Raw genomic sequence first — 57,267 nt, forward strand, 5'->3', positions numbered from 1 at the left:
TGTTTGAGATGGATCCCGGCGCAGTCGTGACGCTTCAACCCGTCTACGGTCCTGCTGGAAGCGCGAAGCCGACGATGATAGAGATTGGCGTTCCGAGCTTCAACCCGTCTACGGTCCTGCTGGAAGTTTTGTGCTCATGCTCCGGTCCTCACTCTCTCGTCGGCTTCAACCCGTCTACGGTCCTGCTGGAAGAACGCTTAAATGAGATTGAGCCAGTTAATGACGGCGCTTCAACCCGTCTACGGTCCTGCTGGAAGTGTGCTCGAACGTCTTCCGCGAGTCCGGTTTCAGCGTGCTTCAACCCGTCTACGGTCCTGCTGGAAGTCGAAGATTGGAGCGACTGTCGTCTCGTTCTTCGAAAGCTTCAACCCGTCTACGGTCCTGCTGGAAGAATCACCACATAGCCCAACTTTGCGACGGCATCGAGCTTCAACCCGTCTACGGTCCTGCTGGAAGCCCGTCAGCCCCTTTTTTAACACCCGTGAGAGGAGAGCTTCAACCCGTCTACGGTCCTGCTGGAAGCATGGTGCTTCACCGGCTATGGTGTCTCCTTCCCAGCTTCAACCCGTCTACGGTCCTGCTGGAAGGCGTTCTGCCGCCACTCCGGTACGTCCTCGCCGTCGCTTCAACCCGTCTACGGTCCTGCTGGAAGAATCGCGCCGAACACTACCAGCGCCGTGGCCGACAGCTTCAACCCGTCTACGGTCCTGCTGGAAGGAGGAGCGACTCCTCCGCGCGCAGAACGCTGGCGACGCTTCAACCCGTCTACGGTCCTGCTGGAAGAGTGCGTACGCACTGGGGGTTCGGGTATGACCGACGCTTCAACCCGTCTACGGTCCTGCTGGAAGTATGCCCAATCTGCGGGCGTGAGCGGTTCTTCTCGGGGGATTCACTCAAGTGTTTCTGTCGACCCCCAATTCTGGGTCAACCCCCGGGGGGTCGACAGATTCGGGGTTAGGTAAAGCGGCTTCCGGGTTCTTCGGTGTCGCCGTACGTGGTGAGGTCGACGGCCCCGACGCGTTCGGCTTCGAAGACGATGATCGAATCGTCGGGTTGGAGGAGATCTTCGATGTCGTTCTTGATCTCGACGAGAAGCCCGGGCGTGACGTCACCGTAGAAGACCGAGTATTGAACGTGTTCGAGGCGGCGGCGAAGCATTTTCTTGTAGCGCTCGGTCCGTCCCGCGGGGACGTCGTAGACGATGAGGACGAACATTACCACCAGCGCTCCGTTGCGTGGTATGGTTCACCGGTGAGGATGTGTTTTTTGAGGCTATAGACGTCCGTCTGGACGAGTGTCTTGTAGCTCACGTTCCGATTGAGGCGCGGGTGGTTGACGGTTCGGTCGAGCGTGCGTTCGTATTCTTCGAGAACGGTTTGTCGACCGTGCTCTGTGAGGAGGCAGCCGTCGAGTTCGTCTTCGAAATCGTCGAGGGAGAGCTGCTGTCGGTTGACGAGTCGGAACATCACGCGGTCGGCCAGGATGGGTTTGAAGATATCCGCGATGTCGAGGGAGAGCGTGTATCGGCGTTCGCCCGGTTCGTGCATATAGCCGATGCTCGGATCAAGTGCGGTTTTCCGGATCGCGGAGACACAGGTTGTGTACGTCATCGCGTTGAGGAAGGAGAGCAACGCGTTCGCTTCGTTGGACGGAGGATTGTATTCTCGTTTCGTGAGGTCGAAGGGGTCGCGGAGGATCTCGTCGAATCCGCGATAGTAGCGTTTACGCGCGGTGGCCTCGACGCCCCGGAGCTTTTCGATATCCGCGGTCGTTTCCACGCGTTCTTTGAGTGCTTGGAGTTCTTCGAGTAGATCCGTGAATTCGTGGTCTCGCTGGTCGTAGTAGCGGATGTTGACGCGCATGTTGTGAATGCTCGCAGCGATGATTCGCTGTGCGATCTGTAGGCGCCGTTCCGTGTCATCGTATGCGCGAACTTGCTCGACGACGGTGTTCCCGGAGACGTGGGTGCGTTTCGGGAGGTACGAACCACGGTAGTAATCCTTCCAACCGAAGACGTGGACTGGAATGCCGTGCTCGTTGAGGAGACCGAGCGCGCGTGTGTTGAACGTGATTTGCCCGTGTAAGTAGAGCGCGTCGATGCTCTCGACCTGGAGGTGTTTCGTTCGTCCGTCGAGCGTGTCGATTCGGAGCGTGCTTTCGTTACGTCGGAGGTCGCCGTCGGCGAAGACGTGGTGATTAGGTTTGACCATGAGTGTTCACATCCAGCAGATGTCCTGGTACAGACACGAATCGCAGACCGGTTTCTTCTCGAGTTCGGGCGGCACGTCCGCTTCGACGACTTCGATAATCCCGCGCAGCACGGTCTCGATACGTTCTCGATTCTCGTCGTCGAGTTCGACACGCTCACGCTTTCGCTCTTGGGGGTAGGCGAGAACGCCGTCTTTCTCGATATCGAGAACTGTTTCGAGATACCAGAGGTAGTAGAGGAGTTGGAGTTTCGGTGGTTCTTCGAGCTTCGACGAGACTTTGACCTCCATGATGTCGCCGGAATCGTCGAGCACGTCGATCGCGATTCGGCCATTAACTTGGAAGGACTGGCGCTTATCCCGGTAGCTCGTTTCGTCTACGCGTGTTCCCCGACGAATGTTTACTGACCCCCGGTCAATATCAATACCGCGGGACATGAACCAGAGCTCGCGCTTACAGACCTCGAAGTACTGGACCATGAGACCAGTAATTCTGATCGGTGGGTCTCGCGACGGGTCGCGCTCGGCGTCAACGATATCCGAGAGACTCGTTACAGCCATGAACTAGTTGATACGACACGTGCCTTAGTATCTGCTATGAGGTCTTGCTTACGGGGACTTGGTTCTGCACGAGTCTCGGGAACTTATGTATCACCCAGAACAATACAGAAATATGCGACAACAGAGCGACATATGGAATCAAATCAGCGAGCGTCATAGGCAACTGCCTCTCCTGACACTACAAGAGGCAACCGCTCTGCAAAGTAATTGCTCCCCTCAGAGGTGCTTGAAGAATCTCCTTCAATTGGAACGGAAGCGCCTCATTAGCTTTCAATGGACTAACCGGAGTGGGAGTGATATCATTATTGTTCAGCCAATCAAAAGTGATCGAGAGAATTCTGAGGTGTCAATATGAATAGCGAAATTGATAGGTGGCATTGGTACACACAGTTGAACGTCTCGTGGATTCACTATTCCAGTAGGTCCTTCGATGGCCAATTCGGCCATCGGATAGATGGGTTGAAGCGGGGATCTTGGTGCTGCGAGACGCGACGCTTCCAGCAGGCCCACCGTCCGGTGGGTATCTTTCTTATGTTTATCCATACTTTCATAGCACGAGACACGAAATCGTTGGCTGTCATGTCCGGGAATACTTTCGGACGGTTTGGCAGGGGAGGTGAGGAGTGCGGCTTTTAGTTCGACTCCGAGCTGACGCTGACGCAGCATACGATAACCAGTATCACCGGGGGCTCGCAGGTCGCGTGTGGCGCGCGCTCGACGGCGAACAGTTCGACGAACTCCACGACCAGAGCGAGCCGACTGGGCTCTCGATGAGCAATCCCTTCCCGGTCGAATCGATTGAGGAGGGAGACCGGCGGAACGTCCTTATCGCGTCTGCGCGCGACGATGTCCTGCGTGCGGTCGCGTCCAGTCTCATCGAGGACCGCGAGTTCAACATCAAGCAGATGCCGTTCACCGTCGAAGAAGTCACGGGTATCGAGCCGGACGTCGGAGAGCCCGGAACGGAGGGAATGCTCACGACCGACACTGGGCTCGTGGTTCGGATTCCTCACTGGAAGTTTGACGAGTACGGCATCGACGCACCAAGCGACGCACCGGAGTTCTGGAGGGCGAAACACACGCTCGAGCCACTGAAGGAGCAACTCGAGAACAACCTGGACCGGAAACACGGACTATATTGTGATGACTACCTTCCAGGGCCGAGCGACGTTGAGGGCGACCTCTTCACGAGTTACGAGCACATCAAGACGTACGCACTCCCTGTGACCGTCACAGAGGGCGTGACAGAGACTCACGTCCTCTCGAAGTTCCGTTTCGGGTATCGCGTTCGAGATGACGACCACCGGCGTCATCTCAATCTCGCGCTGGACTGCGGACTCGCCGAGCGGAATAGTCTGGGGTTCGGATTCGTGAATATCCGCGAGGACAAGCGCGTCCCGCCGGGAGGGCGTCGTGTCTGAGTCGTTCACTGAGCGATTCGATCGCTACTGGGGTGAGCGTCCGGTCACGTCGCTCCGTCGCGTCCAGACGCTCTACGGCGCGATCGCCGAAGCACAGAGCGGCGGAGGCTCGGTCGTCCCAGAAGAGTTTCAACTCTACGTCACACCCGGAGAACTCGACGGGTTCACCACGGCGGAAGGCGGAAGCGACGGCCCGAAACTCGTCACGGTCTACGTCGACCTGACGGACGAGCCGACGCTCGACGGCGTGGAAGCGACGACGTTCCGTCAGGATGATGTGCCGAAGCTCGGATTCTCCCGCTATCCGTGGGGTCGCGGTATCGACCACAGTATCACGCGGCGAGGTGCGAAAGGCGGGTCGTCCGTCTCGACAGCGACGACGTACTGTGTGGACTGCCTCCGTCGATGGACGAACGCTGACGATAGAGAGCCTGCAGTCGGTCGGGTCGTGGACGAGCATCCAGACGGATGGATCATCGAGGGGCTACAGTCCATTGGCCAGCGTGATGGTCTCGACGACGACCTCGAAGGGCTTCTCAAACAGTCGTTCGACGGCGGGGCACGAGTTACAGCGACCGTCGCCATCAAGCTCGATACAAATGGGCTTGAACACGCGCCCTCGGGCGACCCAGACGACGGCTACTACTATCCCGGGCAACTCCACGTGCTCAACGCGGGAATGCGCGCACGGAAAGAAGAAAAACTCGCGCGAAAAAACCTCGAGAAATCAGACCCGTCGTCGCGCGGTGAAGCCGCATGCCTCGTCGCGGGTGAAACCGAGACGGTCTTCGGGACGGCTGAGGACCCGCTCGCCTTCTTCACGGTGCAGCACGCGGAGAAGTTCAACGGTCTCAAGAAGCCCGAAGCGTGGCGTGCACACTCGATTTCCGCGGAAGCCGCATTACTGATCCAATCCGGGAGTTCGATGGTCGAGGGATGTCGAACGACACGTCGCGGGCGAAGCATCTATACGATCCCGTACTTCACGCGGATGGACGGGACGCGAGCCCAGTACCTCGACTTCGCGCTCGGCGACACAGCCATCGAGACGCAAGCAGACCTCGTCGAAGTCCAGAAAGCGATCGAAGCACGAGACGAGGGAGCCGTGGCCGACCTCCGCTTCTACGTCGTCGTCGTCCGGAACGATAGCGGTGACATCAACGTCCTCACCGAGACGCCGGACCTCTCGATCCAGCCCGCACGTGAACTCGCGGAAGCCCACATGCAGGTCCTCAAAGGCACGACGTTCGACGAATCCGCGGGATTCAACCGACCTCCAGAGTGGATGCCCATCTCGGCCGATGCCACCCCCGAAGCAGTCCTCTACTCGATCGTCGATGGACTGTACGCGTACGGTACGCTCTCGACGCCGGGTGGCGACGCACCACCGGCGGACGACCCAGCAGACTGGCTGACGTTCACGCTCCTCTCCGGTGACGGGGAAGCGATCCCCGTCGAGCGACTCCTCGACGAATACGTCGAACGTATCGTGGCAGAGCAGCGTGATGACGACGAGAACCGCCTGCCCGAGTCACATCTCAAGACGCAGTTCGCACAACTCGAAGCACTCGCCCGTGTCGACCGACTCACGACGAACACCACCAACGACGCACTGACAACCCTTACACGTATGCCAACAGCAACGACCGATACCGACGTAGCCACGGATGAGTTCCTCGACGAGGACGGGAATCTCGTCGCCTTCTGGAACTTCCGCAAGTACCGTCTCGACCGATTCATCGAAGAGCGCCCGGCGTTCGAAGAGCGCGACCGACTCGGCGCCTTCCTCGCCGGGGTTCTCGTCGGCCAAGTCGGGGACTATCAGGCCCAAACCCGGGAGATGAACCAGACAGTCCTCCAGCAGTATCCCGCAGAACAGATGACCGGCAGCCGGATCAACCAGTTCGTTCCCGAACTCGTCGATAAGATGAACGCGTACGCGAGCGACACCTCGTACGGGCCGTCGCTCTTCCCCGAATTGGAAGAGCGCCTCACGGACCTCACGGGAGTGCGATGGGAGATCCGGACGTCCGACCTCCGATTCCACTACGCGATCGGCCAGCTGTACGGGAAGCGAGCGAGGAACCGAGCGCACGACCTCCGAGAGCGCGTCGCACGGCAATCCGGGATCGACCTCGAGAACAACCAGTAATCACTCATCATGACCGAAACCACTGACACAGTCGCGAACCGCTCCGAAATCGTCTTCATCACCGACGCCCAGGACTGCAATCCGAATGGGAATCCGCTCGGCGAGAACCGACCCCGTCGAGACCCTGTCACCGGCCAGGGCGTCATCACGGACGTCCGCCTGAAGCGCTACCTCCGCGACCAACTCGAGGCCGACGGACACGGAGTCTTCGTGAAGAAGACTGCAGAAGGAACAAGTGGGAGTCGTGCTGCGCTCGCACTCGACGTACTCGGCGACGTCACGACCGAGGAAGAACTCGAGGAGATTGACGACATCGCCGGGCAGTTCCTCGCGAACGCGCTCGACGTTCGCTACTTCGGTGCGACGCTCAGTTTCAACAAGGACGCCGGAAACGCCGTTCACGAAGCTCTCTACGAGCAATTCGAGGGGGGAAACTACACAGGCCCCGTCCAGTTCAGCCCCGCCCGGTCGCTGAACGCTGTCGAACTCAACGAGGAGTCGAACACACTCACGAGCGTCATCTCCACGAACGAAGGGAAGGACGTCGGTGGGTACGGGCTTGACGACCACCGCATCAAGTACGGGATCTTTCCGTTCCACGCGATTATCGACGAACACGGCGCGGAGAACACGGGCCTCACCGATTCGGACGTCGAACGTCTCGATACGCTCTGCTGGCGTGCGCTGAAGAATCAGACGGTGAGTCGTTCGAAGGTCGGACAGTCCCCACGGCTCTATCTCCGTGTCGAATACGCGAAGGAGGGCTTCCAAGACGGCGACCTCCACAACGCGGTCACGCTTGACCGAGAGAGTGCGGGGAACAGTGAACCGATGCCTGACGAAGAACTCCGAAACGTCAACGACGTTTGTCTCGATGTGACGACGCTCCTCAACCGGCTGGAGACGCTCTCTGACGCCGGTCAGGTCGAGTCTGTCGCCGTGATCGGGAGCGAGTACCTCTCAGTGAGTGTCGACGGCGATGTTATCGGAACCGCTGCCGACCTCGGGAGCGAACTCAACGCGCGTGGTGTTCCGACCCACGAGGTCGACGTGTACGAGGAGTTCCAGGAAACGCTCCCGAGTGAGTGATGGCACGCCGAGATACGAACGGGGCGTACCGGGGTCCCACGGTGACCGCGGACGACCCACCGACAGTAGACGACGGCATCCCATCGAAGTGCCTGACGTTCGCGCTCACGGGAGACTGGGGGCACTTCCGGAGAATCGACCGGACGGTGACGAAACAGACCTATCGAGTGCCGCCACGAACAACGCTTGCCGGTCTGCTCGCCGCCGTCGTCGGTGTCGGCCGTGACGGCTACTACGATATCTTCGCCGACGATACGTCGGCTATCGCGGTCGAGTTGCTCTCCCCACCGCGAACGGTGTCGCTGCCGTCACTCGGCCTCGGGACGAATCCGAACGAGACGTTTTCGAGCAGTGGCGGTACGGGGAACAAGACCGTCAAAGTCCAGTACCCGGACAGCACGGCCGCACGACAGCTACACAGCTACCACTATCTCGTCGAACCCGCGTATCGGGTGTCCGTCGCCGTCGAAGACCCGGTCTTCTACGGAACGCTCCGCGACAGACTCGAAGAAGGAGTCGCGTACTATCCACCGACTCTCGGACTCTCCGAACTTCACGCCGCGATCGGATACGAGGCGGAGCAGGCCGGTGAACACGCTGTCGAACGCGTAGCGTCACCGGACCGCTGTACAGTCGACTCACTCGTTCCGAACGGCGTCGGCGCGATCATTCCCGACACCGAACAATCCTATGCGGTTGAACGCGTCCCTGGAACGATGACCGCCGACGGGACATCCCGGAAGACGACTTCCTACGTCGATTACGCGTTCCGGGAGGACACCGGTCAGTTGACCGTCGACGCGTCGAAGGTTGAGGTTGTGGAGGTCGGCGGTCGAACGCTAGCGTTCGTCTAGATGTACGACAACATCATCGCTCGACCCGGTGAGAACGGAGCTGAGGACGAACTGCTGACGATGCACAGTGAGGATGTCGCCGAGCTCGCGCCCGACCTCTGCGGTGACGACTTGCGTCGCCTCGCATCCATCATCGGCCGTCTCCACGACTTCGGGAAAGCGACGACGTACTTCCAGCACCACGTCCGCGGGAAACCAGTCAAAGATGTCCGGAGTACGTATCACGCCCGGCTTGGCGCGTTCGCCGCCTTTCACGTTCTCAACGAATGTGGATACGATGACCGCGACTGCCTCGCCGGCCTTCTCAGCATCCTCCGCCACCACGGTCGACTCCCCGACGCAGCCGAGCAGCTAGTCAAAACGACCAAAGCAGAACGTGCCGAGGAAGGCAGCGCGTATTTGGCTGGCCAACTATCGGATATCGAAGACGGCGAAGATCGGACGGCAGTCGCTCACGAGTTACTCCAGAACGCCTCCGGTGGCACTGTCTCCTGGACGTCATTCAGGGATGCGATGCGTGAGGGCGACATATACGACAGAGTCCTTGATCTGGTCGGAGAGGCGAAAGGGGACATAAAGGCGTTAGTGCTGCTGGTTGAGCCGTCTCCGGATTCCCTCCCCGACGCGCTCTACGACCGGACGGTACGGCTCTGGAGTGTCCTCACGTTCGCAGATAAAACGTGTTCCGCTGGACTCGAAGACGACCGCCGGCTCCGTCCAGAAGCCCTCGAACTCGACGATCTGGAGGACGCTATCGAAGCGAAACGACGCGGCCTCTCACCCCCACCTAAATTCGCAGAGCACGACACCAACCTCGGCGGTGACGCGTCCGACGAAGCGACGCTCAATCAGCTTCGCGAGGGCATTCGACGCCACGTCAAGGAGAACGCACGGGCGTTCGCAGACCGAGACGACCACGTTGCGACACTCACACTCCCCACTGGCCTCGGGAAGACCTTCACCGGAATCACCGCCGCGTACACGATCCGTGACGAGACACGACACGAAGAGCTGGGCGAGCAGCACGCGCCCCGCGTTGTCTACGCCCTCCCTTACACGTCGATCATCGAGCAGACACGGGACGTTTTCGAGAACGCGCTCAACGCCGACCCGTTCGGGCGAGCGTTCACGGTCCATCACTACCTCAGCGACACCGTCACCTACCCATCCATCGCCGAACTCGAATCGATCCCAGACCAAGCGACCGATGACAGCGTGTACTTCGATGCATCTCGCTTCGCGGAAAGTTGGCGCAGCGGAACCGTGCTCACGACGTTCGTCCAGCTGTTCGAGAGCCTCACCGGTCCGACAAATGCGCGCGGCCTCAAACTCCCAGCGCTCCACGACGCCGTCATCATCCTCGATGAACCCCAGACCCTTCCGAAAAGGTGGTGGCCCGCGATCAGATACCTCGTCGATCTGCTCATTACCGAGTACAACGCCCACGTCGTCTCGATGACCGCGACGCAACCGAGCCTCTTCGACAACGCACCCTTCGACGTCTCGTCGCTGCTCTCAGCATCTGGACAGTCAGCACCCCCGATCGAGCGAGCGGCGTTCGATGCTGTTTCCCGTACAACGTACGAGATCGACGAGTCGATTCCCGTCGACGAACACACTGGGGACGTAGACTACTGCAGTCACACCACTGCGGGAACCCGACTCGTTGAATCTATCACGAGGAATGATACCAATACATCGGCACTCGCTGTTTGCAACACGATCGAAAGCGCATCCACGCTCACAACCGCGACAACGACCGCAGCAACCGCAGCTGGAACGCGAACGAAGCACATCGGCGCAGTTTATCGATCTACTCTCGACGAACTCTCCACATCGCAACCGGCCACAGAATCAGTTAGCATCGAAGTACTCGAACAGGAACCAGATACGCCGGATCTCGCAGTAGCAGTGCTCGAGAAACTCGGCTTCGAAGCGACAGCCAAGTCGACTGAGGACGTCACGGATTGGACGTGGCAGTACAGCGGTCCGTCCGACAGACTCCTCATTGGTGAGTTTTCCTCGCGGTACCGTCCACGGGATAGACGCGTGCTAGTGACTGTCGCCACAGTTATCGCACGCTCGACCCAGCCATTCGCCTTCGTATCGACACAAGCAGTCGAAGCCGGCGTCGACATCAGCTTCAGCGCGGTCTTCCGTGACCTCGCACCACTCGACAGTCTCGTGCAGGCCGCCGGCCGATGCAACCGCTCGTTCGAATGGGGGCTCACTAGCGGTGATGTCACCATCTGGTCACTCGGACCGACTGAAGATGGCGCAGAGCCACCCGCGAACTACATCTATCCGCAAGCAGAACTCACCAAAGTCCGCCGAATTCTGGACGGACTCTGCGAGATGCGGGGTTCGCGGGTGGTCCCCGACACTGCCGTCGAGACAGACGCCATTCCCGCGTACTTCGACTGGGTCGCCGCCGAGAACGAAGCCGAGGTCGAAGATCGAGAACTCACGCACGCCCTCGAGACTTGCCAAGGAGAGGTTCTCGCACGCCGAAGTCTCATCGATAGCGGATACGAAACCCGCGACGTCATCGTCGCACACACCCCGGTCGAGCGCAGAGCAACCAAGCGCCTCACAGAACTCCTCAGTGAGAATTCTCACGAACAAGCAGAGGGATTCGAACTACTGAATCACCTCAGTGGTCTCCGTGTCTCCGTCCCTCTCAAGAGCCTCGAAGGAGTGACCACGATCACCCGAGTTGACGGCCGACCACTCAATGACCCCAAAGGCGTCAACGTCCTTACCACCACCCAAACCGGAAACGGCCAATTCTATGACCTCGCCGACGGTGGTCTCAGAATCACCGATCTCATTAGCGACCGCTTCTCCATCTAATCAGTTCTGTCGACCCCCCGGGGGTTGACCCAGAATTGGGGGTCGACAGAAACACTTGAGTGAATTCCCCGAAAAGGACAGCTCACGCCTGCAGATCGGGCATACTTCCAGCCGGACCGCAGACGGGTTGAAGCGGTGGAGGTGGCGGGATTCCGATCCCGCTGCCGTCTTCCAGCCGGACCGCAGACGGGTTGAAGCTCGAATCAAACAGGGGCGTGACGCGAAGATCTTCCTTCCAGCCGGACCGCAGACGGGTTGAAGCCGGGTTCGTGGGCGTGTGCGCCGGGAGTTGGTCGCCTTCCAGCCGGACCGCAGACGGGTTGAAGCCCGTGATGACTGCGACCCACTGCTTGTTTCCGGTGTCTTCCAGCCGGACCGCAGACGGGTTGAAGCTTTCCCGGCTCGGAAGCCCGCCGTGGGCTTTGGCCGCCTTCCAGCCGGACCGCAGACGGGTTGAAGCTACCGTATCCTAAGTATCCTTCAATATCGTCTAACTCTTCCAGCCGGACCGCAGACGGGTTGAAGCAGAGAGCGCGTGAAGGCCGCGCACCCGGATAATGGTCTTCCAGCCGGACCGCAGACGGGTTGAAGCTGCTCGAGGAGAAGCAATCATACACAAAGTGATGACTTCCAGCCGGACCGCAGACGGGTTGAAGCTACACTTCGAAGCAAGTCGAGGAAATCGAGAAACAGCTTCCAGCCGGACCGCAGACGGGTTGAAGCGCATGAGCCGAATGAAGACCGAAGAGGAACCACGGACTTCCAGCCGGACCGCAGACGGGTTGAAGCTACCGAAAACCCGATGGAACGCTTACGAGCGAGTACGCTTCCAGCCGGACCGCAGACGGGTTGAAGCGAATCTTTTGTGCTCATGCTCCGGTCCTCACTCTCCTTCCAGCCGGACCGCAGACGGGTTGAAGCTGGTATCTCGTGCAGGCCGGGTTCAACGGAGACCTTCCAGCCGGACCGCAGACGGGTTGAAGCTTCGGGTTCTACCGTCCACTTGCGAAGTGAGACCGCTTCCAGCCGGACCGCAGACGGGTTGAAGCACCGCAATCTCGCCACCCCACGCATCCGGGTCGTCTCTTCCAGCCGGACCGCAGACGGGTTGAAGCTGTCGGAAGAGTGCCCAACAGATGGCCGACCACAACCTTCCAGCCGGACCGCAGACGGGTTGAAGCCTAAAGCGCAAGTGGACGCCGCACCCGGCTCAACGCCTTCCAGCCGGACCGCAGACGGGTTGAAGCGTGGTGTGGTTCCGGTGTCCGCCGGGTCGTTGACGGGCTTCCAGCCGGACCGCAGACGGGTTGAAGCGCCCGCCCGCTCTGCGATATCTTTTGCGAGTTGCCCTTCCAGCCGGACCGCAGACGGGTTGAAGCGTGCAAGGGATGTTCCAGTTAAGGCCGTTGCCGAGGCTTCCAGCCGGACCGCAGACGGGTTGAAGCAGCTCGTTGAACTCAAAATCGACGAAAACCGAACGCTTCCAGCCGGACCGCAGACGGGTTGAAGCGCGGGTAGGCCGCACTCGTCGCGTTGGTCACATCCCTTCCAGCCGGACCGCAGACGGGTTGAAGCGCCCCACCGAAACCATTGCTTTCAGATCGCCGCGCCTTCCAGCCGGACCGCAGACGGGTTGAAGCTCCCGATGCCAAGACCGGCGAGGGCAAGTGCACCCGCTTCCAGCCGGACCGCAGACGGGTTGAAGCGACTGGAAGTTTGCCGTCGAGGGCGCGGATATCTTCTTCCAGCCGGACCGCAGACGGGTTGAAGCGAACGGTGGCAACGATACATCGGGTGGCAAAACAAGCTTCCAGCCGGACCGCAGACGGGTTGAAGCGTGCTCGACGTGCTGAAAGGACTCGGCGCACTCCTCCTTCCAGCCGGACCGCAGACGGGTTGAAGCTCGATACGACGGTACGTCACGGTTCCGTTGGCATGCTTCCAGCCGGACCGCAGACGGGTTGAAGCGCCGGTTCGTCGACGCGCTAATCGACGAGCGAGCCTTCCAGCTGGACCGTAGACGGGTTGGAGCTCTCTTCACCGGAAACTTCGACGGCCGACGTGACAGACTTGAGCGACTCGCCAACACAACCAAATGCACACTTGTGACGCAGGAGAACTACGGTAAGATCACTTCCGAACACCAGCACAACCCTACCGACTCCCACCAGCTGTGGTCCAACTGTATCACAACTAGGTCCCGAGCCTAGTCTTTGGGCGTACTGAAGAGACCGTTTATCACATTCTGGGAGTACTCGTAGTAAGTACAAGACTAATCGATTCCTATCAGCCTAGATCAAAGTAATTCGTTTGTCTGAGGTCTCGCAGCAGACGAAACAACTCTATTGATCAAACGCTGCTTCCAACTTCTCGTACATCTTTCTCCGCCGAGCTTTCCGCTCTTGTTCTCTCGACAGATAGTTCCGAAGCACAACCTCCGTCGACGAACTTCCCTGGTCCTCAGCAACACCCTCCAGTCCCTCAAGAACCTCTCTAACGGCCTCCTGATACGCCGAGTACCAGAACCTCCGTCCCATCTTCGGCGTTGGAATCTCACCATCAACAACCACGCCAGCAGTGTCAGCAAGCTGTTTGAACCGACGACGTATCGTACTTACTGACAGATGTCCCGTCGACGATGACCGAGACGGGAACAGATACCCGTGCCAGTTCTCACGGTTAGATAACGCATCAATCCGATCAGCGACGACATCCACGCCATACAGCAGCGTTACCTCACCAGGACCGTTCTTCCTCTCTCCATCACCGAACGACAGGTGTGGATCTTCAGCATCCAAGACCACCTGGTCGACGTGCAACGCAGCAACCTCTGAAGGCCGCAACCCCCACCCAGCGAGTGCGACGACGAGTAACTCCGCTTCGGGTGAGTCAATCTCGCTGTAGATTCGACACACCTGTGACGCCGACAACGCCTGTGGGTCTGGTTCGCTGGCCTCCCAGCCAAACTCCTCACCGGCCTCTGAGAGTGGGTTGTACTTCGCGTACTTCCGGCGCTTCACGAAGGCGTACCACGCCCTTGCGACGTGCAGGTATTCGAGTTTCGACCGATCGGTCGATAGCTCCTCGTCGAAGACGTCGAGGACGGCGAGACAGCGTTCTATCTCTCGCGGCTGCTTTTCCAACTCAGACAGCGGTTCGAGCAACGCATCCGTCCCGTGTAACTCTCGATACGTTCGAACCCACTTCGCCAACCTCGTCCGGTGGGTCTCGACGGTACTCTTTGCCCGCCCACCACGGGTTTCTATCGACGTGAGGTATGATTCGAGCGCGTTCACAGTCGCATCGTGTTCGACGTTCCACTCCCACTCCTCAGATACCTCGTCTTCGAGGCCGACCACGTCGACGAAGAACTGCTTGGGCGTCAAATCGTGGTGCTCGCGCAGCGCGTACGCAATCCCACTGTATCCGTGCTCGGTGAGCCAGTCGTAGGTCGGAACGTCTCGGTCTTCGTCGAACCCATCGCGATATCGCTTTGGGGAAATGTCTTGCCAGTAGACGTCGACGAGCTCGTCGAGGTCCATACGCGACCAGTTGTAGCGACGACTGCGTGTCTTTGAGGCCGTGGATTCGTCGTCAAGTTGCTGGCCAGTAGACTGCTTTGTCATGCCGATGTACTGCCCGAAAGAGTGTTTGTCGTGTTTAGGGACGGTTCCAAGCTGGTGAATTTCATTGGTCTCTGCTGTTTTTCACAGCAAAATAATACTTTGGCTTGTGCGGGAGTGGTCTAACTAATGTGCAGCGCACATAGATTAAAGATTGAACACTCGAAATCACCTCTCTCATTCTCAAGCAGCGAGTACGCGGACCCGCCATATTCACGCAGTACATCCGTTGGGAGTGTGCTGAACACTCGAAATGACCTCTCCCTGTGAGATGGCCGTTTGGGTTTGTTGGAAAATCGGGTTAGTTGAAACCCCATGTCTTGACACGAGCGGCGTGGCACAGACAGAGGGTGAGTTCAGCAAGTCACGTATTTGTCAGCAGCCTCCGTAGAATAACAGAGTGGGGTACGAGGTATGGGACAGGATAATGAGTCCGCAGAAGACGACCGACCGACCGTTCGGGTTCCGAAGTACAAGCGCGGCGATGAGGTCATCGCGTGGTCCGAGATCGATGCCGAATGGTGGGAACACGTCCAGCACGCCGAAGGCGTCCATGAGAAAGTCATCGAAACCTATCGCCACGAACCCGGTGTCGAGTACATCGAGATGGGACGCGGTGAGGAGACCATCGGCGGTCACGTCACGGAGACTATCAACATCCTTGTAGCCGACGAAAAAACGAGAGCGAGACTCGATGTACCCAATGAGATAGAAGGAATCCCTATCATCGTTGAAATCGGCTCCATCTTGGATACTGAGTAATCACCTCAGTGAATACGCAGATGTAGCGGAGTTTACAGTCTGTTCAAGTCGAACGGCTTTGCAAGACTCGCGCTCTGTATTCATCACGGCCACAGAAACCTCACTGGACACTGGCAGAAGCAACGTGCAACAGACAGAGAACTTCTCTTTATCTTCATTTTGGGACTGCCATCAGAGCGGTCTGTCATGACATGGATGACTGGTCACAACAAATTTATGCGTAGAGCGATTATTTCCGCTTACCATGGCAACGAACAACGACAAAATCCAGTTTAGGGGGGCTGACGAGAAGCGTGCAAGTCAACGCCTCAGTGAGATGCGTCTGGGAGGGATTAACATCAGTGAACTCGCTCGAGAGGGCCTCAAGGAGAAGCTCCGGGAAGTGCTCTCGAATGAAGAGCGAGTCGAGTTGCACCAACAGTACCTCGACGGAGAACTGGACGAAGGCGTTGCAAAGATCCTCATTGGAGACCTGCTCGAAGATATTGAGCGTGAGTGCGAGGGTGTCAAGAAGGCGGAGACGCTCAGTACCGATGGCGTCTTCCAGAACGAGTAACGAATGGGTTCAGACGAAATACGGCACCCTGTTCTTGTGGATACTGACGCACTCATTTCTGTAGCAAATACGTCTCTGTGGCCGAAGGTTGTAGACAATCTCAACCTGACGACGACGAACGTCTGCATTCATGAGTTGAAGCAACACACCCGCGACAAGTCTGAATATGCCCCTGATGGAAGCCGTGAAAAGTGGATTTACGATGGAAGTGTAGCGGCACTCAAACCGTTTGAAGACAACTCAAACACGGCGTTCACCACAATCAATAGCGTTCCCCGGCCGCATGGGCCGGACGCTGGAGAACAGTCGTTAGAACAAGAACTCGCACAGCACCCAGAAAGCTACACGTTCGTCGTTCTCATGGATCAGAGGGGGCGAGAATCCATAAACCGAGTCTTCGAGGAGCGAGACCAATACGGTGTTGCAGTCGCTCCCTCCTATCTACTCTACTTACTCCACAAGAACGGCAACTGTTCGAAGCAGGAATTCTGTGAGGCGTGTGGAGAGCTTCTGGAGGGTGAGGGGTGGACAAGCTACAGTGCGATACAAGCGATTTGGCAGGAAATCCCAATTGACTGCAGTTCGTACTTAGATGGAAACCTATTGCCCTGACACGTAGACCGACGTCACTCGCATCGCAGGTTGACACGGTGGCCGAGGTCGACGAGTTCGTCGAGGCTCATCTGTGACCACTTGTACCGACGATTTTGTGACTCGTTCTCTGGAGCCTCCTCTTCGACCTCTAAACCTGGGAGTTAGACTGCTGATTCAAGCCTGCTCACCGGGGATTAACCCTCTCGCTGAGTCTTTGGGTGATTCTGAGTTCGAGATTTTCATTGGTCTATGACAATCTTCAATCTAGTTAATACTTTGGCTTATGCGGGAGTGGGCCATACACTACGCCAATTAGTAAAAACAGGCCGTGAACTCACGATTGGGAGATAAATTATATGCTGCTATACAAAATTAGGGCTGGAGTCAGGCGACGACTTCGGAGACCTCTTCGCTGAAGTGCTTTATCGCCGCGACAGCCGTGACGTACAGGGCAAGCGCACCCACGATCGCTAGCGCTTCGCCGACTACTCCTTGCTGGACAACCATATTGAAATATCCGTGGAGTGTGACCGCACCAATCGTGCCGACAAAAACGAACACGGGTCGGAGACCTCGAATCTCGTCGAACGTTCCCTGAGCCGCGCTCGACAGCGTCAACCCGACGATTCCAGTCGCCAGACCGTGCATAATCGTCGTCGAGAAGCTCCGGGTCAAGACGAACAGGGCCAGTTCTACAGTCGTCCGTGACTGTGAGCTAACGAGGTACCAGAAGTTCTCGACGACGCTGAAGCCGATTCCGACGAATACAGCCATGACGACCACGTCGCGGCGCCGAAACCGCTTGGGAGCGTACAAGTAGGCTATGAACAGTGGCGAGGCTTTGATTACCTCTTCGGTAATCGGAGCGAACTGGACTGCCATCTGCTGTCTCGTAATTTCTACAATACCGAACAATGCGTTGTTCCCGCTGAAAGCTATGAAGCCTGCCATGCATCCCCACGCGAAGCAACCCAAGTACGCTCGGGTGTTCCGGTCATCAACGATAGCGACGAGCAACAGCAGGGGGAACACGAGTGCAATCGATAGCGAGAGCATCATGGCGATTGCCCTCCGTCCTGAGCGACAGTAGCGGCGACGGATCCAACTCGGCTAACGTTCTCTTCGAGGTCGTTTCGAGACGATTCACCGCGATTAGAGCTGGGTAATTGGCCGTTGGCGGCGTAGCGAAGCAGCGCGAAGCTAGTGAGTGCGTGGCTCGTAAACCATAGCGGGTCGAGGAACACAATAAACGGCGTCGAATCGACTAGCGTGATGAGGAGAAAACTGAGGTCAGCAACGGCGAAGGTGATGAGTGCAACACCAAAAAGTCGGTACCGAGTGGCGAGTAGGTGTCCACCGATGACACCCAGGGCACCGCTCATGCCCAACTGGACAGTGTTGAACGCGAGGGCTCCTATTGAGAAATGGCCCAGAGAGAGATACACGATAGTAGGGAGGGCCGCACTCACAATAGGGACGAGCACGAGTGGATGTCGAAACCGTGTCTCAGTTGATCCAAGGAAGTACCAGGCGAGCACGAGCATTAAGAGGTGGAAACTCTCATAGGCGAATTTATCCAGTGACGGATAGACTAAGACTTTGCCAGCGAACCAGACGTAAGAGGTCCAGTATAAACTTCCTAAGAACCAAAAACCGACAGCGAGAGCACCCACCAGCAACGGAAGTTCGCGCCAGTGTCGCCACCCCACAATGAGAAGCGCAACGGCTACGGCGATGATGAGATCGTTGAACACGTAGTGTACGTTAAAGAGCACGTCTCCGTAGGAGCCTTCGAATAGCCCGCCGATCCAAGCGAGCGAGACAAGTCCTGCCCCGCAAAGGGCAATTACCAGGTTAGCCCGGGAAAGCCGTTCGAGGTGAGACGTGATGGTCATTGATGATGATAGTCTGGAGAGTCGGAATAAAACAGTTCTGACTACTTGGAAAATTTCTCTGGAGATCGCTGCGCGTCCCGGAAATCTTCAGTAACCACTCGTGATGTGCACTCAACTACCGCCTCGATAAACCTGCACCGATTGCAACTCCTGTACCCATGCCTATCGCGACGCCCACTGCGAGATCGTCCATCGCAACTCCAATTCCGACTCCGAGAGCTGCTCCAATAGCAATTCCAACTCCCATTCCCTTGGAGTTCACTTCATCTTCTCGAGTTTCGCCCATGGGATGTATGCCATTGCCATAAGAAATGAATGTACCTATTTTTGCCATGGGGTAAGGGCCAATTGGGGCTGTGTTTGGTCTGAAGCTGATTCTGAGTGTACTTCTCAACGCTCCAGCCAATTCGTTGACGTGAGTCGGAACATACTTTATCACGACCTCTAATATGTTTGGATGAATAAATACCAGCGTCCAGTACTCGCCGGAGGAATCTTAGGAATTGTAGCTGGAGTGTACTCCTATCTTCGTTTCATCAGTTCCGGGGTAAATACCGACCCCGGTTGGGTGCTTTTAGTCCCAGCGAGCGGTGTATCATCCGCTATCTTGGGAATCGTGCTCTGGTGGTGGCTCGTCGACCGTCCAGACCAGTGGACCGTCAGTAGGGGCGTGATCTCGGGAGCGCTAACTGCCGTCCTTGCCCATCCACTAACCTGGTATCTTTTGATGGTCATCAACTGGGTTCGTGGTGAGCGAACGTCGCTCGGTGAGCGTACACTCGACCCCCTTCAGGCGATAGCGGCGAGTGCGGTTTACAGCGTGGGTTCGCTGCTCGTGGCAGGAACCGAAACATTCCTGATTGGTGGTCTTTGTGGGGTGTTCATCGTCTATATGTACCGTCGTATCTCGCCCGAGGTTGGGGTCGGGAACGTCTGAAGGTCCGGGAGGACGGTCAAATTCGGTTCGTCTTCGACTCAACAGTGCTAATCTTTGGAACCGTTCGGTAATTATATCACATATATTGTTCGTTCTATGAACATGGATAAGTCCGAGCCAGACGAATCAGATTCCTCTACGTCCAGTTACACCCGCCGACAACTCTTGAGTGCCGTTGGTGGAACGGCTGTGGTCGCCGGGGGCGGTGGAATCGGCCTCGGTTCTATACTCGGCTCTGACAACGGCGGAACGTTGACAGGAACAGTGAGGGATCGCTGTCAGCTCATTCAAGCAGCGGGCGCTTTGCAGGATTGTGATCTCTCTGGAGAGAATTTGCGTGAGGCGGATTTACGGGTGGCGAACTTGCGTCGTGCGGACTTATCTGGTGCCGACTTGCGTGAGGCAGACTTGTCTGGAGCGGATTTGAGTGCTGCGGACCTATCTGATTCAAACTTAAAAGAAGCGAGAATAGATAGAACTAGCTTTGTTGGTGCGAACTTGGAAGGTGCGACGTGGACCGATGGGTCGCGGTGTAGCACAAGGGATTGCGACGGACGAGTGGACATCGGCTTAGTTATCGACAAAAGGCCACGCAGTCGCTGTGAGAGGGTCGGACCAGGTGCCGATTTGAGTGGGTGTGAACTGTTTGGAAAGGACCTTTCGTCCGAGGCCTTGTATGGTGCGAACTTACAGGAAGCAGAGTTATATTCTACCGATTTGTCTAATGCGAGATTGGAGCGAGCAGACTTACGTGATGCAGACCTGTATTCTTCGAATTTACAAGATGCAGACTTATTTCGTGCAGACTTGCGGGGGGCGAACTTGCGTCGTGCGGACTTGTTTAGGGCGAACTTGATAATGGCTCAGTTGTCTAATGCGGACTTGTCTGATGCGGATCTGTGGGGGACTGACTTGCGGGAGGCTGACTTGCGGAAGGCTGATTTGGAGGGAGCAAACTTTGAAGGGGCAAATTTAGAAGACGCCATATGGACTGACGGGTCGCGTTGCACGACGGAAGATTGCGACGGTCGAGCGTACTAAGACCGGACCTGAACTGTATTACTTGGGGCCCGAGACAGATTTTTCGCATCCAGATCTTCCTCTCTGCATTAAATGGACCATCGGTTGCAGGTAGATTAATCCAGAAAACCATGCGAACGCGCTCTTCCGTATATTTTGCATCACCTGAATATTTATCATATAGTATGGCAATCAAGAGGAAATGAACGATTCAGACCCACATAAATCAGAGTCATCCCCACCCACCTACACCCGCCGACAGCTGTTGAGTGCTATCAGTGGAACAGCTGTGGTCGCCGGAGGCGGCGGTATCGGACTCGGTTCAACATTCGGCTCAGGAAACGAGGATGAATTGGCAGGATACGCAGGGCCATCCCGCTGTAAGTTAATTCAACCAGCCGGACCTCTACATGAGTGCGATCTGTCTGGCAGAGACTTGCGAAAATCAGACTTGCGATTTGCGACCTTAGGTGGTGCAGATTTACGTGCGTCGGACTTGTCGTATGCAAACATGTCTGGAGCCGACTTGCGGGGGGCACTACTGTATGGTGCAATCTTGACGTATGCAGATTTATCCGATGCGGACTTGCGGAAGGCAAGTTTTGTTCATGCAAGGTTAACTGGTGCGGACTTGTCTGATGCAAACTTAGAAGGGGCGACCTTATTGGAGGCTATGTTGGATGGTGTAGATTTGTCTGGTGCGAACTTAGAGGGAGCGAGCGTATCGAGAACTACCTTCGACGGTGCGAACTTGGAAGGCGCCACGTGGATCGATGGGTCACAGTGTGGCACGAAGGATTGCGACGGTCGAGCGTATCGTAAGATTGAGTTGGGACGTTGTGAAAAAACCGGTCCAGATGCAGATTTATCCGACTGTGATTTGTCTGGTGAATATTTGGCCCATATGAACTTATCGGGTGTAAACTTACGGGGGGCGTACTTGTTAGATGCAGACTTGTCGTTTTCGGACTTGTCGAATGCAGATTTACAGGGAGCGATGCTGTTTCGGGCAGATTTGGATGGAACCAATTTTGAAGGGGCAAATTTAGAAGGTGCCGCGTGGATTGATGGATCGATTTGCACGACGAAAGACTGCGACGGTAGAGCGTACTGAGATCAGATCAGGAGTGTACCACGTGAGTGTACTACAAATTCTTAACGTGATGATTCTCATATATGTCATCAAATCCACTCAGTCGCCGTAGACTAATTCACATTTCTGATCGGATGAAGCTGCTACTGTACACATTGAACTCACCAAAACTATAACACCAGTTATGACAATCAAGAACAAATGAATGACTCATCCACAGATGAATCAAACAGCTCTGTACCCACCTACACCCGCCGACAACTCTTGAGTGCCCTTGGCGGCACAGCCGTCGTTGCTGGAGGCGGTGGACTCGGAATTGGGTCCGTACTCGGTTTCGGAAGTGATAGCGAGCTACTCGGAACGGTGGGCGGTGGCTGTGGAAATATCGAACCAGAAGCCGACCTCAAAGACTGTGATCTGAGTGAACGGGACCTGTTCAATGCGGACCTGAAGAAGGCGGACTTGCGTGGGGCAGACTTATCTGGAGCGGACTTGGGTATGGCAGACTTATCTGAAGCGGACTTGCGTAAGGCAGATTTGTCTGAAGCGGACTTGCGTAGGACAGACTTGAGTTCTGCACACTTGGAAAGAGCGAACTTGAACAGTGCGAAGTTGATTGGAGCTGACTTGCGAGATGCAACCTTGTATGAGACGGACTTGTCTAGTGCGGACTTGTCTGTAGCATGGTTCAATGGTGCATATTTGTCTGAATCGGACTTGTCTGGAGCGAAATTGTATAAGACGGACTTGCGAGATACAATTCTGTATGAAGTGGACTTCTCTGGAGCTAACTTGGAAAAGGCACGGTTGGGAGACAAAACCTTAGTTGGTATGAATTTAGAAGGTGCCACATGGATAGATGGGACACAGTGTGAAACGCAGGATTGTGACGGCCGAGCGCATTGATATAGACCTAGTTCATCTCATGGATATCTGAGACGGATTGTCACTATGGTGATCATCTTCGCCGTGAAATAGAGCGTCGATTGCAGATAGACGAATCCATATAATCGGGCGAACAGGCTCACCCGAACACCCGTAACCACCAGAATATTTATCACTCATTCTGACAATTTTCGAAGAATGAATGATTCGTCCCCAGATGAATCAGACGCTACCGCATCTAACTACACTCGTCGACACCTCTTGAGCGCCCTCTGTGGCACAGCGCTGGTCACCGGGGGCGGTGGGGTCGGAGTCGGGTCTGTGCTTGGCTCCGGGAACGAGGGTGCGTTAACTGGCACCGCGACGAAATCCCGATGTGAGTTTATTCAACCAGGCGGCCCGCTGCAGGACTGTGATCTCTCTGGAAGACGCTTGGAGGATGCGAACTTACAGTTTGCGACGTTGAGTGGTGCGGACTTGCGGGGGTCGTACATGAGTCATGCGAACTTGGAAGGTGCGGGCTTGCGGCATGCGGACTTAGAAGGAACACGCTTGAAGAAGGCGAACTTGGAAGGTGCGGACCTGCGGAATGCGAATCTGTGGAGTGCGGGATTATTTCGCGCGAACTTGGCCAATGCAAACCTGTCTAATGCGGACTTGCGGACTGCGTATTTGTATGGTGCTAGCTTGCGGGAGGCGGACTTGCGTGGGGCAGAGGGGTATACTGCCCTGGGTGAAACGAACCTGGAACAGGCGGATTTGTCCGGTGCAGACTTGCGGGAAGCAAACTTTGGTAAGGCAGACTTCGACGTTGCGGACTTGTCTGGTGCGAACTTACGGGATGCAGACATGTATAGCGCGAGCTTCGAACATGCTGACTTGGAAAACGCAAACTTGTTGCATGCGAGCTTTCGTGACGCAAACTTACCAGAGGCTGACCTGTCTGGTGCGACCTTGCGTGAGGCTGACTTGACTGGTGCGGACTTGTCTGGTGCGACCCTGCGTGAGGCAGATTTGACTAATGCAGATATGGCTTATGCGGACCTTCGGGAGGCAGACTTTCGGGATGCAACCCTTGACGGGTTGAGCTTGCTAAAAGCGGATTTCGAGGGTGCAAACTTTGAAGGGGCGAATCTGGAGGATGCGAAGTGGGTCCACAAATCGACGTGCAAGACGTGGAGTTGCGTCACACAACGGACCTGATACCAGATTCGTTCCGACTCACGTGGGCAGGATGGTTTTTCACTATGGACACGTGTTCGAATCTGTATCCAACCATCCTCGGTCACCGTAGATTAATTCTGGCCCCAATCAGGCGAGGCCGATTACCCGCACACTTCGAACCACCAGAATATTTAACATCAGTAATGACAATCGGAAGAGAATGAACGACTTGTCTTCAGATGAATCAGACGCTACTGCACCCACCTACAGCCGTCGACAACTCTTGAGTGTCATCGGCGGAACTGCCGTCGTCGCCGGAGGCGGTGGACTCGGAATCGGTTCTGTCCTTGGCTCCGCCAACGGTGATGGGCTAATCGGAACAGCAGGCGGTACCTGTGGAAATATTGAACCAGGAGCCGATCTGAGCGGCTGTGACCTGAGCGAGCGGGACCTGTCCGGAGCGGACCTTCGAGAAGTAGAATTCACAGAGACGGACTTGTCGGGGGCGAACTTGGCAAAGGCGAATCTGGAGATGGCGAACCTGTGGAAGACGAACTTGTCGGAGGCAAACTTGTCAGAGGCAGGCATGGCGCCGACGGCTTTCGTAGAGGCGAACTTGCGAGGGGCGGATTTACACGGCTCGAACATGGACGGCTCGAACCTGTGGGGGGCAAATCTGGAAGGGGCGAACTTGTCTGGAGTCATCCTGACGAACGCGAACCTGCCTCTGACGAAGTTGTCTGGAGCGATTTTTTCTGGATCGAACTTGTCTGGGTCGAGGTTTATACAGGCTGACTTGTCCGATGCGAACTTGGAAGGAGCAAACCTCGGAGATGCGAGCTTCTCTAAGGCAAATTTGGAGGGAGCAAACCTAGAGGAGGCGATTTCTGATGGCGTGGATTTGTCGGGTTCGAACTTGCAAACGGCGAAGCTTGAGGGAGCGAATCTGTGGGAAGCGAACCTCGTTGGGGCGGACTTGCGAGGGGCGGACGCGAGAGCAGGCCTGGGGAAAGCGAACTTGTCCGGGGCAGATTTGTCGGAGGCGGACTTAACGTTCGCGAGTTTAGAAGAAGCAGACCTGTCGGAAGCAAGCTTGGTGAACGCGGATTTGCAGACGGCAAACTTGGATGGAGCTAACCTAGAAGGAGCTGATTTGTCGGGTGCGAACTTGCAGGGCGCAAAATGGATTGACGGATCGGTATGCAGTACGCGCGACTGTGACGGTCAAGCATACTGAGACCGGCTCTGAACAGTTTCACGAGGAATACGCTACTGGGTTCAGCACGAACGGATTCTTGTCTGCTTTCTACCGAGCGGCGGTTGGTTGTAGATTACGGCCTCGCTCGACGTAGCCGGGAGACGCGAGCCTCAAATTTACCAGAATAATCAATACCTGTTAATACAATCATGAAATGATGAATGATTCGACCTCAGACGAAGCAGATGCCACTGTGTCCACCTACACCCGGAGACAGTTGTTGAGTGTCATCGGCGGCACAGCCGTGGTCGCCGGGGGCGGTGGACTCGAACTCGGTTCCGTGCTCGGCTCCGGCAGCAGTGGCGGGCTGATCGGGACGGCAAGTAGTCGGTGTGAAGACATCGAACGAGGCGCTACTCTGGCCGAGTGTAATCTGTCCGGAGAAGACCTACGGAGAGCGAACCTAACAGAAGCGCTGTTGATGTACGCGGACTTATCGGAGGCGAATCTGGGAAGTGCAAACTTATACGGTGCGAATTTGCTTCTGGCTGACTTATCTGAAGCAAACCTGCGAGGCACAGACTTAACAGAGGCGACCTTGGATGATGCGAACTTTCAGGGGGCGAACTTGGCAGTCGCAACTTTCCTTCAAGCGCACGCTCATGGCGCCGATTTTCGGGGGGCGAACTTAGGGGATGCCCAATTGTTTGAGGCGGAATTAACTGATTCAGATTTCCGGGGTGCAGACTTATCGGGGGCGAACTTTCGGAGGGCGGGCTTACAAGGGGCGAACTTTCGGAGGGCGGGCTTACAAGGGGCGAACTTTCGAGGGGCGAGCTTACAGGGAGTGAATTTTGAAGGTGCAGATTTAGGAGGTGCCACGTGGACTGATGGGTCGCGTTGCACGACGGAAGATTGCGATGGCCGAGCGTACTAATCACGGGAAATTCTCTTCCAGCCGGGCTATTGCGGGTTTTTGGAGTTGCCGTACCTCTTTGTATCAGCCCGAGGCGTAGCTGTCCAAAGGACATTACCAATTCGTTCGAATAATTCGTCAGAAACAGGCCGGTGCAGATGAGTTAGCTCAGATTGATTCTGTGTGGGTACACCGTGCCGGGTCAGAGGAGATAGAAGCACAGGAACCGATCCCATCGACCAATCCAACCCTTAATCCTCGTTGACAGCCCGTTCAGATCCTCGATTGGGTGCACGTATTTTGGCGATAATTTCTCGAATATTGACTCTCTTTGAAATATTGCATAGTTCTTATATACTCATAAACAAGAATGTGACCGTGAATCCAATGCGACCAACTACAACTGTGTCAGAAGTAGCAGAATCGCCCAAGCAAGACGGAGGAGTTGCCCGATGAGCGAAGGTATCACTGACAAACTCGCAAAACTACCGCTGTGGGCTAAGGGGCTCCTGATGGGAGGAGGATTCGTTGTCGCTTACTATGGGTCGTATTACTTTTTCCGCATCTTTGGTTAGCATTCAGTGTTACATCGGGGCCGCCATTTTTCGTGCTCAATACACATCCAGTTCTGTGAAGTGGCCAATGTCATAGTAGGTCCCATTCAAACTGCACGACTCAAAGGAGAAGACGAGTAGAGAAATGTCGTGTGTTCACTGATAGTAATCGATAAATTTTCCGCAGATAAACAATCCACCCACACATGAAGGTGCAGACGAGAGCGAACGTTGAGTAAACGTAAGTGTCCCTCAACCAAGGATTGCCCGTGATCGACGCAACGATGTGGGTGTTCTAATAGTTCCTTCCTCAAGTGAGGCCCTCTTTCTAGCCGTTACGGTGTTCTACCCGGTTGTGATCAATCTCATCTGTGATTTTTTGAGCTAAAATGTGACCATTACCAATAGTATCTCGCTCCCCTCCAGTCTATAAGAGATCACTGATCTCACTTCAAGTGAAAGTGTTTGGTTTATCAAAATACGATGCAGTTTCTCGATGGCCATGATCTGATTGGGCTTGTCCCTGAACATGCTCTCGGGAGTAGTTCCTGGGATGGAAAACAAAGTGATTTCAAATAGGGCAAATCTGTTACAGACGTAGGTCTGTAATGGTTGGGCTGACGCGTGTTTGTATTTCATCTCAGGGGCTTTCACCGCCTTATCTTAATATGAAGGCTTTACTGACCGGAGTAGTAGACGGCAATAATCCCTTTTAGTGCATTCAGGTTAGTAGCCCAAGTGATTCAATATCGTGTGCATCTTCGAGTTTGAGAATGAACAAACCATTGAGTTGCTTGGCATATTGTAATCTGGCATTGGGTACATCAATTTACAGTTGTTCATACTACGACGGAAGAATGGTGAATGAACAATTTTATGTAAAACACCAACCAATATGAAATGACTAGAATATTGTGAAAAAAGTGAATTTCTAGTGTGCTAAAAAATAAGTCAAGATGCCACAGCTTTAGCATGATAGAGCACTAAATAAGCCATTGTATTTCCATTCAGACTGATTGGGAGGCACGATTTTCTACAAAATTATTCTCGTCGAGACCGCGGCTGTATAGCCGCTTGTTCTTCAATTGAAATCTCCAGAACCTCTAGATAGATCACCAGGAGTATGAACTTTGATATTGTTAAAAACGCACAATATTAGTCTAAACGGTGGCCAAATAGGTCAATAATTGTATAGTATGAACGGCATTAAAACAGACAATTCGCTGACAACGGTATTATTTGTCTACTCACTACAACTGCAGTTCTATGGAGGGGCCGTATGACGGAGCAAAGACCACACATGACACAGGGCGGGAGAGGACTGACGTGGCAGAGCAGGCACGTGCATTCGTCGATAGTACGACCGACATTTTCACACACATCAGACCGGATGGAGGGATGGCCTACGTCTCGAGCACTGAAGAGATGTTGGGTCGGAGTAGACAGCAATTTATCGAGACTTCGCTTGACGAGTTCATTCACACAGACGATAAAAAACGTGCAATTGAATGTTTCGAGACAGCATTAGATGGTGAGGCTGCAGATCCGGTTGAGCTTCGGTTCAAACACGGAGATGGGCACTGGATCTGGATCGAAAGTAGCGCTTCCCCAATCCCACCAAAGTACGACCTAGACGGCGTCGTGACAGTAACACGAGATGTTACAGAGCGTAAACGTCGGGAGCAAGAACTCAGAGAAACACGAGCAGAGCTTGAACAGTCGAACGAAAAGCTGCGGCGGCAGAATCGCCGCCTCGATCGCTTTGCATCTGTGGTATCTCACGATTTCCGAAACCCGCTGAGTGTGGCTCGAGGTCGCCTCAGACGGGCACGTGAAGAGACAGATAGCGAAGAACTTGACGCGATGGTAGAACCCATCGACCGAATGGCGAGAATGATCGACGAACTGCGAACACTCACAATGAGCCAACGTCGAGCGGCTAAAACAACACAAGTCTCGATTGCCCCTCGCGCCGAAACTGCGTGGGCGATGACCGAGACAGGTGACAGTGAACTCCGGGTACTGGTCGATGAAGAAACCCAGTTCGAGGCTAATCTCGGCTTGCTCGATCATATTTTGGAAAATCTGTTTCGAAACGCAGTTGTCCACAACCAAACGCCGGTGACAGTTACCGTAGGGCCACTCGGGAAGCGAAGTGGCTTCTACGTAGCGGATGATGGGACCGGAATCTCACCAGAACAGGTCAAAAAAGTCTTCGAGTACGGTTATTCGACGGCGGGTGAGGGAACTGGCGTTGGTCTCACCATCGTCAGCGAATTCGTGGAGGCTCACGGATGGGAATTGGCAATCACGGACGCCGAGGTCGGTGGTGCGAGGTTCGAGATTTACACCGAGTGAGTAGCGTCGTTCATTGATTCACTCGCAAGCTACCGTTACCGATTTCGACTGTTTGCGGACTCATCCAGTCCAGCGAAAATCTGTCGAAACATCTTCTCCTGGGCTACTCGGAGGTGCTGGAGATACGTCGTGTGGGTAATTCCGAGCGATTTCGCGATGTCGATCGCCGAATTCCGGCGGGGGCGATCAAAGTATCCTTGATGGTAGGCCGCTTCAAGCGCAACCAGTTGTTTCGTGGTCAGTACGTCAATATCAACTTGTACAGAACGATTACGTGTCTGATCCCTGACCTTCTCGACAACCGAGGGGACTGTGACAGACGCATAGTGATCGTTCAATCGGTCGATCACTGGTTGTAGATACTCCCGACTGGAGAGCTCGAACGTAATAGTTGCGTGGTCGGGAGTTACAGTTGTGGACCGAACCAGCGCACCGACTGACCCGAGGTGTGCTTCGGGCGTTTCATCTTTGACTGTAACTTGGTAGGACACAGGTTCGCCGCTGTCGATGACTTTCCAAGTGCGAACCGACGGATGACCATCGAGTGCATCTGTGAACGCTTCAGGACGGTCAGTCGAACACGACAGATATTGTACTTGTGTGTCTCCATCAACGATATGAGTGCCGCGGACTGTCACCTCGACGTTTGGGTGATCCGCTCGCTCAGAGAGCAAGTCTGGAAGATAGTAGGCGTCTGATTCGAGTTGGACCTTGACAACGATACCCGCCGCACTGGTCAGAGTTAGTCGTGTTTCGACGTGGTGGATTGCAAAGCTCACCGTTTCTGCGATCTCGCTCAAGAGCAAACGTTCGGCTTCGTCGATCTGGTTTAGCTCATCATGATAGACTGCGATGGTCCCATAAGAGATGTCTTCGTGCTGAAGAGGAAGTGCAAATCCAGCCCGAAAACCACTTTCTAGGATGCTGTTTCGACTTTTTGTTGGCATGAGTTCCTCGAAGTCGGGGACGAACTGTGAGTCACTGGTTCGAGCACTCCAAAGAATGGGATCCCCTCCATGGTCGCTACCGATGTCATTGTCTTCTAACCGGCGTACGTATTCGTTGCCGCCCACTGCGGTGTGGGTGTGTACACCCCGTTCATCGACAGCCCCTATCCAGACAAAGTCGTATCCGTACGAAGAAAGGACGTCTGTGATTCCCAATTCGAGTTCATCACGGGTTTGAACGTTGACTAATTGCTTCAATACTGCTTGGTTGAACTCGCGTTCTCGCTTGAGCGTACGCTCACGCGAGCGACGGATGGTAACGTCACGGATAGAAAGCAGTATCGCAGGTTCATTCTCGAAGGTGATGCCGTCTCCTAAAATTTCACAATGGCGAAACTCACCGGTTGGTCTGACGAAACAGATCTCACGTAATCCTGGGTCGTCACCAGAACGAATCTCTGCGAGGAAATTATTCAGTAGCTTGTGGTCTCCCTCGTGTACGAAACTGGAGATCTGGTTTGAGAAAGCAAGGTCTATGTTGCAGTCACACAACTCGTGGAACTGGTCATTCGCAAAGGCTAGCTCATCATTTTGAAGCACTACGATTGCATCCCGGGTATGCTCGACAACGGTACGATACCGGTGTTCACTCTCTTGAACTTCTGTCCTCAGTTTGGCACGCTCAACAGCCTGTCGGATACGATTCACAAATATCGGTGCTTGGTCAATCCGGGGATCTTTGCGAATATAATCGGTGACTCCTGCGTTGATCGCTTGTGCTGCAATTTCTTCATTACCGTCCCCAGTCGTCAAAATAATCGGGAGATTAGCATGCAGCCCTTGAAGATGTTCAAGTACCTGGATGCCGTCGATTTCCGGCATCCGAAAATCGGTGACGACACATTCTATTGAACGGTCGTTAGCGAGAGCAAGAACTGCTTCGTTCGCGTTCAGAGCAACTTTAACCGAAAACACGGGGTCCTTATCTTCCAACTCGCTGGCCATGTACTGGGCCCACTGCTCATCGTCGTCGATGAGCAAGACGTTGATTCGCTCGTCAGTCACGCTTATGCAGCCCAAAGCGTCTGTTGATTTCCACAAATAGGAAGTCTGCAATTGATTTGTGCCTTAATTCGAGTGTGGATTCTCATATAAGTCGCGATACACTATGCGATGACAAATACGTTGCCCACATATGAAGGCATTTTTCGATTGAGAGTTCAATTGATTTGAATGTCGGCTGCTCGATGAATCGTAACTTGATGTGAATATCGAATCGTGCTGGCATAGAAATAACAGATGTCACATCTCCGAATAACCGCTGATATTCGAACTATACACCCCATCGTTTCCGGAGAAAGCACTCGAACTCTGTGCCACGGATTACACGTTCTCGTCTCGACTGAGTCAGCCGAGTGTTGCAATATACCGAACTGATTTATATATCGCTTCGCTAGTATGCAACAGTATGCTCACAGAAGGCGAGGTCCGCGCCCTCACAGCCCTCCACGGTGAGCAGACGGTCTCTGAACTCGCAACAAATCTCAATCGGAGTCTCAGCTACACCTCAGAACTCGTCGAACGGCTCGAAACAGCAGGCCTCGTCGAGACACGCCGACAGGGGAAAACAAAGCAAATTCGACTGTCGGACGCAAAGGCCCTCGAGTTACTCAGGAACCTCACACAGGAGTATTCACACATCGACTGGCCGGAGTTGTTGTCAGGGGCAGCCCTCCGAGTGTGCTACTTCCTCGACACCCCTCGGACTGCGACCGAACTCGCACGCCGCGCCGACGTCCACCGAAGTACTGTCCACCGTGCGCTTGCCCCGCTTCAGCATCGCGGAATCGTCTACCAAACCGACGACAGGGCGTACGCACTGAATGACGGCTTCGAACAGCTGAGTGCATTCGCTCGTGAGCTTGCCCATCACGTCCACCGCCAGACTGTCGAGGAACAGACCGACACCTACACGATTCTGTGGGAGTCCCTCGACGAGTTCCTTGTGCAGACGACGACTGAAATCGCTGACGAACACTTCATTCCGACAGGTCCAGACCAGTTCCAGCGATACGACCTCCCGCTGTTGGCACGTGACCGCAGACACTACCTCTATTCGGAGGCAACGAGCGAGCTCTCGCCGGAGATATTGTGCTGCCATATGCTCGTGATTGATTCCGGCCCACGAACGCAGTCATACTGTCTGCTCTTGCTCAGTCACGTCGACATCGACCGCGACGAACTCCAAGCCCAAGCCATCAAGTACGGCGTCGACGACGTCGTCGACGAGCTTTGCACGTATCTCGGCACCAGCGGTGCCCAGCGGACGTCTCGCCTTCCTGAGTGGGAGGACTTCCAGGAGCTGGCTGATGAGTACGAGGTGACGCTATGAGGGCGCGATTCGACAGCACATACATCCGGTCGGAATTCGAGCGCATCGGCCAGCAGCTGGATAACCCACTCACCGTCTTCTTGATTGGCGGTGGATCGATGGCGTTCCGCGGTCTCAAGGAGACGACCAAAGATATCGACCTCATCGTCTCTTCCGGCGACGACCTGAGTCAGCTACAAGCGGTGCTCCTCGAACTGGGGTACGATATCGTCCGGGAACCAGATGAAGAGTACGAAGAACTCGGTGCCCAGCGAATCCTCGAGAACGATGATGGGTGTCGCATCGACGTCTTCAACCAGCAGGTGGTCGGCAAACTGATTCTGTCTCCAGGCATTCGTGAGCGGAGCGAACGCTATATCGACCCGGGAAGTCTCGTGGTCGAGCTCGTGAGTCCAGAGGATATCTTCCTGTTCAAAGCGGTCGCTGGTCGGGTGGACGACATTGAGGATATGTTTTCGTTGATGCAGACCGGCCTCGAGTTCGACGTCGTCGAAGCAGAACTTGAGACACAGGTCGAACTCTTGGAGCAAGAACTGTTCGTGACGTACGTGAACGAAGCGTTGACCGTCCTCACTGAACAACACAACGTGACGACGCCGTTGCACGGCCCCGTGGCGGAGGTCACCGAGCGCGTCTACGAGGAACTCGAAGTGCTGCACGCGCTTGACGACCCGAAGTCGGTGGCTGACCTGCAACAGGAGCTTGATTGGTCCGCAGCGGACGTACAGGAGATTGTGAGCCGATTGGAAGAGAAAGACGCGGTCGCCGTAGCCGGTGGACGCGTAGAACGTCGTTCAACGACGATCTGACCCTAGGGATGAAGTGAGGCCCTAGGTCTTTGCTGAACTACCCAGATTATGACATGAATTGTGTGACACTACTCCTGAGCGTTCGCATAGGATAGGCGGCGAGTGGACTTCTCTAAACGGCCGTCTTCTGATGAATAGAAGCACCGTACCTGCTCACGAGAGGCAAACCAGTCTGTTCATCCAATTAGTCTGCAGAAGCAGCGCCGAAGAGACCAGTTCGAGGCCTCACTCCGGATGAACAGTCAAAGGCGGAAAGTACGTTTGGTAGAAGCCAGTGTCAAAACTAACCAATGAATCTGCGTCCGCAAATGCATGACCTCCGATAATGAAGTCTGCCGCAATGTGCTGGCGGGGTGAAAGGCTCCCTCCACACTGTTCACAGTTGACGGCTTGCTTCTTGCCACAGGACGGACACTGAAGACCGTCGGGTCGCCGCTCAGTATACTGTTGGAACTTTTCTCCCGCTTCAAAAAGTGCGGACCGCGACGGGTCGACGAGTTGGATGCTGAAGTCTTCGAGAAACTCATCCAGTTCAGCAACGGTGTCAAAGTGACCATCTGCTGCAAGTTCAGAGTAGACCACCGATGTGACCACAAGTGAACCGTCTCGGTAAGCCTTTCGCAACGCCTTTTCACTGGCGTCAGTGAAGTCGTCCTCGTACAGGAGTGCAAGCAGAGCGTTGGTATCGATTGCCGTTGTCACGTCTCTGCCTCCGCCTCACTGTCTTTGTTTGAATCACTGCTTACGTCTCTGGGGTATTCACCACGTAGCCGACGCATCCGTTCGGGCATCGTTTCGTCGCTATCTGCACTACCACGGTATTTCTCAAACGGGTCTTGGCCTTCTGCAGTCGTCGGCTTCTCTTTCCTCAGCTCGTACCCGGACTCGGTCTGTTCGAACTTCACTTCGTCCCCTGGTTCAATTCCGAGAGCCTCGCGAATCGCCTTTGGGATTGTCACTTGTCCTTTCGTCGTAACGCGTGGCATTGTCCTAACACTAGTACGTAGTAATACACTATCAGTATTACTTAGTCACTCTTACTGCTCGCTATGGCCACCTCCCGGGCCTAAAGTCGCGGTTGTGCGCTCAATTCTACATCGAGTCGCTCTCAACGACGTAGCCCCGAATACGCACCCCATGTTTCCGACGTTCTACTCTGCAAAACGAATTCGCTATCCCGAGGGGCGGGATATCCCGGGTACCGAGTGATGTTTATCCATCTCCGAATAACCGCTTCTACTAGAATCTGAGACCCCCACTGTTTCCGGAGAAACTATGGCCTGTAAATTCGGAAGCTGCGAGCGTTAGTGTACTGGATCAGAAGACAACCTACTCTTTCCAGAGTTCACTGATTCGCTCTTCAACCTCCTCAAAGATGAGTTGGAGAGCGTCGCGGTGGTCAGTTGGCCACGAAGCGTCATCGCCGGGTGTCGGAGCAGTTGGTGGCGGGTGGAAATGGTCTTTCGAATTGTGAGGGTTCGGATGACGATCCCACCGACATTCCCAGGCATGCTCCGGGTACACTTCCCGATAGTGAATTTTGAAATCGTCGTTCGTGTACCAACAAACAGCCACACTCGCCTCCTCGACGGAGTCTGGATAGTACGATAATTCGAGTGTCACACGAAGTCCAAGATGCCCACTCGCATCGGTGATGAGTGCTTCTGCAACCTGGTTCGTCGCTTGGAGACGCGTCTGCAGGAACTCGAGTATTGGGCGGTCGATAGGCGCTAGGCTCCCACCATCTCCTGTAGGCGGCACCATCGACGTGGCTACCCAGATACCTGTTCGGTCTCGCTGGTTGCGCGTTGCTGGCGGGCGCGTTCGTAGCGCTTTCGCTCGTCCCGAGCGGTCGCCCAATCCCCGAGGTCACTGTATATGTCGTCGATGGTCCGGTCTTCGCTCTTTTCCGCAGCGGCGATGGCGTCGACAGACGCTGGTGTAGCGGCATTGTACGTGTCTTCGTACTCAGAGAGACGGGTGGTCAGGTCTTGGACGCGCTGCTGAAGATCTTCGACGGAGTGTTCGGCGGCGAGTTCGTTGATTCTCCTCCACTCGAAATAAGCGTCGTTTCGTTCGTACGTAGCCGGATGGCCTTCATGGCGCGTCACAATGCCAAGGTTGCTGAACCAGCCTAGATACTTCCGGGCGGTTTTTGGATCGCAATCAGACTGGTTTGCAATCGTACTCGCTGTCGTCGGCGCACGAGTCTGGAGGACCGTCCCGTAGACGCGCTGTTCGACATCCTCTCCCCGAAATGCGTCCTCAAAGGAAGAAGGGCCACCTGGTGGATCGCTGTTGGACATACCCGTTCTTGGATGAAGAAGGACATAATTCTTGCTTTGAGGAATAATTTCACAAACTGGGTGCTAAGTAAGCTGATCAGCAGTAGACCACTTAACCAACAAAAATCGGTTTTCGGAATTGGCGTTGGTTAAGCAAGGAGAAAATACAGTTCCAGATCTATTCGTGCATGGACATGGTAGTGGATATCTAAATGACACACAGATACAATGTGGGTGAACTACCATTGCACGGACCGGTTCGGAGTGCAAGTACATTCATACTTATTCGGATTTTGCACACATCAACCATCATTTCCGACGTTCAGTTCATATATAAATTAAGTCTCACTTTGAACCCCCCACTATTTCCGACGTTACAGGCCACCAATAGCTCAGTTTCAGCGTCCTAAAATAAATATTTCCATCTCAAAACAAGAAATAAAATCGAAGGTTCCAGAGACATGTACTCAACAGTTAGTAGTGGATAGCAGGTACAATATTAAGATAGTAGCTGTTCTGGAAATTGCGTCATAACCTACCTGAACAAATCATATCAAAACAGGACGTGACTGACTAAATCCAGATGAGTGTATAAGTACTGAACGAACAAACAATATCCCACATGATTTGTGGCATCTTCAGTGTCGATCTTGATCATCAAAAGAGGCAGCAATCAACAGTTCGTTCACAACCGAGATACACAATTGTTGGTCAGACAGATCCATTCCTTGCCCAGCAGCGAAGCCTCAAATATAAGTACGGGAGCTAAACAGTGGAGCGACCAAGTGACAGGAGTTGTAATAATCGAATCGCGGTAGAAATTCCCCAGTCATTCGAAACCTCGCGAGTAGACAGTGAATGGAATGGTCACATTAAGAAAGTAAGTCGTGAGGAAGCTAATTTTCTTGCAACTCTATTTGATATTTTTAATTTCGAGTCAAATTACCCTATAGAACTCCCGATGAACGAATATCTAATCCCATATTTCAAAAACGAAATATCTGATAGTGGAGCACGTTTGAACGTGAATTCGCTAGAAGAGAGAGGGTATATCGAGTCAGAACAAATCTCTCTGATTGATCCGGTTACAAAAAAGGGGACTCGTGGTGTGTGGTACAACCCAAGTAGAAAGGCATCACCGGCCGTATATAAAACGAAACGTACCACGCCTACTGTAAAGACGGCTGGAGAAGATTACGCTCACCGTCTGATGATTCATCTTCTTAAAAAGTATTTTTACACACTAAATGAAGTCGACAAAGTTGAGACGTATAAACCGTTTACAGATGGTGAGTACTATCCAGCCCATGTAGTTGACGTAATCGCCTACGACAAGGCTGGAACTCCTATACACATAGGTGAAGCCGAGTCACTAGAATCAAGAAGTTCTGCAGATATTGCTCGAAAGTACCAAAGAATGGCAGAGTCGCCAGCCGACGCATGGTGGATTGTATCTAAGCAAAAGGCGCTGGCATCAATTTTCAGAGTGCTATCACAGTGTGACGAGATCCCGGATTACACCCAAGCAGAGGTGTTGAGTGCATCACGAGCACGAGACTATATCAAAAGAGGCTACCATCCTGGTCTTACGCAAGTAATCCACATCAAAGAATTATACCAAGCGTTGGCGGGGAACCAGCGGATTGAGAAAGTTGTGTAGTCAGGTGGGCATTATTCACAGTGTACAGAATACTCTGTAATCGGATATTTCGAACTAACCAGAAATCATACACAAAATATCGTCCCGAGTTATCCTCCTAAGTAGGGAATCTCGATAACCTGGTCGACGTTGTGAGGAGGGATGGGTACAACTCTACGAAATATTTTTATAGTAAAATCTTTTCAAAAATCACTTATAAATGTATAAAAGGGAATTCTAGAACACCCCCCTATTGAGTCAAATTAGAATTGGAAATGACCCCGCGACATTCAGTGCAAATTTGGACAAAGCGTGATTAGCCTAATTTGGCCATATTTGAGGGGTACAGACAAATATAATGATAAATCATTCACTTTACTTATATACGTTATTAACTGCCCGTTCGCCAAGCCTCAATATATTAGGGAACTCCCTAAACACCCCCCCGAATAGGCCGTCTTATTCGAGTTTAACCCCCAGAACTCATTATTAACACCGATGAGTAGGGGGTGTAGCATAAATCCATGATGCTATACCCCCCAAAATTGGCCGATTTGTACCAAAGAACCCCTATATTATGATGACTGAGACTGTTTTTCCAATTACCATACTCTCTGTCTAGTCTCAGCCGCAGGTCCAATCTCTCGTTCCAAATCCTGACTGTGATATCGATGTTACACGTGAAGTCAAAAAGTTTGCTCGAGTCACATCAGTATGTCAACTTTGAGTTAATTCAATTGCTAGCCAACAAATACAACTACTGCAACCTCGACGAAGTGATCATTATTTTTCAACTTCCAAGTGCTCGGGTTTCAAACAAAGTTCGTCACTGCAACTGCAGTGTGTTCAGCACTTGGACGACATATCAAACTCCGTGAGAGCAACCACGTGGCCCAAATTAGGAGTATTGCGAATTCACAACCGTCAACAAACGCGAACGGCCCTGCAGTGGGCTGGTGTGAACGCCTAGTCTCACCACGGTCGGCGAGGCTGAGTTGTTCAAAATCACCGTGGGCTATTGCACGAGTGATTTCCCGTACATCGAGGAGGTCTTGGGACGTCTCAGTCCGTACATTGGGGCATCGGGTAAATCGAACAAGTATCGTCAATCTTGACGGCATTGACGATATCGAGGCACAACGAAGGATTGCCAGCAATGGGTGCATATAGACGACGGGGTCCCAGTCGTTTGGGCAACCTCAACGAGTACGGTTAGGCGACTAAATGAGGTTCAATCTCCGCAGTGCTACATAGAGCTTTGACTGTCTCCGGCTCCCTGAAGGTGCGAGTGCGTTCGATTTTCGATCAGACGAACCAAACAAGTAGTACTCCTCAAGTAAAGAATCCCCTCAACATCGCGTGAGAGATTAGGTCTGGTCTACAAACCTCGTAATTAACTGAATTCCGTTTGGGAGTCAACAGTAGATTATGTTGCATTGATTTGGGAGTGTGCGACCATTTTTATCTAATGTCAAGAACAATACACCATATAATCTTAAAAGTGTGATTTGAATTAGAGGATTAGATATGCTTATTAAACCAGTCTTTCTGAGAACTCCACAGCAATTATGACAATAAAAGCCAGCACATCAGCCTCAACCACTGAACCCTCAGCTACGGCACTGAATAAAGCAGTCCAAAGGCAGGTAACAATCGTAGTGCAGATCGATAATATATGACCGGCGAATTCGCTACAAAACCGACCGAGTCTTACTATACGGGGTATGTCTCAACTAGGAAACCCAGATCTTTCAGTTTGTCAATGCCAGACAGCCGGTGCTACTTCAGAGCCGGAGATATGACATTTCAAGAAGCGGTTTTCCTTACAACTCTTTTTGACATTATAAACTACCAATCGGACTATCCTCTCGAATTACCGATGAATGAGCACCTCTTAACGTACGTGAAAAACCGAACCGCCGAAAACAGCCCTAATTTGAACGTCAACTCGCTAAAAGAGCGGGGGTTCGTTAAATCAGAACAGCTCGCATTCAATCATCCTGATTCCGGGGAACAAATCCAAGGTGTGTGGTATACTCCAACGAAAAAAGCAGGAAGACGCTTGCATCAAAAAAAGCGGGCTGGCCACTTCTTCGGTGATCCCGGAGAGAATTATTTACACAGAATGATGGTAGAAATGACGAGACTCTATTTCCAGTCACTACCCGAGGTTCGTCGAGCTCGAAAATATGTCCCGATTGAGGGGAACAATCCAGGAGTAGCTGACGTAATCGCGTACAAAGACGATGGGACACAAATCTACGTTGCAGAGATTGAAGCTGCAAAAACCCAAAACTGGGACTCTTTGAAGAAAGACTACGTTCAAATGGCCAACTCACCAGCTCAGTCTTACTGGATTGTTAGTAGCTCAAGAGTGACTTCGTCTCTTTTAAACGCACTTGCAGCAAGAGGAGTTCAAGTCCCATCTCCCAGTTCAAAAAGTATCACGATGCAATATGCAAGGCGCTGTGCCTCAATGGATCGAGGGGGCGGTATCGACCACCTCTATCACATTAGCGAGATACTCGATTCTCTGGCTGGAAAAACAACTGTTCAACAGGTTGTCGAACGAAAATCGGGCCATTCTACCCGAAACAGATGACTGATTCGAGACCACATATCACGCCAACGCAATCCTGGTTGATTAGCACACACCCAGAGAATCATAAAGATGACATCAGAAGATTCCTCAGCCAAGCATTGAGCTTCTTTGATACTGAGATTGTTGGAGACCACTCGAGTGATAATAGCAGGGATTTCTGGGGCACACTTAGAAATTGGATAGATTGGTTTGTTTATCATGCAATAGATGAAACAAGCCTGAAAGAGATCAAGGAAGGGGAACTCAGCCCAGAAAGAAGTGGTCCGATTCATCAGTATCCAGGACTGATGACATTGATTACAGTACTCACTACTTCTGCAGTGAAAACCGATACTCGTTATGTTGAAAAAACAAGGGGTGGGTACCACCCAAACATGAAGATTTTACATCAGGTCAAAGCACTCTGGAAGTGTAATATTTGGGCATATTTTAACCAGTGTGATCCAGAACTACAAGTAAATCTGCTGCAACCATTCGGTAGGCGTCTCTATGACGACCGGAACTGGGTCGAACTAAGACATATTGAACCATTCAGAGTTGAAAGAGAAATTCACGAAGGAATCCAAACAGTATCATTTAGATTTTCAGATCTTGGAATGCGAATGTCGTGGGGGAATTTCGTTCGTCAGGTCCACAGCTTTCTCGATGAGTCCTTCAACACTCTCAAAGAATATGTTTGGAAGCATTACCTTTCGATAGACGCAAAACATAAACTTAGAAATCTACCCTGGTTCACAAACAAACTGGATCACTACATTAGAGCTCGAGATCACGACGCTTTGTATACCGACTACCACGACATTCCACCACTCATACGAGAAATTGTGACTGCGATTCACCAACAGTCGAACAGTATTACGAACCGGGGGATTCCTTCGGAACCAAGTGTCGAGTTTGGTGAATGGGTTACGAGCGATCGGGTTCACGAACTCTTGATTGATCACATTATCCAACGTGGCTACCGTGAAGAGCTCCGAGAAGTGAGTAACAGTAGCCTGAAAATCGCTCACAGACTCGGGAAGCATGAGAATGTACGATCGTTTGAGGTCAACAAGAGCGGTCGCAGGAATTTATTCAAATTTGAGAGACCAGAAAAGCGGGATAATTACACTACGTTCATTGAACACCGGAATAATTCTTGATTAATATTACCTCAGAAGAATAACATTAAGTGTGCCGCAACATAGCCAAATCGACCGCAGTATGACGATTCAAAAGAGTCCTCTGTAGGAAAACACACGAAGCAGTAGCAGCTGCCCAATCGTCGTAATCGCAGATGACTTCGATTCATAGGTGTCACTCTCTTCGGAACTACCAATTTTCTCTAGAAAGAATCGGCAATCAGTTCGAGGGCTTTGCCGATTCTACTTCGTATCCGACGAGCGCTTCAAAAATATGGTCGTAGAGTGCCAGTTCCTCTTCGGGTGAATTAACCGATCGTTTCGAGGACCCTTCGGTTCGAGCAATTTCTCGGAGGACGCATAATCCGAACGCGAACTCACTTCGGTTAAACGCCTGATACAGAGAGACGTCAGCTGCGTCCGCAAATTTGTGTTGCCAGCGCCATTGAGTTGGGCTCTCTTGAGAGCTCCGCGCAGCGACCAGAACTTGCTCGGCTGAGAAGCGGCCTTCGTACACGTTTTCGGGGTCGTCTGCCGGCCAGAATCGAATCGGCTCGGGCATCAGGACAGGGACACGCGACGTGTCTTTATAATCGACCGCGCGTTCGAGGTCGAACACGTCTTCAGAGTCGTCGACCGACTCTTCAGTTGCAACGTGTCGCATGAGCTTTCCTTCGGACGTCAGTTCGAACTTCACCGTGAGTCGATCAGTCTTATCGCCGCTCGAGAAGTCAGTCACCTAGTCCATTTCTGCAGCAGATCCATCGTAGTCGGGCAGTTCAATCTTAGCTGGAAGACTCAGCGGTTTTTGCTCGGTGCTTGAGTTCTGTGGTGTATTTTTCGCGAACACGGATACATCCACTAGCGAGGGTGTATTATCGGTTGCTGCTCAATGGGTCCATAAACACTAATCCCGAATTATCGCTCGTAAGAAGTCTCAAAAGGCCCAAATCCATAATTAGTAACTTATTGAGCTACTCAATATCCGGCGGCGAGACGATCGACCTGGTCGACCGATTTATCTAGAAACCGCCAAATGGATTAGATAGGGCAGAACCGAACCACCGCTCTCGAAACGAGAGCACTCGTGGTAGAAGCACGAGTACTCGGGGCTGTCAATGAATCCAACCCATGAACAACATAGAGATATCTCTAAAAAAGCGTACTGCCCCTCGATCAACCACAGCCGAGTCAGCAGAGGCCGCACAATGAGCGACGAGAACGAAGACGTGAGCGCACTCCGTCCTCGCGAAGTCGAACCAGAACTGCACGAGGTCTTCAAATTGTTCTATGAGGAACGCCGTCGCCTCATAGTCGGGATTTTAGCCCTCCAACCGTCTGGGATGGAACTGGAGGATATCGCGACGCACATCGCGATGTTGGAACCAAAGCGCGACGCATCAAAAAGGGCAGACGTGAATAACGTCAAGCATCTTCTCGAAAACCATGTCGACAAGCTCAGTGCACAAGGCGTCGTTAAGTTCAACGGCGAAGTAGTAACCCCGGGACCAGCATTCAAAAATCTGTACCGGCCATATTGCATCATCACTGCCGATTGGGTCCACGGCAGGTTCGTCGATGTGAGAGTGTGATTACGACACCCACTTAGAACGTGGGTCTGTCGGCGTGCTCAGCCGCTCGTATTTCTTCGGATTTTTCGACTTGCTCAAGTAGATTCTTGTACGGGACTGGCCCGAACACACCGAGTCGGTCGAACAACTCTCGAGCTTGTCCAGTGAGGCGATAGTATCGATAGGACTCGCCGCGATTCAGTCCTTCCCGTTGCTTTGACGCTGAGTCGATGAGACCACACTCCTCGAGCGTCGCCAAGTGTCGACTCAAATTCGCTTCGGAAATACTGGGGTTGTAGTATTTGATTTCTTTCCGGCTTGGCGTGTCTTTCGGGTGTCCAACGATGGTTCCGATGATGTTTTTCCGTTCGACATGATCGAGTATCCCCATTGTTTTGAAGGGATCTAACTGCCCATCCTCTGTGTGAGAGACTTGGTCGAAAGGATCCATGAGAGTAACAAGGAGACCCATCACAATAACCATTTTCAAGAATATGAAAATGGTCGATGTTGTGGGTTACTAGACGTACCTTGTCTGTCGAGCAGTAGTGTTAGTGAACTTTTCAGTAACCTGAGCAACTGCACGCTCGATATTTCCGTCCATCAGCAAAACGACAGCCTACGGTGAAACAAACGACTCACGGTCTAATGAACGACATCCACGTTGTGTACGACCTTGGCGTTGGGACTGATGATACCGAGGTCACTGCACAAAGGTAAGTACGTACTCAATTATGTGTTGACTTTTCTCTTGGTTTCTCACAAAACAGTGAATCGGGGAATAGCCTATTTCAGAATAGCCTATTTTGGATTTGGTTATTCGGCATGATTAACTTCTCGGGAGAATATATGGTGTTCATGGAACGCTTTGTGGATCGGGAAATCGAACTATCTCGGCTGCGAGAGTGCTACGCGTCCGACAGCCCAGAGATGATTGTCATCTTTGGACGACGTCGTCTCGGAAAGACGCAGCTCGTTCAACACTCACTCACGCAGAGAGATGATGCCGTCGTATACCAAGCGACGCAGACGACACCACAGGTGCAACTCGACGAATTCGTTGACGCCGCCTCAGGCTCCTTCCCTGGAATTGAACATATTAAACAGAATTGGGAGTCACTACTCGGGTATCTCGTCGAACAAGGAGGAATTGTCGTACTCGACGAGTTCCCATATCTCATCGACGCCGACAAGAGCATCCCTTCGGTGATTCAGCGACTGTGGGACCAACGCCTCCAGAACACGAGTGGAACACTCATTCTCGTTGGATCATCGATTAGCATGATGGAGGAAGCAACGCTGTTAGGAAACAGCCCGCTTTACGGGCGATTCACCGAGAAGATCGATCTCCGACAACTCGGGTTTGCTGCTGCCCAGGAGTTCTTCCCAGAAAGCTACACGCCTGAAGACCGAATTTTTGCATGGGGTGTCTTCGGTGGTGTTCCATACTATCTCGATGGCATCGATCTTGATCACGACCTCGGAACCGTGATTTCTGAATCCCTCCTCTCACAACGGGGATATCTCCATAACGAACCCGAGTACGTCCTCCGAACTGAGTTAACTGAGCCGAATCGATACTTTGCGATTCTCAAAGCCATCGCTGCAGGGAATACCACATCAAATGAGATTGCACAGATGGTTGGGATCGACGGAAAGCAGATTTCGACCTACACCCAGAAACTAGAGCGCCTTCGACTCATCGAACGTGAAGTCCCACTCACAGAAGAGAAAGCTCGCTCCCGCCGTGGCCGCTACCGAATTCTCGACCCACTGTTTCGGTTCTGGTTCCGATTTGTCTACGGGAACGAAGACCGATACGAGCGATTGGGTGACGAAGCGTATGAGGCAGTTATCGAGCCAGAACTCCCCGACTTCGTGAGTTCACAATTTGAAGTCCTCTGCCAAGACGCGCTTCCTGGACTGTACCCCGATAAAACGTTCTTAGATATCGGCCGGTGGTGGTACAAAGAGCACGAAGTCGACGTCGTCGGTTTCACTACGGAGGAGACAATGGTGGTCGGCGAGTGTAAATTCACGAACGCTCCGCTCGACTACAGTGCTCTCGAGTCACTCGAAGAACACACAGAAGAAATCAGATGGACTCCCGACAGTGGTGGAGATGTCGATATAGAATATGCACTGTTTACCCGGAGCGGGGCGACCCACACTGTCCGAGAAGCAGTTGCAAAGCGGGATGACTTGCAGCTGTTTGGATTAGATGAGATAACCACAAGCGTGTAGCCCACGGACCTTTGAAAGTTTGAGCTGCAAGCATCTCGATGGTTCACTAATTATTCTCGGCGCCAATCGAATCGGCCAAACAACTTTGCTGTGGCACCGTGTGGACACCAGTGGAGACAGACTGTGTCACATGCGTCTCCACAATCCCCCTATGACGAGTGATTCGACGGCGCTTGGTCGATGTCCTGACTGTGGCGAAGAGATTGAGGCATACCAGTCGATCATCGAGTTCGAGGATGGCAATGGGTCAACTGGCGTGTTTGCAGAGTGCTATTCATGCGACGAAGTTGTCCGCCCAGAGTGACGAAGTGGTACTACTTGTCCACGAGGGGTCCTGTACTTGCGTCCGAACATTAGTCGATTCATCGAAGCACGTTGTAACGTAGCGTGAAGCTTGTCTATATCGAAGCTTCGAGTAGCGTTACAAACAGAGAAGAACGGGAAGTCGACATCATCAGTTTAACCAACGGAATTTTTGAATAGCGTCCCGTGTTGGTTAACACGAGGAAACAGCTGATGTCCTATAAACCACCGACGCCGCCGACAAACCTCCCTACAGGAGTCGTCGACGCCCTGAATAAATCATCGCCGAACCGTCTTCGAGACGTTGCCCGCTATGCCGAAGAACTGGCCGAACACAAGGAGCGTGAGGCTCGTCTTGAGGAAGAGCCACCGGAAGGTGAGCTCGAAGAACGGTCGGACGACCTTCCAGACGATGTCCCCACGAAGGCGACGATTACCATCAAAGAAATCAACGACAACCGGTACTACTACTGGCAATGGAGAGAGGGAGACAAAATCAAGTCTAAGTATAAAGGACCAGTCAATTCCGGTGAATAGGAAGGGCAACTTCCATGAGATCGAGGGCCACCACACCCCGTGTGCGAAGTGAATTTTCTCAACACCCGTGGACCCCGTGTGAGAGATGAATCGAATGACAGGTTGAGAGGGGCGACACCCCGTGTGCAAGATGAATAACAGAAAACCTCAACTGCTCATTAAGCGCTCTCGCGCATGAATAGCGCATATTTACACTTTGCACACGGGGTGTGGGTTACCAGACTAAACAAGTCAGAACTTACACTCGTGACCGGGGGTGTGTAGTCGCGGGGAAGAACAAAGACTACGCGAGATCTTCTAGCCGGCTATCGCGGAGCACGGATTTCAGCACAATACCAGTGTCCTGAACCAGCCGATGCTCCAAGTAGCTCCCTTCTCCCCGTCCGCCGCCCGTCCGGGTCGATTCCACGACGCCGAGGAATGCCTGCTCCTTCAGCAGTTCATAGATGCGGTGTTCGCTCAGAACTTTCGCATCGACCGTCTCAGCAGTGTTCTGGTAGTGCTTGTAGATACGACTTGTCGAGAATCCGTCTTCGTTCGAGCTCTCCTCGGTCAACAGTGCAAGTGAGTAGAGAATAAATTTGACCTGGGTCGTCGATCCGCGAAGTAATTCCTCGAATCGGTCGACTTCTGCCCATTCTTGGGCATCGCGAACGTGCTCAGCGATGACCTGGTCAGCGTTCTCTCGTTCAGCGAGTTCGCCCGCGTGTCGGAGAATCTCGATTGCCTTTCTGGCGTCGCCATGTTCCTGTGCGGCGAGTGCCGCAGTTAGCGGAATGACGTCATCAGAGAGCACGTCGTCGTGGAACGCGTCGCGGCGGTGCTTCATTATCCCACGGAGTTGATTCGCGTCGTAAGGCTGGAAGACGAACTCTTCTTCACGAAGACTTGACTTGACACGCTCGTTCAACTGGTCCCGATACTCGATTTTGTTACTCACCGCGATAACACCCAGGTGACAGTCGGCTTTCCCAGATTCACGGGCTCGTGAGAGCTGCATCAGAATATCGTCGTCGTTGAGACGATCAACCTCGTCGAGAATGATGATAACAGCATCGTAGGCGAGATTCAGAATCTCCCAGAGGTAGTCGTAATATTCCCCACTGCCAATCCCCGCGCGTGGGACATCGAAGTCAGTTTTTTCGGTCTTGTTGAGCTCCCGTGTCACTGTTCGGGCAACACGGGTCTGCGTATTGTGCTGTGCACAGTCGACGTAGACAGTCCCGACCGAGACCCCATTTGACTCTGCGGCTCGGCGGGCACGTTCAGTGACGTGGCGAGCAACCAACGACTTCCCCGTCCCTGTCTTGCCGTAGATCATGACGTTGTTCGGCGGGTCATTTTGAACGATCGGCCTGAGTTCAGCAGCGATGTCCTTGATTTCCTCATCACGGCCGACGATTCGAGCACTTTCCGGGACGTGTCCGACCTTCAGGAGTTCCTTGCGAGTGAAAATGTCGACCCGGTCGGGATCGTCTCCATCAATATTGAACAGCGGATCCTCAGCCGGGTCTTCGTACCGGTCATTGAAGTCAGAGAGTTGTGACGGGTCATCAGCCATCGATACAAGATACCGCGCAACCCGGCTACTTAATAATTCGCCCACCTCGGCAAGAGTGTAAATCGTCCCACGACAGGGACCTAATGCATAGTGTACCCAATGTCAGTCGGGAAAAGAGAAGAGGTTATCCAGAGTGAAAGACGTCCCTCTCGTACAAGTGGTTTGGACGAAGAGACACCCCTCACCACGAGTGTAAAACGGACAGAAGCCAATATTTAGCCACCCCTCGTCCCGAGTGAATTACCACTAATCTTCCGCTGGGCTCGAAAATGCACACCCCCCATCAAGAGTGTAACTCAAACAAGGTTGGGAGATCAAACATTAAGCAGACACAAAGACGTCTGACGCACGGCATACACCCCTCGTCCAGAGTGAAAACAGTCGCGAGGTTCGTTATTCGGTTGAACAGAAGTTCGAGGAGATGCTTCCTGTTTTCAGTCGTAGCCATCGGCACAAAACACAGCTGCTGACCTGTATTCTGCACCAATCTCGAGGGTGTCGAGAGTTTGGGGTATCGAGAGAAGAATCACATAGAAGTCACGACGTAAAGACCCCACCCACCCCTCGTCCAGAGTGAAACAGCACGAGAAGATCCGGGTAGCAAGATGAGAATTGCACGACTGAATCGCCTGCAAACGACACGTACCACGGGACGAGAGGCGTGAACACTCGAATAGAACTCCCGTCGAATTAACCAGTACTCCAATTCATCAGGAATCTTAGTATTATCTAGAACCTTTATATCTCATCAAATCGAACAGTCCAGTAAGTGTATTCTACACAATAATAAAGACGAATTAGTATTCGTCTGGATCTCGTGAAGCACTACTCATTTGTTTTCTTCATATTCGGCCGTCTGTCTCTGTCTTAGTGACTCTACCCGTGGATTCACCTGTCTTTCCATCTCGACAACCTCTATTTCTTGTGGACAGCAACCCTCCCTTCTACTCCATTTACACTCTGGACGAGGGGTGTGTGTTTGCACAAGATTCTCTTCCAATCCAGGAACCCAAGTCAAACTACTCACGTCTTAACCAACAAGTTCTCTCAAATCGTGATTCTGTTGGTTAACAACTGGGTCAACCACAAAATGTCGCTTGGTCACCGTACCCGTGGATGAATGCGACAATCGCCCGACTTAAAGCCACTATTCAAGTGACTCGCCCCCGACTACTCGGATAGTGAGCAGACGTACAAGTACCGCGTGTACCCAACCGAAGATGTAGCGAGCGAGGCTCGCAGACACATCAACATCTGCCGGGAAGTGTACACCCACGCACTCGGACTCTACGACTCTGCTCCAAACGGCGACAAACCAACGTACACCAACCTGCAAAACAAACTCCCTTCGTGGAAGACAGTCAACTCAAAGTGCTTACAGATGGCTGTCCGACGTATCTTTTCAAGCCTGAGCGTTCTCAAATCGCTCAAATCCAAGGGCTACAAGGTTGGGAATCTCAAGTGGAAATCGCCACGAGAGTACCGTAGCATCGTGTTCAACCAATCAGGCTTCGACGTGGATGATAACACGGGCCGAACTGAACACGCTACACTGGAACTCTCGAAACTCGGCACGATGGACGTTGACTACCACCGTTCACTCCCTGAAGACGGGACTATCAAAGAAATCCGTCTCAAGGAAGAAAAATCAGGGAAGTGGTATGCCTCGGTCGTAGTTGACAACGACCCGGAACACCCTGAGAAACTCGCTGTCGAAACGATCGACCTCGACGACACCGTGGGAATCGACCTCGGCATCCTCAAGTTCGTACACGACTCGGACGGGAACGCTGTGACACCGTTGGATGAGTCTGAAGACCGTGAGCGTATCGAGAAACGACACCGAGCGTTGTCTCGCAAGCAACACGGGTCTGCGAACTGGGAGAAAGCACGGGTGGAACTCGCTGAAGCCTACGAACGCTTGTCGAACAAGCGTACTGACTTCATCGAGAAACTCGCCCACTCGTACACGATACAGTACGACGCCGTGTTCTTGGAAAAACTAAACGTTCGAGGGATGCTCGAACAGGACTCGAACGGTCGGAATATCGCGTCAATGTCGTGGAGTAACGCTATCAAGACGTTCGAGCGTCACGGCGACAAGAACGGCTGTCACGTCGTCACGGTTCCTCCTGAGGGGACGACGAAGCGGTGCGCTCAGTGTGACGTTGAGTCAGACAAAGCACTCTGGGTTCGTGAACACTCGTGTCCGAGTTGTGGATTCGAGGCTGACCGGGACGAGAATGCCTCGTACAACGTTCAGAAACTCGGGTTGGATGAACTGGGCATCGACTACGAGGTTGATGAACTGATAGGTCTGGGAGAGGCCGAATCAACGCCTGCGGAGACTGCGCTCCCTACGGGTGCGGACCCTCATCAGAGGGACGTGCCTGCAAAGCGCGTCGTAGAAACAGGAAGCCACGGGTCACCCGACCCGTGGTAATTCACGCTACACGGCTCTGTTGAAATCCTCGTTCGGTGATGGTTTTTCGAGAGCGTGCTGAATAGAGAGCGCAAGTCGGTCACTGGCCTATCGCAGTCTGGTGAGCAGGCAGAATGACAGATACAGACTATGCAAGTATCGCTTTGATTCGAGAGCCACCATAGATTCCGACAAGGATGGTAACTCGACTCAGCAGATATACAACCGCATAGATGAGACTCGTTGCGGGATGGTAGAAAAAGAGACCAACGTACGTCCCAAGCATGAGCAAAGTCCCGACTAATCTGGCCGGAAATGAATCATTTAGCCGATTAAAGTACTCACGACGCTGAACGAGATAGGGAAAACCTGCCCCGAATACTACCGCTGGAACAGCACCGAGTAGTATTGAGAGAATGGCTGACTCAGGAGCCGGGTCGAGAGTGGCAATTCGAGTCGCGGCCATGAGGAAGAAAATCAAGCCAAATAGAATAGCAGTCAAGACAGCTTGTACAGAGGCAAGAATGAACATCCTCGTTTCAGTTAAATCAACAGAGTCAACGGAAAACATCTGGAGGGTCATACTGGACAACATGGATAATGCAAGTAAAATTGTTAGGTTCGCACTCCCTTTCTAACGGATGAGTCAGGAGAAAGCAGGTGAAATGAACAAACTCGTCGTGCTGAACTCACCCTCTGAGTGTTGCACACGAGTTCTGACAGCGTTCGGTGATGTTTTTGCGGGCGTGCTGAATAGAGCGCGCGTACGTTTCAGTTCAGAGCGGGCTAGGATCACTGTTTGGAAGATAAACAAGACGAGAGTACATGTGTTGACGCACCGACTTCTCCACAAAACATATCGTCATCGAACAAATTGACAGATATATGAATAATGTTCAACAGAATCAAGCAACTCCTCGATTGAATCGTCTTGGAGGGATATTGACTTTATTGGCACTCGTAACTGTCGTCATTTCTTATCCACCACCTGCCACCGGAGTCAAGCCTCTTTTTGGATTTGGAAATATGTTCCTACCGCTCTTCATGTCAGCATTAGCTCTTGTAGTCGCCATTATTGGTGGCACACTCCTTGCTCGCAACATTGCGAGTGCACAAACAGGACGTGTCCAGCGGCTCGCTATCACCGCCTTGATACCCGCTAGTGCTGTGGCTGTTGTTGGTGTCTACCTCGCTGTCACAGCTGGATTCGACCCGAATGCACCCATCATCATCGGCGTCTTAGCGATCGCGGCTGTAGGTGGGTTAACAAACGAGCTTGTCAATTGAGCATCCTCACCGTATCTACTGGTGTGCTGAACTCACCCTCTGTATGTGTCACACACTTTCTGTCAAACTTTGAGGGCTTCAAAAGAGCCAGCTACACAGGAATTAGACGAGCCAACGAGTGCTACATATCGGTGCTAGGCTATCCTCGAACAATAGGCATTCAGTGAATCAGTGATTCACTGATTGGCGTCTTGCTTTGCGAGTTCCCGAATCTTCTCTTTCGTTTCCTCTTGGTGTTCGCCAAACGCCACTTCGAAGATCCCACGATAGAAGTGTTTGTTCTTCTCCAGCGTGACACCCTCACGTTTCAGCTGTTTTTTCAGGCGGGTAAATGTAATCTCGATATCCTCGCTCTGCTCCGGTTCTACGTATATCGTGGCTGAGTCCCAGTCCTCACGGATATTCAGCGGCTCGTCGTCTGTTTCTCCCGTTTCGCTTGCGGGCGATTCGGTGGTACTCGTGGTTGAGCCCCGCTGCTGATTCGACTGGTTTCCCGTGACCTCCCCTGAACCTCGAGTTTCTGCTTCTGTTTCTGACGACGTTGCTGCGGTCTCCTCTTTGGCCTTAGTGCTCTCGTCGTCCCCTTCGTCTGATGGGTTCTCGAACCGCTCATCCATTCCTCGGGGCATACTTATGCCTCCACTTGGGCCTTGTCGAAGGCCCGCTCCATCGTCTTTGCAACTTCTAGGAAGAGGTCACGCTCTACTTGTTGGTCGTTCGGGTCTTCCCATTCGAAAATATCTCGTCCGTTGTCCCATGCGCGCTGAATCGCCACTCGCATCGGGAGCTTGAAAATCGGTGCCATCGACGCGAACGACTTGTCGAAGGCGTTGAGGAATTTTTTCGACTGACCGTCGTCCCTGTACATGTTCGCCAGGAGTCCGACGATTGCAATCTCGATCTGCTGGTTGCTCTCGATGGACTCCAGCTGGTCCCACAGGTCGTCAAGTGCGTCCCGTGACGTTGCTTGAGTCTGTGCAGCCAGGAAGACGTTCTGCGCTGCGATGAACGCCGCGTCGGTCAGGACGGAGAGGTCTGGTGGGCAGTCGATTACGATGAAATCGTAGTTGTAGCCGTCGTCAACCATCGCTTCGAGGGCGAGCTTCAACGAGAGACGGGCATTCGCGTCGTCCATCCAATCTCGGGCGAGGCCCATGTCCTTGTGACTTGGAATCAGATCGAAGTTTAGATGGCCGTACTCGTCGGCCTCGATCACGATCTCTGAAAGACTAGTATCGTGCGTGCGCGGGTTGTCGACGAGGACGTCGAGAAGGTTCGCGTCATCGGTGACCAGTGTGTTGGGGAGTTCGTTCTTCGGACTCGAAGGGTCATTCTCGTCGCCCGGCCCCAGACCAAGTCCTTTCGTCATGTCGGCCTGTGGGTCCATATCGATCGCCAGAACATCGTGGCCGCGAGTGGCCAACGCCGCTGCGCTGTTGATTGTTGCCGTTGTCTTTCCAGTTCCGCCTTTCTGGTTCCCGAAGGCAATCGTGGGGATGCCAGTGGATGGTGTGACGCCCCATCCACGGGGTGTCTCGCTCATGGTTCAATCATTGAATCACTGACTCATAAATCCATTCCAGACATTCAGTTGTCTATGCCTTAACCTGATTCTGGAGAAATCAAGCAGCAGATGGGCTGAAATGCACAAATTCGCTTCATCATAATTCAATCACTGGTTCTTTGATTCACAGATTCATTGAATCACAATCTCTTGCTCTCAATGATTCCTTGATTCACTGAAATCCTGGCTCCCGGTGGTGAGTCGTTGATTCTCAACTCAGTGTTTCAAGTATTCACTATTTCATGGAATCATAGAATCATGGATTCATGGACTCAGCGATTCTTGTCTTTGCGATTTTCAGTGACCCTCCAAATCATGAAATCCTGGACTCTTGGTTTCCAAAATTAACAACTTCACAGAATCTGTGATTCATTGATTCAATGATTGAGGTGTCTACGGAGAGAAGACAACTATAGAGGCTCAAGAGACGGCGCTTGGTCGATGTCCTGACTGCGGCGAAATGATTGAGTACAGTCGATCATCGAGTTCGAGGATAGCAATGGGACGTTGGTGTATCCACAGAGTGACATTCCTGCGACGAAGTTGTCCGACCAGAGTGACGAACTGGCGCTATTTGTCGACGAGGTAGTCTGTGCCGTACTCCTGCTTGAATTCGTATTCTGACGGAAAAATCAGGCCTGTTGTCCCCCAGATATCGTTGATTCGTTTCTCGATAGTTTGGAGAACTACACGAAGCACGTCATTCGGATCATCCGGGTAGACTGCATCGACCGCACTCTCTTCTCGCGGTTGTGGTGGTACGTGGTAGTGGTCGTGTGTGTTGTGTGTATTTGGGTGGCGGTCCCATCGACACGACCAGCCCTCACCAGCCCATTCCTCTAAATACTGAATGTTGAACTCTCCATTCAGTCGAAGGCGGATTTCGAGAGTCGCAGTATCCACGACGTTGGGGTAGTAATTCGACCGAAGAGTGGCAACAACACGGTCTTCTTTTCCAGATGGGAAGTACTGGACGGTCTCGATTACCGAGAGGTCTGCGAGACGCCCACCGAGAATCCGCATCCGTTCTTCATTGAGGTCATCTGTACGTCCCATCGAGGTTAGGGGAACGAGGAGGCAGGACTCCCACCGAGATTTGATTCGAGACGGAATTTGGCTTCTCGGAGCTCGCGAAGGCGGCGAGTGACAGTTCGCCATTCACTTAGTCTATCGTACGCCTCATCGAGATCGTCGTACGTCGTCTCGGAAAGGACAACTGCCTCAGGCGAGGATTCCTCAAAGTAACTCGAGAGTTCCTGTTCTCGGGTTCGGTACTCATCGATTGCTTCGTCAGTTGCTTCAGGTGTTTTGAACTCTCGGGTCAGTTCGGTGATTCGACGGAACTCAAAGTAGGCCTCGTTTCGGACGAAGAGTGCAGGATTGTCAGCGACTTTTTCGAGGACCCCGACTTCGACGAACCACTCAAGATGGGGACGAGCACCTTCTTTCGTGCAGTCGGCACGTTCTGCGACGTCCGCAACAGTGGTTGGGGTCGTGATCGTCGTCGCCGCTTCGTACACACGATCTTTGACCGTCCGATTATCGACGGCTTTGTCCCATTCACCGGTGAGATTCATGTCCGGCGGAGACGGTGTATCCTCAGTCATTGTCCTAGAGACGGATTGCGCTCATATTAGTTTGTGGGTGCAAAGATATGTTTGCAACCACGCTAATGGCTCTGTTGAAACCCTTAGAGCTTGACAGAACCCTCGTGACACAGACAGAGGGTGTATCCATCACTATCCTTCTGAGTTTTCCATACTAAAGAGGGCAAAAAATGGATTTGAATTTGTGGAATTATACTTGGGAGTTCCGAAACACAAAGACTCCCAAAACGCATATGTCGATGCTTTGAATACTATTGGAAGAATGGAATTCTCGCGTCGAAAGACCCTCCTACTCGGTAGCAGCCTAGCGCTGTCGTCGCTCTCCGGTTGCATCTCTCTCCCTTTCGGTGGCTCGCAACTAACATTGAGACTCCTGAATTTTGACTCAGTGAAGCATGACCTATACGTAGAAGCACTGCTGGCTGAGGGAGGGGAACAGAGCGAGTCGGTCGTGCTGGATTCAGTGTACGAACTTCCACCACCAAAAGAGGGCAATGATGTTTTTGAAATTGTAGAACGGAATGCTATCCAAAACAAGAAATACGCTGTTCGTGCCCACTTGAGCGACAATCATTCAGTGAGGGGGAACTACCTCTTCTATCCTGATTGTACCGACAACGAAGAACTCTTTATTGAGATTGTTAGGGATGATGAGAGTGAAGAACCGTATATCCGTTTCAACCAAAACTTCTGTGGGAGCGATTCTCTATGGTTCTGAAACGGACTAAAAGATGTTCGGATACTTGCTCCGCTCAATTCTGTTCACTCACATAAAGGGCACACTCGATGACCGACTCGCGCGCTGTATTCAGCACGGTCTCAACAAACTATCAGCGACTGAGGATTTCAACAGAACACATGAGCCCTAAGCAACTGACTCCTTGCCCTTCGGAAGACTACGATCTGTTAGACGACCCCAGACGTGAGAATGAGCCCGAGTAGGAGTACGATACTGAGGAGAAGACCTCCAACGAGTGGTGTATTCTCCATCGCTTTCTCGTGGAATGCCATCTGTTCATATTCTGTACGGAATTCTTCGAGATTCGCCTCGTCGTAGAAGTACTTCGTCTTCAGTACGAATCGCTCAGTGACTGCACAGCCCGTACAGACCGGTGTTCCCTCGATCCGTTCTGTTTTGATGTGCGAGCTACAGTTGATGCTCCCACAATTTTCACAGTAGGTGTACGATTTCGCGTCTTCTTTCTCACAGTGGACGCAGCGATGGATTCCGTCTTCAATCGCTATTCTCGAGGGTCCTGCAGCATAGTACGAATATGGGTAGGAGTACTGCTGGAGTTGCAGTGTTTGTCGAACCCGTGGGACATAGAGCGGTGAGATTGCCTGGATAGAGATATCCGATTGTTTTGGCTCGCACGTTTTCTCGTAAGTAACGTTGTTGTCGCCTGTGTAGGTGACTGTCGACGTGTGATGTCGTTGGAGGCGAGAGACTGCCCACTCTTTGTAGTCGGTTTCTGTCTGCCCGTAGCGAGCGACATCGACGGCGTCGAACATCGTGCTGAAGCGGTCGGTGTCGAGTTCGACGGCTTGCTGACTGTTATTTGTGATGAGATCTGTGAGACGACTGTCTGCGACACTGGGTTCTCCACGCGTCGCATGAACGACGAAACGATTTGATTCGTTGATGCGGTGGATGACGCCAACGGATGTCTCGAAGACAGCGTCAGTTCGTGCGCTGATGGTGAGATAAGGTTGGAAGTCAACTAGCTTGTGTGGTTCTGGGAGTGCGTCTGTGTCGAGGTTTTGGATATCGCGGGCTGCCTCTCGTACCGGTGCGCCGACGCCACTTGCAGGGTCGAACGGCCGGAGCGTTTCGTTACAGAGAATCTCGATACGACCGTTATAGAGGTCCAAGCCGACTTCGTCGGCAATGTCTCTCAGGTCGGTTCCGTCGATGAGCTCAATTGGATATGGATCACCGTTCTGTCTGAGGCGAGTAGCATACTCTTCGGCGGGTGCAGAAAATTGCCCTGTCGTGACGACGATGCCACGCTTTGGGCCATCGTAGTCGTACGTCGCAATAGCTGAGTGAAGTTTCTGGACAACAGGCCGTCCAACTGATCCTGTATGTTTGCACTCAACGACAACTCCACGACGTGTCCCGTCGACGACCTCCTCCATGAGAATATCTCGACCTTCGTCGGCGGTTTTGCGTGCCTGATGGACGTTTTCGTACCCGAGATTCCGAAAAACGTCCTCCATCAAGTCCTCAAATTCGAATCCAGAAAAATCGTCTAAGATGGCCATATTAATTTGTATTCGTCATTTGAATATACTATCACTACTAATTACTTGTTACTCAGTGGTTGGTTGGGGAGATCGAGAATTCTAACGGGGTAGATGCTTCAATACGATCAGTTGTACTAGCTTAACCAACACCGATGCGGTTCTGGATCCTGTGTTGGTTAACAGATTCCCTCAAACCATGCAGCGGAATCTTCCGTGCTAGAAAAATTGATTGCCCCGAATCACGTTCGGTAGGTGTGTAAGTGGATTAGTTCAGACGTCGAATCCGTTTCGCCTGAGTGCCTCTGCCAGCTCCCCGTCAGGGTCGGCCGCAAACTCAACTAACGATGACTCAGGCCTTGTTGTCGTATATAAATCAGAGTCAATATTGTCAGGGATTTCGTTCGTGTGCGTCTTATCTACAACTGCAACTGATATTTTTGGTCTCGTATCCGCGTCTTTTGACTCGCTCATTAACTGATGGTACGGGGAAACGATGTTTGGCTTTTACCATTCGGGTGTCAAATTTTCTCTACGACAAGAGCGTTTTGACAGGGGAGACTATGACAACCGTAACTTCAGCGCACAATCTCAAGAGAACAACGACGAATTTGTTTATCGCGTGAAACTAGGTGCGTGATGCCCCCCACCGTCGACAACGTCGTGTTCAGCGAGCCCTCTGGGAAGCCATTCGGCGCACTCCAGCTCTGTGGTGGCCTCATCTTTTCGGGGATCTACCTCCACGCTGTGATTGTTGAGAACTCGGCAATGGGGAATTGGCTGCTGTTTATACAATATGCTGAGTCAAACAATGATACTCTCCATTTTCGAGGTTGATGGCAGCCTGTGCGTCGAAGATCAACTTTTGCACACCGTATTCGAGATGAAATCCCTGACCTGGGGCTTGCAGCGACTGAAAACCAAGTTAACACAGCATTGAAGCCAGTGATGACGAAAAAATTCATTTCGAATACGGTGTGGCAAACCACCTTTCTGGATAGCCTCGCTTAGGTGGAAAAGTGAGGGTGTGGATTTTGGCGACCAATTCGAAGCTATTCTACAGGCAAAGGACCTATCTCTCAGGCCGGTGCTCTTGTCCTACTTCGACTCTGAGAAATTCTCGGAAGCACCGGCAGTTGTTGGTGAATCCTAGATTGAATTAGAGGGTGTCATAGAACTCATTCCACCTCAGCGTTCACCCTGTTCTTTGGTGTGCTACTCGTTCCATGTCACCCTCTCGAGTCAGTTGAGGCCTCAACCCATCTACGGTCCGGCTGGAAGGCATCCGCTCCGGTGCTGGTCGAGGGCCGAGAAGGTCGCTTTAACCCGTCTACGGTTCTGCTGGAAGGCGGCGTCAGATTGACGATATCGCCAACTGTCGCTTCAACCCGTCTACGGTCCTGCTGGAAGGCGAATTGGAGAACCAACAGTGCGATTATC

51 protein-coding genes, 1 pseudogene and 2 CRISPR repeat arrays are annotated in these 57,267 nt (G+C 52.9%); of the genes and pseudogenes, 30 read left to right on the forward strand and 22 right to left on the reverse strand.

The genetic code is table 11. The features are described 5' to 3' along the window. Positions 1-31 precede the first annotated feature (31 nt). Positions 32-848: a CRISPR direct-repeat array (repeat unit 30 nt; unit sequence GCTTCAACCCGTCTACGGTCCTGCTGGAAG). Between the two features lie 106 nt (positions 849-954). The 3 genes from cas2 to cas4 are packed head-to-tail and all read right to left on the reverse strand — an operon-like array spanning position 955 to position 2,768. After that, positions 955-1,215: a CRISPR-associated endonuclease Cas2 gene (cas2, locus tag ACFQJC_RS16935; RefSeq protein WP_390225673.1), complete on the reverse strand. Its 261-nt coding sequence runs from the start codon at positions 1,213-1,215 to the stop codon at positions 955-957. Beyond that, positions 1,215-2,210, reverse strand: coding sequence for a type I-B CRISPR-associated endonuclease Cas1b (gene cas1b / locus ACFQJC_RS16940; protein WP_390225675.1), 996 nt, complete (start codon positions 2,208-2,210; stop codon positions 1,215-1,217). Before cas1b ends, cas2 begins: the two co-directional genes overlap by 1 nt. 6 nt (positions 2,211-2,216) lie before the next feature. Further along, positions 2,217-2,768: a CRISPR-associated protein Cas4 gene (cas4, locus tag ACFQJC_RS16945; RefSeq protein WP_390225677.1), complete on the reverse strand. Its 552-nt coding sequence runs from the start codon at positions 2,766-2,768 to the stop codon at positions 2,217-2,219. A 623-nt stretch (positions 2,769-3,391) separates the two neighbouring features. Between cas4 and cas6 the strand changes: the two genes are divergently transcribed. Genes cas6 through ACFQJC_RS16970 form a run of 5 tightly spaced genes read left to right on the forward strand, consistent with a single transcriptional unit; the run spans position 3,392 to position 11,137 of the window. Further along, positions 3,392-4,189, forward strand: a complete 798-nt coding sequence (gene cas6 / locus ACFQJC_RS16950; protein WP_390225679.1) for a CRISPR-associated endoribonuclease Cas6 — start codon at positions 3,392-3,394, stop codon at positions 4,187-4,189. Next, positions 4,182-6,341, forward strand: a complete 2,160-nt coding sequence (locus ACFQJC_RS16955) for a TM1802 family CRISPR-associated protein (protein ID WP_390225682.1) — start codon at positions 4,182-4,184, stop codon at positions 6,339-6,341. Before cas6 ends, ACFQJC_RS16955 begins: the two co-directional genes overlap by 8 nt. A gap of 9 nt (positions 6,342-6,350) precedes the next feature. Continuing rightward, the gene (gene cas7b, locus ACFQJC_RS16960) at positions 6,351-7,430 is read left to right on the forward strand and encodes a type I-B CRISPR-associated protein Cas7/Csh2 (protein ID WP_390225684.1); all 1,080 of its coding nucleotides are present in this window, start codon (positions 6,351-6,353) and stop codon (positions 7,428-7,430) included. Continuing rightward, the gene (gene cas5b, locus ACFQJC_RS16965) at positions 7,430-8,284 is read left to right on the forward strand and encodes a type I-B CRISPR-associated protein Cas5b (RefSeq protein ID WP_390225686.1); all 855 of its coding nucleotides are present in this window, start codon (positions 7,430-7,432) and stop codon (positions 8,282-8,284) included. The genes cas7b and cas5b overlap by 1 nt, the downstream gene beginning before the upstream one ends. Continuing rightward, a complete protein-coding gene (locus tag ACFQJC_RS16970; RefSeq protein WP_390225688.1) occupies positions 8,285-11,137 on the forward strand; it encodes a CRISPR-associated endonuclease Cas3'' in 2,853 nt (950 codons plus the stop codon). A 104-nt stretch (positions 11,138-11,241) separates the two neighbouring features. Next, positions 11,242-13,169: a CRISPR direct-repeat array (repeat unit 30 nt; unit sequence CTTCCAGCCGGACCGCAGACGGGTTGAAGC). Positions 13,170-13,479: 310 nt separating this feature from the next. Here ACFQJC_RS16970 and ACFQJC_RS16975 read toward each other — a convergent pair. Further along, positions 13,480-14,679, reverse strand: coding sequence for a tyrosine-type recombinase/integrase (locus ACFQJC_RS16975; RefSeq protein ID WP_390225690.1), 1,200 nt, complete (start codon positions 14,677-14,679; stop codon positions 13,480-13,482). Positions 14,680-15,174: 495 nt separating this feature from the next. Here ACFQJC_RS16975 and ACFQJC_RS16980 point away from each other — a divergent pair, with 495 nt between their 5' ends. The 3 genes from ACFQJC_RS16980 to ACFQJC_RS16990 all read left to right on the forward strand — a co-directional run bounded on the left by ACFQJC_RS16980 (position 15,175) and on the right by ACFQJC_RS16990 (position 16,690). Next, complete coding sequence (locus ACFQJC_RS16980; protein WP_390225692.1) at positions 15,175-15,522, forward strand: hypothetical protein; 348 nt, start codon at positions 15,175-15,177, stop codon at positions 15,520-15,522. Between the two features lie 244 nt (positions 15,523-15,766). After that, the gene (locus tag ACFQJC_RS16985; RefSeq protein WP_390225694.1) at positions 15,767-16,078 is read left to right on the forward strand and encodes a DUF8065 family protein; all 312 of its coding nucleotides are present in this window, start codon (positions 15,767-15,769) and stop codon (positions 16,076-16,078) included. A 3-nt stretch (positions 16,079-16,081) separates the two neighbouring features. Then, positions 16,082-16,690, forward strand: coding sequence for a hypothetical protein (locus tag ACFQJC_RS16990; RefSeq protein ID WP_390225695.1), 609 nt, complete (start codon positions 16,082-16,084; stop codon positions 16,688-16,690). A gap of 366 nt (positions 16,691-17,056) precedes the next feature. On the opposite strand, the gene ACFQJC_RS16995 is transcribed toward ACFQJC_RS16990, so the two are convergent. The 3 genes from ACFQJC_RS16995 to ACFQJC_RS17005 form a co-directional block, all read right to left on the reverse strand. Beyond that, a complete protein-coding gene (locus tag ACFQJC_RS16995) occupies positions 17,057-17,731 on the reverse strand; it encodes a PrsW family glutamic-type intramembrane protease (protein WP_390225697.1) in 675 nt (224 codons plus the stop codon). Next, entirely contained in the window at positions 17,728-18,567 is an 840-nt protein-coding gene (locus tag ACFQJC_RS17000; protein ID WP_390225699.1) for a hypothetical protein, read from the reverse strand. Before ACFQJC_RS17000 ends, ACFQJC_RS16995 begins: the two co-directional genes overlap by 4 nt. A 115-nt stretch (positions 18,568-18,682) precedes the next feature. Continuing rightward, positions 18,683-18,853, reverse strand: a complete 171-nt coding sequence (locus ACFQJC_RS17005; RefSeq protein ID WP_390225700.1) for a glycine zipper domain-containing protein — start codon at positions 18,851-18,853, stop codon at positions 18,683-18,685. Between the two features lie 171 nt (positions 18,854-19,024). On the opposite strand from ACFQJC_RS17005, the gene ACFQJC_RS17010 reads away from it, so the two are divergent. The 9 genes from ACFQJC_RS17010 (at position 19,025) to ACFQJC_RS17050 (ending at position 28,692) form a co-directional block, all read left to right on the forward strand. Next, entirely contained in the window at positions 19,025-19,504 is a 480-nt protein-coding gene (locus ACFQJC_RS17010) for a hypothetical protein (protein ID WP_390225702.1), read from the forward strand. Positions 19,505-19,606: 102 nt separating this feature from the next. Next, positions 19,607-20,545 (forward strand): pentapeptide repeat-containing protein, encoded by a 939-nt coding sequence (locus ACFQJC_RS17015; RefSeq protein WP_390225704.1) that lies wholly within the window; start codon positions 19,607-19,609, stop codon positions 20,543-20,545. Between the two features lie 181 nt (positions 20,546-20,726). After that, positions 20,727-21,638 (forward strand): pentapeptide repeat-containing protein, encoded by a 912-nt coding sequence (locus tag ACFQJC_RS17020; protein WP_390225706.1) that lies wholly within the window; start codon positions 20,727-20,729, stop codon positions 21,636-21,638. A gap of 180 nt (positions 21,639-21,818) precedes the next feature. Next, complete coding sequence (locus ACFQJC_RS17025) at positions 21,819-22,523, forward strand: pentapeptide repeat-containing protein (RefSeq protein WP_390225708.1); 705 nt, start codon at positions 21,819-21,821, stop codon at positions 22,521-22,523. A 177-nt stretch (positions 22,524-22,700) separates the two neighbouring features. Then, a complete protein-coding gene (locus tag ACFQJC_RS17030) occupies positions 22,701-23,705 on the forward strand; it encodes a pentapeptide repeat-containing protein (RefSeq protein ID WP_390225710.1) in 1,005 nt (334 codons plus the stop codon). A 181-nt stretch (positions 23,706-23,886) separates the two neighbouring features. Then, positions 23,887-24,903 carry a pentapeptide repeat-containing protein gene (locus ACFQJC_RS17035; protein ID WP_390225711.1) on the forward strand — a complete coding sequence of 339 codons (1,017 nt, stop codon included), beginning with the start codon at positions 23,887-23,889 and terminating at the stop codon, positions 24,901-24,903. A 178-nt stretch (positions 24,904-25,081) separates the two neighbouring features. Next, positions 25,082-25,801 carry a pentapeptide repeat-containing protein gene (locus ACFQJC_RS17040; RefSeq protein WP_390225713.1) on the forward strand — a complete coding sequence of 240 codons (720 nt, stop codon included), beginning with the start codon at positions 25,082-25,084 and terminating at the stop codon, positions 25,799-25,801. A gap of 431 nt (positions 25,802-26,232) precedes the next feature. After that, the gene (locus ACFQJC_RS17045; protein ID WP_390225715.1) at positions 26,233-26,355 is read left to right on the forward strand and encodes a hypothetical protein; all 123 of its coding nucleotides are present in this window, start codon (positions 26,233-26,235) and stop codon (positions 26,353-26,355) included. A 1,305-nt stretch (positions 26,356-27,660) separates the two neighbouring features. After that, complete coding sequence (locus tag ACFQJC_RS17050; RefSeq protein ID WP_390225717.1) at positions 27,661-28,692, forward strand: sensor histidine kinase; 1,032 nt, start codon at positions 27,661-27,663, stop codon at positions 28,690-28,692. Between the two features lie 35 nt (positions 28,693-28,727). On the opposite strand, the gene ACFQJC_RS17055 is transcribed toward ACFQJC_RS17050, so the two are convergent. After that, positions 28,728-30,704 (reverse strand): bacterio-opsin activator domain-containing protein, encoded by a 1,977-nt coding sequence (locus ACFQJC_RS17055; RefSeq protein WP_390225719.1) that lies wholly within the window; start codon positions 30,702-30,704, stop codon positions 28,728-28,730. A 403-nt stretch (positions 30,705-31,107) separates the two neighbouring features. On the opposite strand from ACFQJC_RS17055, the gene ACFQJC_RS17060 reads away from it, so the two are divergent. Then, positions 31,108-32,031 (forward strand): helix-turn-helix domain-containing protein, encoded by a 924-nt coding sequence (locus tag ACFQJC_RS17060; protein WP_390225721.1) that lies wholly within the window; start codon positions 31,108-31,110, stop codon positions 32,029-32,031. After that, positions 32,028-32,840: a DUF6036 family nucleotidyltransferase gene (locus ACFQJC_RS17065; protein WP_390225723.1), complete on the forward strand. Its 813-nt coding sequence runs from the start codon at positions 32,028-32,030 to the stop codon at positions 32,838-32,840. Before ACFQJC_RS17060 ends, ACFQJC_RS17065 begins: the two co-directional genes overlap by 4 nt. Positions 32,841-33,065: 225 nt before the next feature. Here ACFQJC_RS17065 and ACFQJC_RS17070 read toward each other — a convergent pair whose 3' ends face one another. The 4 genes from ACFQJC_RS17070 to ACFQJC_RS17085 form a co-directional block, all read right to left on the reverse strand. Beyond that, positions 33,066-33,542: a PIN domain-containing protein gene (locus ACFQJC_RS17070; protein WP_390225725.1), complete on the reverse strand. Its 477-nt coding sequence runs from the start codon at positions 33,540-33,542 to the stop codon at positions 33,066-33,068. Continuing rightward, the gene (locus ACFQJC_RS17075) at positions 33,539-33,826 is read right to left on the reverse strand and encodes an AbrB/MazE/SpoVT family DNA-binding domain-containing protein (RefSeq protein WP_390225727.1); all 288 of its coding nucleotides are present in this window, start codon (positions 33,824-33,826) and stop codon (positions 33,539-33,541) included. The genes ACFQJC_RS17070 and ACFQJC_RS17075 overlap by 4 nt, the downstream gene beginning before the upstream one ends. Before the next feature lie 343 nt (positions 33,827-34,169). Further along, complete coding sequence (locus ACFQJC_RS17080) at positions 34,170-34,604, reverse strand: toxin-antitoxin system TumE family protein (protein WP_390225729.1); 435 nt, start codon at positions 34,602-34,604, stop codon at positions 34,170-34,172. Between the two features lie 8 nt (positions 34,605-34,612). Beyond that, a complete protein-coding gene (locus ACFQJC_RS17085; protein WP_390225731.1) occupies positions 34,613-35,146 on the reverse strand; it encodes a DUF7342 family protein in 534 nt (177 codons plus the stop codon). Between the two features lie 751 nt (positions 35,147-35,897). Between ACFQJC_RS17085 and ACFQJC_RS17090 the strand changes: the two genes are divergently transcribed. The 3 genes from ACFQJC_RS17090 to ACFQJC_RS17100 all read left to right on the forward strand — a co-directional run bounded on the left by ACFQJC_RS17090 (position 35,898) and on the right by ACFQJC_RS17100 (position 40,508). After that, entirely contained in the window at positions 35,898-36,785 is an 888-nt protein-coding gene (locus ACFQJC_RS17090) for a hypothetical protein (protein WP_390225733.1), read from the forward strand. A gap of 1,777 nt (positions 36,786-38,562) precedes the next feature. Continuing rightward, complete coding sequence (locus ACFQJC_RS17095) at positions 38,563-39,366, forward strand: hypothetical protein (protein ID WP_390225735.1); 804 nt, start codon at positions 38,563-38,565, stop codon at positions 39,364-39,366. Further along, entirely contained in the window at positions 39,363-40,508 is a 1,146-nt protein-coding gene (locus ACFQJC_RS17100; protein WP_390225737.1) for a hypothetical protein, read from the forward strand. Before ACFQJC_RS17095 ends, ACFQJC_RS17100 begins: the two co-directional genes overlap by 4 nt. A gap of 199 nt (positions 40,509-40,707) precedes the next feature. On the opposite strand, the gene ACFQJC_RS17105 is transcribed toward ACFQJC_RS17100, so the two are convergent. Beyond that, positions 40,708-41,226, reverse strand: coding sequence for a hypothetical protein (locus tag ACFQJC_RS17105; protein ID WP_390225739.1), 519 nt, complete (start codon positions 41,224-41,226; stop codon positions 40,708-40,710). 469 nt (positions 41,227-41,695) lie between these two features. Between ACFQJC_RS17105 and ACFQJC_RS17110 the strand changes: the two genes are divergently transcribed. Then, entirely contained in the window at positions 41,696-42,079 is a 384-nt protein-coding gene (locus ACFQJC_RS17110; protein ID WP_390225741.1) for a DUF7344 domain-containing protein, read from the forward strand. 13 nt (positions 42,080-42,092) lie between these two features. Here ACFQJC_RS17110 and ACFQJC_RS17115 read toward each other — a convergent pair whose 3' ends face one another. Continuing rightward, positions 42,093-42,509, reverse strand: coding sequence for an ArsR family transcriptional regulator (locus tag ACFQJC_RS17115; RefSeq protein WP_390225743.1), 417 nt, complete (start codon positions 42,507-42,509; stop codon positions 42,093-42,095). 407 nt (positions 42,510-42,916) lie between these two features. Here ACFQJC_RS17115 and ACFQJC_RS17120 point away from each other — a divergent pair, with 407 nt between their 5' ends. The 3 genes from ACFQJC_RS17120 (at position 42,917) to ACFQJC_RS17125 (ending at position 45,142) form a co-directional block, all read left to right on the forward strand. Beyond that, a complete protein-coding gene (locus tag ACFQJC_RS17120; protein ID WP_390225745.1) occupies positions 42,917-44,302 on the forward strand; it encodes an ATP-binding protein in 1,386 nt (461 codons plus the stop codon). A gap of 151 nt (positions 44,303-44,453) precedes the next feature. Then, entirely contained in the window at positions 44,454-44,606 is a 153-nt protein-coding gene (locus ACFQJC_RS18305) for a DUF7837 family putative zinc-binding protein (protein WP_465261526.1), read from the forward strand. 212 nt (positions 44,607-44,818) lie between these two features. Beyond that, positions 44,819-45,142, forward strand: coding sequence for a DUF6788 family protein (locus ACFQJC_RS17125; RefSeq protein ID WP_390225747.1), 324 nt, complete (start codon positions 44,819-44,821; stop codon positions 45,140-45,142). Positions 45,143-45,425: 283 nt separating this feature from the next. Here ACFQJC_RS17125 and ACFQJC_RS17130 read toward each other — a convergent pair whose 3' ends face one another. Next, positions 45,426-46,703 (reverse strand): orc1/cdc6 family replication initiation protein, encoded by a 1,278-nt coding sequence (locus tag ACFQJC_RS17130; protein ID WP_390225749.1) that lies wholly within the window; start codon positions 46,701-46,703, stop codon positions 45,426-45,428. Between the two features lie 1,198 nt (positions 46,704-47,901). Between ACFQJC_RS17130 and ACFQJC_RS17135 the strand changes: the two are divergent. Next, a pseudogene (locus ACFQJC_RS17135) lies at positions 47,902-49,146 on the forward strand (RNA-guided endonuclease InsQ/TnpB family protein); the annotation flags it as partial. Between the two features lie 127 nt (positions 49,147-49,273). On the opposite strand, the gene ACFQJC_RS17140 reads toward ACFQJC_RS17135, so the two are convergent. Then, positions 49,274-49,708, reverse strand: coding sequence for a DUF8100 family protein (locus ACFQJC_RS17140; protein WP_390225750.1), 435 nt, complete (start codon positions 49,706-49,708; stop codon positions 49,274-49,276). Between the two features lie 302 nt (positions 49,709-50,010). Between ACFQJC_RS17140 and ACFQJC_RS17145 the strand changes: the two genes are divergently transcribed. Continuing rightward, the gene (locus ACFQJC_RS17145; protein WP_390225752.1) at positions 50,011-50,412 is read left to right on the forward strand and encodes a hypothetical protein; all 402 of its coding nucleotides are present in this window, start codon (positions 50,011-50,013) and stop codon (positions 50,410-50,412) included. A gap of 176 nt (positions 50,413-50,588) precedes the next feature. Here ACFQJC_RS17145 and ACFQJC_RS17150 read toward each other — a convergent pair whose 3' ends face one another. The 4 genes from ACFQJC_RS17150 to ACFQJC_RS17165 form a co-directional block, all read right to left on the reverse strand. Next, positions 50,589-51,029 (reverse strand): hypothetical protein, encoded by a 441-nt coding sequence (locus tag ACFQJC_RS17150; RefSeq protein ID WP_390225765.1) that lies wholly within the window; start codon positions 51,027-51,029, stop codon positions 50,589-50,591. Positions 51,030-51,043: 14 nt separating this feature from the next. After that, positions 51,044-51,955, reverse strand: a complete 912-nt coding sequence (locus tag ACFQJC_RS17155) for a ParA family protein (protein ID WP_390225754.1) — start codon at positions 51,953-51,955, stop codon at positions 51,044-51,046. Positions 51,956-52,546: 591 nt separating this feature from the next. Then, positions 52,547-53,032: a toxin-antitoxin system TumE family protein gene (locus tag ACFQJC_RS17160; protein WP_390225756.1), complete on the reverse strand. Its 486-nt coding sequence runs from the start codon at positions 53,030-53,032 to the stop codon at positions 52,547-52,549. Positions 53,033-53,037: 5 nt separating this feature from the next. Then, complete coding sequence (locus ACFQJC_RS17165) at positions 53,038-53,583, reverse strand: DUF7342 family protein (RefSeq protein ID WP_390225758.1); 546 nt, start codon at positions 53,581-53,583, stop codon at positions 53,038-53,040. Between the two features lie 262 nt (positions 53,584-53,845). On the opposite strand from ACFQJC_RS17165, the gene ACFQJC_RS17170 reads away from it, so the two are divergent. Then, positions 53,846-54,301, forward strand: a complete 456-nt coding sequence (locus tag ACFQJC_RS17170) for a hypothetical protein (protein WP_390225760.1) — start codon at positions 53,846-53,848, stop codon at positions 54,299-54,301. A 188-nt stretch (positions 54,302-54,489) separates the two neighbouring features. Here the strand turns inward: ACFQJC_RS17170 and ACFQJC_RS17175 are convergent, their stop codons facing one another. Then, the gene (locus ACFQJC_RS17175) at positions 54,490-55,848 is read right to left on the reverse strand and encodes a restriction endonuclease (RefSeq protein ID WP_390225762.1); all 1,359 of its coding nucleotides are present in this window, start codon (positions 55,846-55,848) and stop codon (positions 54,490-54,492) included. Positions 55,849-56,100: 252 nt separating this feature from the next. Then, on the reverse strand, positions 56,101-56,301 hold the full coding sequence (locus ACFQJC_RS17180; RefSeq protein WP_390225763.1) for a hypothetical protein: 201 nt from the start codon (positions 56,299-56,301) through the stop codon (positions 56,101-56,103). A 165-nt stretch (positions 56,302-56,466) separates the two neighbouring features. Here ACFQJC_RS17180 and ACFQJC_RS18310 point away from each other — a divergent pair, with 165 nt between their 5' ends. Next, positions 56,467-56,664 carry a DUF8011 family protein gene (locus ACFQJC_RS18310; protein WP_465261527.1) on the forward strand — a complete coding sequence of 66 codons (198 nt, stop codon included), beginning with the start codon at positions 56,467-56,469 and terminating at the stop codon, positions 56,662-56,664. Positions 56,665-57,267 lie beyond the last annotated feature (603 nt).

The sequence above is a fragment of the Haloferax namakaokahaiae genome, from assembly GCF_042663225.1.
Classification (GTDB): Archaea; Halobacteriota; Halobacteria; order Halobacteriales; family Haloferacaceae; genus Haloferax; species Haloferax namakaokahaiae.

Coding starts and splice junctions, on each gene's coding strand:
- ACFQJC_RS17150 (WP_390225765.1), bottom strand. CDS start 51,029: ATGGATGAGCGGTTCGAGAACCCATCAGACGAAGGGGACGACGAGAGC.
- ACFQJC_RS17120 (WP_390225745.1), top strand. CDS start 42,917: ATGGAACGCTTTGTGGATCGGGAAATCGAACTATCTCGGCTGCGAGAG.
- ACFQJC_RS17040 (WP_390225713.1), top strand. CDS start 25,082: ATGAATGATTCGACCTCAGACGAAGCAGATGCCACTGTGTCCACCTAC.
- ACFQJC_RS17080 (WP_390225729.1), bottom strand. CDS start 34,604: ATGGTGCCGCCTACAGGAGATGGTGGGAGCCTAGCGCCTATCGACCGC.
- ACFQJC_RS17115 (WP_390225743.1), bottom strand. CDS start 42,509: ATGGATCCTTTCGACCAAGTCTCTCACACAGAGGATGGGCAGTTAGAT.
- ACFQJC_RS17145 (WP_390225752.1), top strand. CDS start 50,011: ATGAATAATGTTCAACAGAATCAAGCAACTCCTCGATTGAATCGTCTT.
- ACFQJC_RS17045 (WP_390225715.1), top strand. CDS start 26,233: ATGAGCGAAGGTATCACTGACAAACTCGCAAAACTACCGCTGTGGGCT.
- ACFQJC_RS17180 (WP_390225763.1), bottom strand. CDS start 56,301: ATGAGCGAGTCAAAAGACGCGGATACGAGACCAAAAATATCAGTTGCA.
- ACFQJC_RS17140 (WP_390225750.1), bottom strand. CDS start 49,708: ATGACCCTCCAGATGTTTTCCGTTGACTCTGTTGATTTAACTGAAACG.
- ACFQJC_RS17035 (WP_390225711.1), top strand. CDS start 23,887: ATGAACGACTTGTCTTCAGATGAATCAGACGCTACTGCACCCACCTAC.
- ACFQJC_RS17170 (WP_390225760.1), top strand. CDS start 53,846: ATGGAATTCTCGCGTCGAAAGACCCTCCTACTCGGTAGCAGCCTAGCG.
- ACFQJC_RS17060 (WP_390225721.1), top strand. CDS start 31,108: ATGCTCACAGAAGGCGAGGTCCGCGCCCTCACAGCCCTCCACGGTGAG.
- ACFQJC_RS17075 (WP_390225727.1), bottom strand. CDS start 33,826: ATGCCACGCGTTACGACGAAAGGACAAGTGACAATCCCAAAGGCGATT.
- ACFQJC_RS17015 (WP_390225704.1), top strand. CDS start 19,607: ATGGATAAGTCCGAGCCAGACGAATCAGATTCCTCTACGTCCAGTTAC.
- ACFQJC_RS17005 (WP_390225700.1), bottom strand. CDS start 18,853: ATGGGCGAAACTCGAGAAGATGAAGTGAACTCCAAGGGAATGGGAGTT.
- ACFQJC_RS17030 (WP_390225710.1), top strand. CDS start 22,701: ATGAATGATTCGTCCCCAGATGAATCAGACGCTACCGCATCTAACTAC.
- ACFQJC_RS18305 (WP_465261526.1), top strand. CDS start 44,454: ATGACGAGTGATTCGACGGCGCTTGGTCGATGTCCTGACTGTGGCGAA.
- ACFQJC_RS17110 (WP_390225741.1), top strand. CDS start 41,696: ATGAGCGACGAGAACGAAGACGTGAGCGCACTCCGTCCTCGCGAAGTC.
- ACFQJC_RS17010 (WP_390225702.1), top strand. CDS start 19,025: ATGAATAAATACCAGCGTCCAGTACTCGCCGGAGGAATCTTAGGAATT.
- ACFQJC_RS17095 (WP_390225735.1), top strand. CDS start 38,563: ATGACATTTCAAGAAGCGGTTTTCCTTACAACTCTTTTTGACATTATA.
- ACFQJC_RS17155 (WP_390225754.1), bottom strand. CDS start 51,955: ATGAGCGAGACACCCCGTGGATGGGGCGTCACACCATCCACTGGCATC.
- ACFQJC_RS17085 (WP_390225731.1), bottom strand. CDS start 35,146: ATGTCCAACAGCGATCCACCAGGTGGCCCTTCTTCCTTTGAGGACGCA.
- cas4 (WP_390225677.1), bottom strand. CDS start 2,768: ATGGCTGTAACGAGTCTCTCGGATATCGTTGACGCCGAGCGCGACCCG.
- cas1b (WP_390225675.1), bottom strand. CDS start 2,210: ATGGTCAAACCTAATCACCACGTCTTCGCCGACGGCGACCTCCGACGT.
- ACFQJC_RS17065 (WP_390225723.1), top strand. CDS start 32,028: ATGAGGGCGCGATTCGACAGCACATACATCCGGTCGGAATTCGAGCGC.
- ACFQJC_RS16985 (WP_390225694.1), top strand. CDS start 15,767: ATGGCAACGAACAACGACAAAATCCAGTTTAGGGGGGCTGACGAGAAG.
- ACFQJC_RS16990 (WP_390225695.1), top strand. CDS start 16,082: ATGGGTTCAGACGAAATACGGCACCCTGTTCTTGTGGATACTGACGCA.
- cas7b (WP_390225684.1), top strand. CDS start 6,351: ATGACCGAAACCACTGACACAGTCGCGAACCGCTCCGAAATCGTCTTC.
- ACFQJC_RS18310 (WP_465261527.1), top strand. CDS start 56,467: ATGCCCCCCACCGTCGACAACGTCGTGTTCAGCGAGCCCTCTGGGAAG.
- ACFQJC_RS17020 (WP_390225706.1), top strand. CDS start 20,727: ATGAACGATTCAGACCCACATAAATCAGAGTCATCCCCACCCACCTAC.
- cas5b (WP_390225686.1), top strand. CDS start 7,430: ATGGCACGCCGAGATACGAACGGGGCGTACCGGGGTCCCACGGTGACC.
- ACFQJC_RS17100 (WP_390225737.1), top strand. CDS start 39,363: ATGACTGATTCGAGACCACATATCACGCCAACGCAATCCTGGTTGATT.
- ACFQJC_RS16970 (WP_390225688.1), top strand. CDS start 8,285: ATGTACGACAACATCATCGCTCGACCCGGTGAGAACGGAGCTGAGGAC.
- ACFQJC_RS17130 (WP_390225749.1), bottom strand. CDS start 46,703: ATGGCTGATGACCCGTCACAACTCTCTGACTTCAATGACCGGTACGAA.
- ACFQJC_RS16995 (WP_390225697.1), bottom strand. CDS start 17,731: ATGATGCTCTCGCTATCGATTGCACTCGTGTTCCCCCTGCTGTTGCTC.
- ACFQJC_RS17000 (WP_390225699.1), bottom strand. CDS start 18,567: ATGACCATCACGTCTCACCTCGAACGGCTTTCCCGGGCTAACCTGGTA.
- ACFQJC_RS16975 (WP_390225690.1), bottom strand. CDS start 14,679: ATGGACCTCGACGAGCTCGTCGACGTCTACTGGCAAGACATTTCCCCA.
- ACFQJC_RS16980 (WP_390225692.1), top strand. CDS start 15,175: ATGGGACAGGATAATGAGTCCGCAGAAGACGACCGACCGACCGTTCGG.
- ACFQJC_RS17160 (WP_390225756.1), bottom strand. CDS start 53,032: ATGGGACGTACAGATGACCTCAATGAAGAACGGATGCGGATTCTCGGT.
- ACFQJC_RS17165 (WP_390225758.1), bottom strand. CDS start 53,583: ATGACTGAGGATACACCGTCTCCGCCGGACATGAATCTCACCGGTGAA.
- ACFQJC_RS17025 (WP_390225708.1), top strand. CDS start 21,819: ATGAATGACTCATCCACAGATGAATCAAACAGCTCTGTACCCACCTAC.
- ACFQJC_RS17175 (WP_390225762.1), bottom strand. CDS start 55,848: ATGGCCATCTTAGACGATTTTTCTGGATTCGAATTTGAGGACTTGATG.
- cas2 (WP_390225673.1), bottom strand. CDS start 1,215: ATGTTCGTCCTCATCGTCTACGACGTCCCCGCGGGACGGACCGAGCGC.
- ACFQJC_RS17125 (WP_390225747.1), top strand. CDS start 44,819: ATGTCCTATAAACCACCGACGCCGCCGACAAACCTCCCTACAGGAGTC.